Origin of the sequence: Polaromonas sp. (assembly GCF_029945685.1) — a bacterium.
Taxonomy (GTDB): domain Bacteria; phylum Pseudomonadota; class Gammaproteobacteria; order Burkholderiales; family Burkholderiaceae_C; genus Polaromonas.
In genome coordinates this window covers 175,983-233,653 of record NZ_JAQSDA010000008.1, presented here as the reverse complement: position 1 = coordinate 233,653, position 57,671 = coordinate 175,983, and the positions used below count along the sequence as shown (strand labels likewise).

The window sequence follows — 57,671 nt, the reverse complement described above, 5'->3', positions numbered from 1 at the left end:
GCGATGAATCTGTTGGCCCCCACGCTCCCCACTGCGTGTGGTTCGCTGCCCCCCGAGGGGGCCGCTGCGCCTGCGGACTGGCAAAGCCAGATCCGCGGCCCCGGCTGGTCTGGATCCGAAGTCCCCACGCTCTCCCGCCAGCCTTCCGGACTCGTGTTCTACACCACCGGACGGCTGACCAGCGAAATGGTCATCAAGTCGGCGCAAATGGGCGTGCCGATTGTGGTGTCGCGCAGCGGCATCACGCAGATGGGCCACCAGGTGGCGCAGGCTGTCGGGTTGTGCGCCATAGGCCGCGCGACCAACCGGCGTTTTGTCTGTTATGCCCAGCCCGGGCGGCTCAAGCTGCAACCGGACCTCGCGGGTCCCCGGCTCCGGGCGCCAGAGACTGCCTGACCGACTGAGGGCGGCGCGGCATTTTCCCAAGGGTTCTTGCCAGACCCACGGTCCTGGCTGACCGGCGACAGAAACCGTCAGACGCCGGGGCTGTGCACTTTGCGTTATCGTCAGGCGATGAACACCCTTTTCCTCAAACTCGGCTGGCGCACGCTGCTGCGCGACCTGCGCGCCGGAGAGCTTCGGCTGCTGATCGTCGCGGTGACGCTGGCAGTCGCGGCCTTGACGGCCGTCGGGTTTTTTGCGGACCGTCTCAAGGGCGGGCTGCAGCGCGACGCCCGTCAGCTCCTCGGCGGTGATGCCGTTTTGCGCAGCGACGGCATGACTCCCGAGGTATTCATCGCCAAGGCGCGCAGCCTGGGCCTGCAGGTTGCCTCCACCGTGACCTTCCCGACCATGGGCCGGGCCAGCGAGGAAGACGGCGGCGGCAGCAAACTCGTGGCCTTCAAGGCGGTGCCAGAAGGTTACCCGCTGCGCGGCACCTTGCAGGTCGCATCCAGCCCCGAGGCTGCCGGCGCGGCCACCCGCGAAATTCCCGCTCCCGGCACGGCCTGGGCCGATGCCTCGCTGCTGGATGCGCTGGGCCTGCGCATCGGCCAGCCCCTGCTGATGGGCGACGCGCGCTTCACCTTGTCGCGGGTGATTGTTCAGGAGCCCGACCGCGGCGGCGGTTTTGCCAATTTTTCGCCACGCGTGATGATCAACAGTGCCGACCTGGCGGCCACCGGCCTGATCCAGCCGGCCAGCCGGACCAACTACCGCTTTGCCGTGGCCGGCAGCGACGCCGCGGTGAAAACCTATGTCGAGTGGGCCACGCAGGAAATCAAGAAGGCCGACTTCCGCGGTGTGCGCATCGAGTCGCTGGAAACCGGCAGCCCCGAGATGCGCCAGACACTGGACCGTGCCGAAAAATTCCTCAACCTGGTGGCCTTGCTGGCCGCCCTGCTGAGCGCCGTGGCCGTCGCCATCGTGGCACGGGGTTTTGCCGCCAAACACCTGGACGACTGCGCCATGCTGCGCGTGCTGGGCCAGCCGCAACGCACCATCGCGCTGGCCTACACCTTTGAATTCGTGCTGGCCGGGCTGGCAGCCAGTGCGCTTGGTGTGTTGATCGGTTTTGCCGTGCACTACGGTTTTGTGCTGTTGCTGGCCGGCCTGGTCGAAACCGCCTTGCCGGCGCCTACCTTCTGGCCGGTGGCGTTTGGCATGGGCATGGGGCTGACCCTGCTGCTCGCTTTCGGCCTGCCGCCGGTGTTGCAGCTGGCCCAGGTTCCGCCGCTGCGCGTGATTCGCCGCGATGTCGGCAACCTGCGTCCGGCCTCGCTCGCCGTGCTGCTGGTCGGGGTGCTCGGTTTTGCGGCCCTGCTGGTGGCCGCCAGCAGCGACCTCAAGCTTGGCCTGATTGCCGTCGGCGGTTTTGCCGGGGCCGTGGTGGTGTTTGCCGTGGCCAGCTTCGCGGCCGTCAAGCTGCTGCGCGCCAGCGTCAGCGAAACCACCGCGCCGCGCTGGCTGGTGCTGGCCACGCGCCAGCTGTCGGCACGCCCGGTTTATGCGGTGGTGCAGGTCAGCGCGCTGGCGGTCGGTCTGCTGGCGCTGATGCTGCTGGTGCTGCTGCGCACCGATTTGATCAGCAGCTGGCGCCGCGCCACGCCGCCCGACGCGCCGAATCGTTTTGTCATCAATGTGCAACCCGAGCAGGGCGATGCCTTCCAGCAGGCGCTGCGCGATGGCGGTGTCACGAAGTTTGACTGGTACCCCATGATCCGTGGCCGCCTGGTCGCGGTCAACGGCAAGGACGTGACCCCGGATGACTTCGAGGACGACCGCGCCAAACGCCTGGTGGACCGCGAGTTCAACCTGTCGCATGCCGCGCAGCAGCCCTCGCACAACCAGGTGGTGGCCGGCCGCTGGACGGCCGACGAGGCTGGCGCCATCAGCGTCGAGGACGGGCTGGCCAAAACGCTGGGCCTGAAACTGGGCGACAGCCTGCGTTTCGACATTGGCGGCCAGCTCAGCGAGGCAAAAATCACCAGCCTGCGCAAGGTCGACTGGGGCTCCATGCGGGTCAATTTCTTTGTGATGTACCCGGTGGCGAAAATGACGGACGTGCCGGTGTCCTACATCAGCGCCTTCCGCGCGCCCGAACGTGTGCCCGTGCAGGACGGGGTGAAGCCGCGCAGCTTTGACAACGAACTGGTCAAGGCCTTTCCCAACATCACCAACGTCGACATGAGCAGCACCATCGCCCAGGTGCAGCGCGTGCTCGACCAGGTGATACGCGCCGTGGAGTACCTGTTCGGTTTCACGCTGGCCGCCGGCCTGGTGGTGCTGTTCGCGGCCATCACCGCAACGCGCGAAGAGCGTGCGCACGAGTTTGCCATCATGCGTGCCGTCGGTGCGCGCGCCTCGCTGCTGCGCCAGGTCCAGCGCGCCGAACTTGCCGGCGTCGGCCTGCTGGCCGGCTTCCTGGCCTCCGTCGTGGCGCTGGCGGTCGGCTGGGGCCTGGCGCGTTACGTGTTCGATTTCAGCTGGACCGGCTCCTGGACCGTGCCGCTTTACGGCAGCCTCGCCGGCGCCGTGCTGGCGATGGCGGCGGGTTGGTGGGGCCTGCGCTCCGTGCTCAACACACCCGTCGTGGAAACCTTGCGCAAGGCGCAATGAGCATGCAGGCTGAAGAAAAATCTCAGGGCGCAGCGCCGTTCGCCACCCCCTTCGACTGGATAGGCGGCGAAGCGCGCGTGAAGGCGCTGGTGGACCGTTTTTACGACCTGATGGACCTGGAGCCCGGTTACGCCGCATTGCGCGCTGCGCACGGCAGCGACCTGGTCAAGGCGCGCCAGCACCTGTTCTGGTTTCTGTGCGGCTGGCTCGGCGGGCCGCAACATTACACCGAGCGGTTCGGCCACCCCAAGCTGCGCCTGCGCCACATGCCTTTTGTCATCGGCATCCTCGAGCGCGACCAGTGGTTGGCCTGCATGGACCAGGCCATGGACGAAACCGGTGTCGATGAAGAACTGCGCGCCAGGTTGCGGGCCTCATTTTTCCAGACCGCCGACTGGATGCGCAATACGCCGGCCTAGATCACGTCTTTGGAGTGCTATTTATTTGATAGCTACTCGTACCCGTCCCGCCTTGGCTGATGGCACTTTTTGCTTCATGAAATTTCACAAACCGTCTTGCAACATCATTTGCATTGATGTTTTTTGATGAAATCGGCCTTCAGCCCTTATCAAACGGGCGCCAGAAGCTATTGAATTCATAGCGAAACGGGAGAAATCAGCTCTGCGCCAGCAACACCACCAGCGCACCGGCGCCACCCTCGGCCGGCCGCGCCTGCACAAAGGCGATCACCTCCTGCTTCTGGATCAACCAGCTTTGCACCCGGCCCTTGAGCACCGGCGTTTTGCCCGGCGAACCCAGTCCCTTGCCGTGCACCACCCGCACGCAGCGCATGCCGGCCTTGTGCGCTTCGCGAATGAAGGCCGAGAGCGCATCACGCGCGTCCTCGCGGCGCAGGCCGTGCAGGTCAAGCTGGCGCTGGATGCTCCAGCCGCCGCGGCGCAGCTTGCGCACCACGTCCGGCCCCATGCCGGGGCGGCGAAAACTCAGCGCCTCGTCGGTGTCGAGCAGGGTCTCCACATCAAATTCGTCGGAGATGGCCTCGCGCATCACGGCCAGCTCGTCGCGCTGCTGCTGCACCGGAATCGGCGCGGGCTGGGCCGGCGCCAGCTGCGCCCGGTGGCCGGGCAGATGCCTGGCCGGCAGCGCCTTGACCGGGCCGATGGCGCGGGAAAACAGCTCCTTTTCCGCCTTGGCCTTGGCGGCGGCTGCCAGGCGAGCGGCCCGGGTTTGCGCGTCCTGGCGGGCGCGTGCCTCGATTTCAAGCTTGATGGCTTTCAGGCCCTTCAGGTCCTTGATGGCCGGGGGGCGGGCGGCCATCAGAGCAGACCCCGTTCCGCCATCGAGACCGCCTGCGTGCTGGTCACGACAAAATGGTCCAGCACCCGCACGTCCACCAGGGCCAGCGCGGCCTTCAGCGTCTGTGTCAGCGCCTCGTCGGCACGCGAGGGCCGGGCTTCACCGCTCGGGTGGTTGTGCGCCAGCACCACGCTGCCGGCGTGCAGGGCCAGCGCCCGCACCACCACCTCGCGCGGGTAGACGCTGGTTTGCGTCAGCGTGCCGCGAAACAGCTCTTCCAGCGCAATCAGCCGGTGCTGGCTGTCAAGAAACAGCACCGCAAAAATTTCATGCGGCCGGCTGCCCAGCTGCAGCTGCAGGTAGTCGCGCACGGCTTGCGGCGTGGAAAACAGCGGCTTGTCCTGCAGCTCCTGCGCCAGCGCGCGGCGCGCCAGTTCCAGCACCGCCACCAGTTCGGCGCGTTTGGCCGGCCCCAGGCCCTTGATGCTGCCCAGGGCTTTGTGCCCGGTGTGCAGCAGGCCGGCCACGCCGCCGAAAGTGTCCACCAACTCCTGGCCCATCTGCAGCGCGTTTTTGCCGGGAATGCCGCTGCGCAGCAACAGGGCCAGCAGCTCGGCATCGCTGAGCGCGCCGGGGCCTCGGGCCAGCAGCTTTTCGCGGGGGCGGGCGTCCTCGGGCAGGTCTTTCAGAAGCATGGCGAGGCTTTTTGGTGGGTTGACGAACAGCACCGGGGCGGGCTGGCAGGGCGGTAGCAGGGGTAAACCGGGGTGTTTTTTTCTGCCTGGTCGGCACTTTCTACAATAGGGGCAGTTTACAAACAGTTGGCGGCCCGCCGGGCCGGCCCCCGAAAGTCCTATGTCCACCGTGGAAACATCCGCTCCCCCCGTCGTTCAGCCCGGTTCTTTCCTGACCCTGCACTACCGCATGGCCGGGCCGTCCAGGGACGGACAAGCAGGCGCCGACATCATCAATACCTTCGAGGGCAAGCCGGCCACCCTGAGTCTGGGCACCGGCGAGCTGTCCCCCGCCATCGAGCAGCGCCTGCTGGGCCTGCCAGAAGGCACGCGCACCCGCTTCGAGCTGGCCGCCGGCGAGGCTTTCGGCGAGCGCAACCCCGAGCTGGTGCAGTGGGTGGCGCGCAAGCTGCTCAATGAGCTGGGCGACCCGCACGAGCAGTACAAGGTCGGTGATGTGGTGCAGTTCCCCACGCCCGACGGCATGGGCCAATACGCCGGCGCGGTGCAGCAGGTCAAGGCGGAAGGCGACGCGGTGCAGTTCGACTTCAATCACCCGCTGGCCGGCCAGCCGGTGGTGTTTGAAGTCCAGTTGATTGGTGTTTTATGACCAGCAAAGGCACGCAACAATTTTCCGACGGGCCGCCCCTAGGAAAATTAGCCCCCTCGGGGGGCAGCGCAGTACGCGAAGCGACAAGCGTGGGGGCCAAGAACTCACCCCAGGAAATCATCCTCGCCGAGCCGCGCGGCTTCTGCGCCGGCGTGGACCGCGCAATTGAAATCGTCGAACGAGCGCTTGGCAAGTTCGGCGCGCCGATTTATGTGCGCCATGAAATCGTGCACAACACGTACGTGGTCAACGAGCTCAAGGACAAAGGCGCGATCTTCATTGAAGACCTGGACGATGTGCCCGCCGGCGCCACGCTGGTGTTCAGCGCCCACGGCGTCAGCAAGGCCACCGAGCGCGAGGCCGAAGCGCGCGGCTTTCGCATCTTTGACGCCACCTGTCCGCTGGTGACCAAGGTGCACGTCGAGGTGGCCAAGCTCAACAAGGAAGGTTACGAGTTCATCATGATCGGCCACAAGGGCCACCCCGAGGTCGAAGGCACCATGGGCCAGCTCGACAGCGGCATCCATCTGGTGGAAGACGTGGCCGATGTGGCACGCATCCAGCCCGCGCAGACCGAAAAACTTGCCGTGGTGACGCAGACCACGCTGAGTGTGGACGACGCCGCCGAGATCAGCGCCGCCGTGAAGGCGCGTTTTCCCAACGTGCGCTCGCCCAAGCAGCAGGACATCTGTTACGCCACGCAGAACCGGCAGGACGCCGTCAAGATCATGAGCCCGCAGGTCGACATCCTGATCGTGGTCGGCAGCCCGACCAGCTCCAACAGCAACCGCCTGCGCGAGCTGGCCGTCAAGCTTGGCACCGAGGCCTACATGGTGGACGACGCCACCGAGCTCAAGCCCGAATGGTTCGAGGGCAAAAGCCGCGTCGGTCTGACTGCCGGCGCGTCGGCGCCCGAGATCCTGGTCAAGCAGGTGATAGACCGCATCAAGGCGCTGGGCGCCGTGTCGGTGCGCAAGATGACGGGCATTGAAGAAACCATCAAGTTTCCGCTGCCCAAGGGGCTCAAGCTGCATGGCTCCGCGCTGGACGCCATCGGCAGTGATTTGCATGCCGAGTCCTAGGCCCGACATGTCCTATCGCTATCAAATTGAGAGCTGCCAGCGCAGCTTCCATGAGGGCTACAGCCACTTTATTCGTCAAACCCCGTTATGGAAGCTGCCCGGCAAGGCGCTCGGTGTGGACTGCGCCGAAGTCTGGCTCAAGCTCGAGCAGCTGCAGACCGGCGGCAGCTTCAAGGCGCGCGGCATGCTCAACCGCCTGCTGTCCAACCCCATTCCGGCGAGTGGCGTGATTGTGGCCTCGGGCGGCAACGCCGGCATTGCCGCCGCGGCCGCCGCACGTGAACTCGGTGTGCGCTGCGAGGTGTTTGTGCCCGAAGTGTCCAGCCCGGCCAAGCGCGCCAAACTCGCTGCACTGGGTGCCGAGGTCGTCGTCACCGGCGCGGCGTACTCGGAAGCGCTGCAGGCCTGCCTGGCGCGCCAGCAGCAAACCGGCGCACTGCTGACCCATGCCTACGACCAGAGCGAAGTGGTGGTCGGCGCCGGCACGCTGGCGCTGGAGATCGAGCAGCAGGCCGGCCTGCCCGATGCCGTGCTGGTCAGCGTCGGCGGCGGCGGCCTGATTGCCGGCATCGCCAGCTGGTTCGAGCAGCGCACGCGCGTGGTTGCGCTGGAGCCCGAACTCGCGCCCACGCTGTTCCGGGCGCGCGAGGCCGGTCGGCCGGTCGATGTGGCCGTCAGCGGCATCGCCGCCGATTCGCTGGGCGCCAAACGCATTGGCGACCTGGCCTGGGCAGCCACCCAGGCGCATGTGCGTGATGCACTGCTGCTTGGCGACGAAGCCATTCGCAGCGCCCAGCTGTGGCTGTGGAAAGAACTCAAGCTCGCCGTGGAGCCTGCCGCCGCCTTGCCGCTGGCGGCGCTGCACAGTGGCGCCTGGGTGCCGCGGCCGGACGAAAAAGTCTGCCTGATCATCTGCGGCGCCAACCTCGACCCGGCCAGCCTGAACTGAACCCTTTTCCGGTGGCCGGCCTGCCGCGGCACAAAATACAATGAGCCCATGCTAGACATCAACCTGCTTCGTAAAGACCTGCCGTCGGCTATTGCCCGGCTGGAAACCCGCAAAAGCCCGCAAGCCTTCCTGAACGTGGAGGCCTTCCAGGCGCTGGAGGCCGAGCGCAAGGCATTGCAGATCAGAACGGAAGAGCTGCAGAACCAGCGCAACACCCTGTCCAAACAGATCGGCCAGCTCAAGTCCAAAGGCGAAGACGCCAGCGCCGTGATGGCGCAGGTGAGCAGCTCCAAGGTCGAGCTGGAGGCCTCCAGCGTCCGGCTCGAGCAGATCCAGGCCGAGATGCAGGCCCTGCTGCTGGCGGTGCCCAACCTGCCCCATGACAGCGTGCCGCAAGGTGCGGGCGAAGCCGGCAATGTCGAGGTGCGCAAATGGACGCCGGTGGAAGGTTTTGGTGGCGAGCCACCGGCTTATGCCTTCGAGGTGAAAGACCATGTGGACCTGGGTCAGCCACTGGGGCTGGACTTCGAACTCGGCACCAAGATCACCGGTTCGCGCTTCACCGTCATGAAGGGCCAGCTGGCGCGTTTGCATCGGGCGCTGTCGCAGTTCATGCTCGACGTACAGACGGCCGAACACGGCTACACCGAATGTTATGTGCCCTACATCGTCAATGGCGACTCCCTGCGCGGCACCGGCCAGTTGCCCAAGTTTGAGGAAGACCTGTTTGCCGCCAAAAAGGGCGGGCAGGAAGGTGCGGCCGAAGCCGAAAGCACGGCGCTTTATTTGATCCCCACCTCCGAAGTACCGCTGACCAACTTTGTGCGCGACGAGGTGCTGCCCGAGGCGCAGCTGCCGCTCAAGTTCACCGCGCACACACCATGTTTCAGGTCAGAGGCCGGCAGCTATGGCCGCGACACCCGCGGCATGATCCGCCAGCACCAGTTCGACAAGGTCGAGATGGTGCAGATCGTGCACCCGGACCACAGCTACGATGCCCTTGAGGCCATGACCGGCCACGCGGAAGCCATCCTGCAGAAGCTGGGCCTGCCTTACCGCGTGATGCTGCTCTGCACCGGCGACATGGGCTTCGGCGCCAGCAAGACCTACGACCTCGAGGTCTGGCTGCCGGGCCAGAACGCCTACCGCGAAATCAGCTCCGTCTCCAACTGCGAAGCCTTCCAGGCCCGCCGCCTGCAGGCCCGCTTCAAGAACGCCCAGGGCAAGAACGAATTTGTGCACACCCTCAACGGCTCCGGCCTGGCCGTGGGCCGCACGCTGGTGGCGGTGCTGGAAAATTACCAGTGCGAAGACGGCAGCATTGCGGTGCCTGCTGCCTTGCAGCCCTATATGGGCGGGATCACGGTGCTGGCCTCCGCAGGAAAGTAGCGAGCTGAGGGGTTCTGGCTCAGCAGGGGCCGCGGGGCCGGCTTAGCCGGACCGCAGGCGCAGCGGCCCCCTCGGGGGGCAGGGAGCTACACGAAGTGAGCGACCGTGGGGGCTTGTTAGATGGGGCTGTTAGAATAGCGGCTCGATTTAGGAGAGGTGGCAGAGTGGCCGAATGTACCTGACTCGAAATCAGGCGTACCGCAAGGTACCGTGGGTTCGAATCCCACCCTCTCCGCCAAGAACCGGTTTCATGTAGTCCAACATAGACCCCCAAAAGCCCCGTAAGCCCAGTGTTTACGGGGCTTTTTTGTTGCCGTCTTCAGGGCTGCCTGTGTTTTGACATCTCGTGCAGGTCTGGCTGCACCCCGAACTTTGTTGGCACGCCATCAATCTGGCGCCGCAGCCAGATCCTTCAAGTATTTACCCTTGTTTTGACTCCTACCCTGTCAACATTGACAGGGGTAGGTGTTGTATGGCTTCCCTCTTCGTTGATCATCACCGGTGTTTCGAGATGTTTCAACCGTGTGCTCTGCCATATACGACTAGAGGGAGGGCCCGCAACCAGCTTGCGGGTAAGGGAGCCATGCAAAAAGAATATGCACAAGCGGATTTTGTGTGGGCGCTGCAAACGATGTGTGCGGTGCATCGCCGACCATTTGACGCGCAATTGCTGTTGCAGCAGTTTCCACCGCCGTATGACGAATCGGGTCTGGTTCGCGCGGCGCGGGGTTTGGGGTTCAAGGCGCAGTTGCGCGTCATGGAGCCCCAAGCACTGGCTCAATTGCCTTTGCCCCTGCTGGTGGAGCTTTCCAGCAAGCGTGCAGAGGGTGACCCTGCAGCGGCGCCCGAAGGTCCTGAGGACGTCATTCCCCTCGTTCCGACACTGGGCATTGTGATCGCCGTAAGTGACGAACAGGTTGTCTGGTTGCCCGCCAACACTAACTCGCCCGTCACCAGCTCAAGGGCCGACTTCGAGCCAACCTTGAACGGGCAGGCCGTGCTCCTTTACCCGGAAGACGAGGCCGTGCGCGACCCGGATTCTGCGGCCGGTGTGGGTTCTTCCTTCGGGTTTCGCTGGTTTGTGCCTGAACTGCTCAAACACCGCAAGGTCTGGCATGAAGTACTGGGCGCCAGCCTGGTGCTGCAGCTTCTTGCGCTGGGCTTGCCGCTGTTCACGCAGGCCATCATCGACAAGGTGGTGGTGCACCGCACCGAAAGCACGCTGATCGCGTTGGGCATCGGCATGGCGGTGTTCATGCTGTTCACCGCGCTGCTCACCTGGGTGCGCCAGTACGCCATCCTGCACACCGGCAACAGGGTTGACGCCGTGCTGGGCGCGGCAGTGTTTCAGCACCTGTTTCGCCTGCCCCCCAAATATTTTCAGAACCGGCCCACCGGCGTCATTGCAGCCCGGCTGCATGGGGTAGAGACCATACGCGAGTTCCTAGCCTCGGCCGCGGTGACCATCATTCTGGATGTTCCGTTCTTGCTGATCTGTATGGGCGTCATGTTCTATTACTCGGTCACGCTTACGCTCATCGTGCTGGGCATTCTGTCTGTCATTGCCTTGTTGTCATTTCTGGTGGCGCCCGTTTTCCAGACGCGCCTGAACCAGCAGTTCATGCTGGGGGCGCGCAACCAGGCCTTCCTGACCGAATACATCGCCGGGCTGGAAACCGTCAAAAGCCTGCAGTTTGAGCCGCAGCTGCAAACCCGCTATGACGGCTACCTGGCCACCTACCTGCAGTCGGGCTTTCAGACCAAACAGATCGCCAACACCTACAACGTGATTGCCAACACGCTGGAGCAGATGATGACGTTGCTGATTCTGGTCATAGGCGCGTGGATTGTGATGCACCCCGACACCATCGCCCTGGCCGCGGGCACGGGCACTGTGTTCACCATCGGCATGCTGGTGGCGTTCCAGATGTTTGCCGGCAAGCTCAGCCAGCCCATGCTGCGCATGGTCGGCCTGTGGCAGCAGTTCCAGCAAGCCAGCCTGGCAGTGGACAGGCTGGGCGACTTGATGAACGTGCCGACGGAGCCCTACCGGCTGGCCCCCACCAGAAAGGGCGATGCCAGGGGTGAGATTGAGCTCATAGATATCGGCTTTCGTTATGCGCCTGATCTACCGCTGCTGTACAAAAACGTCAACCTCACCATAGAGCCCGGCCAGACGGTGGCCATCATGGGGCCCAGCGGCACGGGCAAATCCACGCTTACCAAACTTCTGCAGGGCTTTTACCGCCCGACCGAAGGGCAGATCAAGGTCGATGGCATCGACATCCTGCACCTGAGCGCCAACGAGCTGCGCGCCAACTTTGGCGTGGTGCCGCAGGAGACGGTGCTGTTCAGCGGCACTGTGTACGACAACCTGCTCATGGCCAACCCCCATGCCAGTTTTGAGCAAGTGGTGCAGGCCTGCCAGATGGCTGAAATCCACGACGCCATCCAGACCCTGCCCCAGGGTTATCAAACCGAAATCGGCGAGCGTGGTGCCGGCCTGTCAGGCGGGCAAAAGCAGCGCCTGGCCATTGCGCGTGCCCTGCTCAAAAAACCCAAGGTGCTGATTTTTGACGAAGCCACCAGCGCGCTGGATGCACAAACCGCCAATGCCTTTGCCACCACCGTCAACGCCTTGCGCGGCAAGGTCAGCATGTTGTTTGTGACGCACGCCCTACCCAAGACGCTGCAGGTTGACGAGATATTCGTCATTGGTGGTGGGCACCTCAAGAAAGTCGTTCAAGCAAAGGCGGTCGCATGAGTAGCTTGTCCCAAACCTTGACCAAGCGCCTGTTACCCGACGCCGCAGAGTTCTCCCCCGGCCTGCTGGCCATTCAGGAAAGCCCCATGCCCAAGCTGCCACGGCTGATCTTGTATCTCGTCGGCGGGCTTTTCACCATCCTGCTGGCCTGGGCCATCTTCGCCACGGTGGACGTGGTGGCCGTGGCCGATGGCAAGCTGGTGCCCGTCAGCTACACAAAAATAGTGCAGCCCGCCGAAGCCGGTGTGGTGGCAGAAATTCTGGTGCGCGAGGGCGACCAGGTGCAGGCCGGGCAAGTGCTAATTCGGCTCGACCCCACCATGACCGGCGCCGACAGCCGCAGCCTGGCCAGTGAGTTGACCTTGAAGCGCTTGACCCTGCGGCGTGTGGACTCGGAATTGGCAGGTATTCCGCTGGCCATCAAGGATGGTGACGACCCGGTAATGATTGCCCAGGTGCAGGCCCAGGCCAACGCCCATCGGCAAGCGTTTACCGATTCACTTGCGCAGGAGGTGGCGACGCGTGAACGTGCGCAAAACGAATTGCGCTCAGCCCAGGAAACGCTCACCAAGCTCAAGAACACTTTGCCCAGCTATGAGCAAAGCGCCAAGGCCCACAGCAAGCTGGTGGCGGAAGGCTTCTTGAGCCCCATCGCCGGCAACGACAAAGAGCGCGAAGCCATCGAAAAGTCACAAGACCTCAAAGCCCAGGCCGCCACGGTGCAAGGGCTGCTCTCCACAATTACCGCGCAAGACAAAAAAATCGCTGGCCTCTCCAGCACCTTCCGCAGCCAATTGTTGATCGAGCGCACCGAGGCCATGGGCCAGCTCGCCAAGCTGGAACAAGACACGCAAAAGATGGGCTACAAAACCGGCCTGCTCGAGCTGAAAGCACCGCAAGCCGGCATCGTCAAAGACGTGGCCACCACCAGCAAGGGCGCCGTGGTGCAGCCCGGCATGGTCTTGCTCACCCTCGTGCCCAGAGGCGAGCAACTGCTGGCCGAGGTGCAGGTAAAAAATGAAGACGTGGGTTTTGTGCAGGCAGGTCAACACGTGCGCGTCAAGGTCGCTGCCTACCCGTTTCAGAAGTACGGCCTGCTCGAAGGCAGCATCCAGACCCTCGCGCCCGACGCGCAAGCCAGCAATAACAACAACCCCGGTCAGTCAGCCCCGCTGGGCTACAAGGCGCTGGTCAAGCTCGACACGCAATACCTGGAGTCCCTCAACGGCGACACGAGCCAGCGCAAGGGCCTGGAAGCCGGCATGCAGGTGGCCGCTGAAATTCACCAGGGCCGCAGAACCATCATGGAGTATTTGTTGAGCCCGGTGCAAAAGGTTTCGGCTGAGGCGGGGAGGGAGCGGTGAGGCGGATGTTCAATCCTCAAAATGCTATGAATTTGGTAGCTGCTTGCGCAAATCCAATAAGGGCTATAGGCCAATTTCATCCAAAAACACAGCGCCCCAAACTACTTGGTGTCCGAACGCCGCTTGGCGACCTTGGCTGCCGTGTCAAAGTCCAGCAAACGGGCGGGCGGCAGACCCAGCAGATGAACGTACAAATTTGGAGAATGGTATGAGTTGGTTGCTTTTTTACATACTTGCAGCGCTGCACCCAGTCGCATTCATCATTATTGGATTTCGCGGCAAAACCTGGCGGCAGCGCTTTGTGCTTTGGGCCCTGCTACCGATCCCGGCAATCTTGTATTGCTGGCCGTACTACCAGATTAAGAATGAGCATGCGCAGATGTGTGCTGCCGAGGGTGGGCTCAAGGTGCTGATTCAGCCGGAGAAGGTGGATCGGGTGAGATTTGTGGGAGTCGAATTCCGCAATCTGGGTGCCGCCAAGGGAACCCTTAATCGGCACTACCCGCAAATTCGATTCGCTGAATCATTGGAAGGCGAATATGACGGCACGGATGGAGCTGGGCGACCATATGTTGCCTATACGCTGGTACCAAACCCCAAGGCAGGCTTACCCATGGCAAAAGATCCATGGAAAGAACCAAAGTTGATGTTCACTGCCTCGCCAATTGATGCACCGAATTCGAACATTTACGAAATCAGTCAGCGGGAAACTACGGTACCCAGCCGAACAGTTAAAGAGACCGTACTTTCCCGGCAAGGAACGGTCTATGCCCGATACACGGAAATTGTGCATTGGTGGGCGGGTATTCAATACCCAGATGCCCTGCCAACTTGGCGATGTCCAGAGCAAAAACTTAGTCCACCAAAAGATTCGCCAAATGCACCGAAAGATCAGTGGCATTACCCGAGACCAGCGGACGAGCAATTAGTAGAACTTATTTTGAAATAGCACAGGAGGAACAACATGAAGACCACAACCGAACTTAAAGAATTCGCTCAGCTGGCACAAGCTTCTTATGCATTGCTGAATGATTCATTGCTGTACATTGACGTCCCCCCGTATACGCGTACAAAAACTGCGCTCCAATCCTCCCCCAACGGCGCCTTCGCCGAAGGCCAGGCCGCCGACTTCACCAACCGCTATCGCGTCCTCAACCAATTCCGCGAAGACTCCCCCACTGCCGAGGGTGGTTTCAGTGCCACCTTGTTCCAAGACAAAGACAACCCCAACCGATTGGTACTGAGCTTTGCCGGCACCGAGTTCGAGACTGACAAATACCGCGACTTGGTGACCGATGCACAAATTGGCACGGTGGGCTATGCCATGCCGCAAGTCTTGGCGATGTACCGCTACATCAAACAACTACGCACCGGTGCGGGTATGTCTGTTAGCTACACCGACGCGGAAGTCAGTCGGCTTCATTCCTTGGCTGGCAGTACCGATTCCATTGCCATTTTCAAGGCCAGGTTGGTGGCCGATACCGGTATTGACGCCGGCCAGGGTACGGGTGTTGCCTTAATGGATAGTGGCAAAGAGATTGACTTGGCAGGACACAGTCTGGGTGGGCACCTTGCCATACTGGCGCAGCGCCTGTTCCCCGGTGCGTTTGATGATGTGGCAACGGTCAACGCCGTCACGTTCTATGCACCGCCATTTGCATTCTCCCCCAGTCCCAACAAACTGATTTCAGAAAACTATCTCTCCCAGTTCGGCGAGTGGGACAACAGCAAGATACTGCGCATGGAGTCCGTGGGCGATGGCGTATCGGAAATCGGCACCGTGCACCCCGGCTCCACACTTACCATGGGCATGGAAACCCAGACGGCCCCGTTGGCCCCTTTCACCGTCAACCACTCCAATGCCAACGTTGCCGATGGTTTGGCTTTGGCAGAGTTGATGGGCAAGCTCGATGCGCGCTACATGGCTGACCCGCGCGTAGCCAAACCTGTGTTTGACGCAGCGTCCAACATCCCCGGCTCCAGTTATGAAAAACTGCTTGACGGCCTCAGAAAAATCATTCAAGGCAACGCCTTGCCTGCAACCACATTGGACGACACCGCCGCCTCGCAGCTAAGCGCTACACGCAAGTCCCTCTACGCCAACCTTGCCACTCTTACGGGAAGTGATGAATTCAAAGCCCTCATCGGTAGAACCACCGTGACGCTGGCAGACGCTACCCTAGCCACCAAAGCCAAAACAGACTTCGGCGCCTTCCTAAGCCTCAACGTCCTAAGCCCTGTAGTCATCAGCACCACCGATGCGGCGGCCATTAGTGCCCTCAAAGCCGCAAACGCCGATTTGTCCATTGCTTGGACCGCTGACAACAATGCACGCTTGTACGGCGACACCACCAAGGTCTTTGACTACAGCGACAACTGGTACACAGACCGCGCATCCATGCTGGGTTGGCTGACCACCGCCAATAATCGCGACCTGCCATGGCAAACCAATGGCGGGCAAATCACCGGCGTGGCCATTGCCGCACCGGTGCTTTACCAAGACATCGCCTCGGCCACCAATTTCACGGCTAGCACCAGGGGTGCGTCGATGTTGTCGCCGGATATCCGGATCGCTGCGTTTGGCTCCAGCAACGGTGAAGCAATCAACGGCAGAGGTGGCGACGACCATCTTTACGGCGGAGGTGGCAACGACACCCTGGACGGCAAAGGCGGAAATGACTACCTAGAAGGCGGCGCAGGCGCTGACATCCTCAAAGGCGGCGAAGGCCAGGACACCCTGATCGGCGGCACCGACGACGACACCCTGGACGGCGGAGCCGGCACAGACATTCTCAAAGGCGGGCAGGGCTCGGATACCTACACCTTTACAAGCACCTTCGGCACAGACACCATTTTCGACAGCGATGGCCTGGGGCAAATCAAGGTAGGAGGAGTCGTCCTCACTGGTGGCGCCAAGCAAAGTGACAACGTCTGGGAGTCAGCAGACAAACACTACAGCTTTACCCTGGTACGGGGAAACCTGATCATAGGGCGAGGCACGGCAGGTGTTGCTTCACCCATGCAGGGAACGATCACCGTGCAGAACTGGAGCCCAGACAAAAATATGGGTATCACCTTGAACGGTGCGCCTGCGGTGCAGCCGCCGACCAACATCTACACCGGCGACCAGCACGCGCAAATCGTCACCAACCCCGACACAGGCAGCCAAAGCTACGACTGGAACCACGCCAGCTGGGCGGCCGACGGAACCCTGATTGGCGGGGCGATTGAAGAAGACTACAAAGACGTCATTGTCGGCAGCAACAGCAACGACAAGATCAGCGGCCTGGGGGGCGGCGACGCCTTGTATGGCGGAGGCGGCAACGACCAGATCGACGGCGGAGAAGGTGATGACCTCATCGGTGGCGGTGGCGGCACAGACACCATCACGGGTGGTGCAGGTGCCGACACCATCCTCAGCGCCACCGGACTGAACGTGTTCCAGCGCAATGGTCCCGGTGCTACTTGGAGCCCGACACTGGCCAACAACGGCGGCAGCATAGTCATGGACGATGCCCCCGACGTCATCAACGCCGGGGCCGGCAACGACCTGGTTTTTGCCGGACGCGGAGATGACCGCATTGCGGGTGGTGCCGACAACGACGTGCTGTGGGGTTTGGGAGGCAACGACATCATTGAAGGCGGCACGGGCGACGACCAGTTGATAGGCGACGGCGTCAATGCGACGGGCTCTTATGCCAGTTCAGCCGGGGAAACGCACGGCAGCGACTTTCTTGATGGCGGTGATGGCAATGACAACCTGATCGGCTTCGGCAAAGACGATGTGCTGTATGGCGGCGCTGGCAATGACCGGATGTATGGAGACGGTTATGCCGGCGCGCAAACCAGCGACTCAACCTATCTGGCTGCCCAATACCACGGTGATGACTACATCGATGGAGAAGATGGTGATGATTATGTGGAAGGCAACGGGGGTGCCGACACCATCTACGGTGGGGCAGGCGCGGACACCTTGTGGGGTGATGCGGCCAGTGACATCCTGAGCGGTGAGTTTCACGGCGCGGACTACATCGACGGAGAAGACGGGAACGACGATATCGTGGGTGGCGGTGCGGCTGACACTTTGTACGGCGGAGCTGGAAACGACATCATGCGAGGCGACAGCTCTGGCTTGCTGCCTTGGGATACCGGCTACCTGGGTGGTCAGTACCATGGCGACGATTATCTGGATGGTGAAGACGGAGACGATGAGATGACCGGCGACGGCGGCGCGGACACTTTGTACGGCGGCGCCGGCAATGATGTGATGTACGGCGATGAGACGCTGGACAAACTGGCAGCCGAGTTTCACGGCAACGACTACCTCGACGGAGGAGACGGCGACGACAGGCTGGAAGGCGGCGGTGGCGACGACACGCTTTATGGTGGCAACGGCAATGACACCTTGGTCGGGGGGGATGGCGCCGACGTTATGAATGGCGGCAAAGGCAATGACAGCTATGAAGCCGGGGCAGGCGACAGGATTGCCGACGAGGGCGGTACCAACACCGTCAAACTGGTGGATGGGGGCTCGTACACAGTCAGCGCCGTTGGTGCAGATCTGGTGCTTGATTTCGGTGCAAACGGCAAGCTGCTTGTCGCAGAAGCCTTACGAGGCAGCATGGCTTCCATAGATGGCGTCGCGCTGAGCGAGTGGATGCAAGGCCGGCTGACAGACAGTGTGAATTTGGCCACCACCGGGGAGTCTCAAGAACTGAGCGGCGGATCGGGTAATGATCAACTAACCGTTTTGCATGGTGGGGGTATCGTGCACGGCGGCGGAGGCAGTGACAGGCTTTCGGGTGGTGCCGGCGATGACACGCTCAGCGGAGGGGTGGGCAACGATGTGTTGGACGCTGGCGATGGCGTCAATCTGCTGACGGGGGGTGAAGGCAATGACCAGTTGATCGCAGGCTCTGGCAATGACGCCCTCGACGGTGGGGACGGCGATGATCTCCTGTCCGGAGGCGCGGGTAACGACTCGCTTCATGGTGGCACCGGCGATGATGTGATTGAAGGTGGCGACGGCGATGACATCCTCTACGCAGATCGTGGGGTTGACACGCTGCGTGGCGGTGCCGGCATGGACACTTACATGATGGGCTACGGCACTGGGCAGGCGACGGTGGTTGATAACTCGCTTGAAGGCTCAGTGCTTCAGCTGGATGCGTCAGGCCTGCAGTTGGAGAACCTCACGGCCAAGCGGCACAACGACGACCTTTTGGTTGAAGTTCGAGGTACCGCCAAGAGCATTTTGGTGAAGGACTACTACGGCGCCACGCAGACGTCCTGGTTGTTCCGGGACACGGATGGCAATGTACTGTCTGCGCAAGCCTTGATTGATAGGTCCGCGCTTCAGTGGGGCGACTTGCAAGGTAGCCTTGCTCAGGATTTCAAATTGTTGGCGCAAGGACGTGTTGGAGAGCAATACTTTGATCGGGGGTACACGTCGCTGGGTGGTGGCAGCTGGTATCTCTTTGATGGCGCAGGGAATGTCGGTAACTCTCGGTTTGAGACGACGCGCTACACCTCGGAAACGCACCAATCAATTGCCAATCCGAGCAATGTGTGGACAACTTCCTCTATCGCATCCGGCGTATCGTGGACTTATAACGACCAAACCGTACCAATGGTCGTTAGTTCCGATGCAAAATTGGTAACAGTTCAGTTTCAGTCCAGGATCGAGGGTGGCGATTCGATTGGATTGAACACTTTGATAGTCAGCAGGACAACCCGTTTGAGTTGGTCTGCGGTGGAGTGGGCGCTGCAGAACGCGTATCAATCCGAATCAACGTGGAGCGTTTCCAGTTCTTATGTATGGCCGCCAACGGGCACACCTTTGGAGAACGTTACGACCCGGTCAAGAAGCGCGGATAGTCTTGAGTTTTACTCGGGTAGATTGACCTCCACCATATATCAAGATCCGGGCCTGGCCGCAACCAGTGGGCCCTTGCCCAGCTATGTTTTGAATTACGAAACTCGATCGACCTACGCCTACACGCTGGGGGAGGTCGTTCTTTCTGACGGTAGTCACACGGTGATGGCTGACCAAAACTCAGTGGTGATCGGGGGCGTAGGTGACAACACCATCTACAACGCAGGTTATGCGTTCGGTGGTACAGGAAATGCCAGACTCATTGGTGGCGACACTCTGGTCGCGGGCACGGGAGACCAATATTTGCAAGATGGTCGAGTTATGGTGGTTGGGGACGGACATGTGACGGTATTGGGTCAAGCAGGAAGCGTCACCTTGGTGGACCCAACGAATAGCGGCATGGATCTGTTGGTCAGCCATTACCAACAGAACCGTGACTTGAATGCGGATGGCATGGACGATGTCATTGAGTCTATTTATCGGGGCGCGTACTTTTCAGACACGCCCGGGGCTGTGCGTCAGATCGTCATGGAGAGTTATCAGCATGGCGGTAAGTACACTGGAAAAAATTTCTCCTTAGGCGTCTACTTTGACAGTCTCGAAGAGATACGTAGCGCCTATGAATCGCAAGAAGAAAACTCGCTGACGTTTGACGAGGCAGTTCGGTACGTCACGCCGTTGCCGGTACTGCTGCGCAATAGCGGTTTTGACGACTATGCGCAGGGGTGGGGTGACCCCAGCGACCACTATTTGACACATCCCCTGCAAACCATTGTGCTGACTGGGAATAGTTTTGCCGCCTTACAGCCTTACGTTGACAATGGAGTGTTACCTACAAAAACGGTCATCTTCGGGCCGGGCCTGTCCCTCGCTGACATCAATTTTTCGTGGAGGCAGGCCACTTCCCCGTTGGATGGAGTTGCGCGCGTCACGCTCGATCTGCAGTGGGGTTTCGATCAAGGTGTGCGGGTAATGATCCCGCGTACCGGTGATGTCCTCAATGCTGCGGTCGGACAGTTCGAGTTTGCAGATGGTTCGATGGTATGGCTGCAAGATCTCATTGCTATGGCGCCACCTGCTCCGAGCTTCAATATCGGGTATGTCCAGTTTCACTCGGGTATGGGGCAGCACACTGTTGCGGCAGACGCGGCGTCGGGCATCGAGGCAGCATCCGTTGCCCTTGCGGACGTCGTGGTGCAGAGCGACGGCGTGGACTTGATCATCTCCATCAATAGCGGGCAAGACAGCCTGCGGCTCACTGGCTGGTACAGCGATCCGGAGGCCGTGCCGGATACCCTGATGACTTTGGAAGGTGGCTTGTTCCTTAACGCTGGAACCCTTACAAGCAGGGGGCTCGTCAAAGATGGAAGCGCCGGGAACCAGACGCTGTACGGCGTACCCGGTTTCGCCACCACTTTCATCGCAGGCCCCAGCACCACACTGGTGGGCGTATCCGGCATGGACACCTATGTGTACAACTCCGGTAGCGGTGAAGTGCATATTTCTGATCCCGGAGGCGGTACCTTGCGCTTCGGCACAGGAATTACTTCAAGCATGATCAGTCTGGGCTTGGGCTCATTGATGCTCACAATCGGCGATCAAGGCGATGTGATTCACCTCGAAGGATTTGATACATCTGACGGACTGAACTTCTGGAGCGTGCAGAACTTCGAGTTTGCCGATGGCTCAGAGCTTGGCTTCTACGAGCTCCTGCAAAGAGGCATTGACATTCGGGGCACGGCTGCCGATGACGTCTTGACCGGTACCAATCTGAACGATAACTTCTATGCAGGCGCAGGCAATGACACCCTGCAAGGGGGTGAAGGCGACGATACCTATCATGTGGAAGACGCCGGGGATGCAGTCATCGAACTCGCTGATGAGGGCTACGACCGCATAGAGAGTTCGGTGAGCTACACGGCACCAGCCAATGTAGAGGCCATCACCCTCACGGGCGAAGCAAACATCAACGCCACCGGCAACGCGCTTGACAACCAACTCGCTGGTAACAGTGGTAGCAACCGGCTTGAGGGCGCGGCCGGCAACGACCTGCTGGACGGCGGCCTGGGCGTGGACACGATGCTGGGGGGCACGGGAGACGACACCTACTACGTTGACAACGCAGCCGACATCGTCACCGAAAAAGCCAACGAAGGCATTGATACCGTCATCACCACCGTCAGCAAGAGCCTGGCGGCGAATGTCGAGAACATCACACTGGCTGGAGTGGACGCCATCAACGGCACCGGTAACAGCCTGAACAATGTGTTGATCGGCAATGCCGCCAACAACACCCTGAACGGTGGCGCCGGCGTGGACACCATGGAGGGCGGGCTGGGCAACGACAGCTACTACGTTGACAACACCGGCGACCTCGTTTTCGAGGGTTGGGATGAAGGCACAGACCGCGTCCTTGCATCCATCAGCTACACCCTCGGCGAGAACCTCGAAGACCTGCAGCTCACAGGCACAGCCAACGTTGATGCCATTGGCAACGAAGGCGCCAACAAACTCACCGGCAACAGCGGCGCCAACACCCTGACTGGCTTGGCCGGCGACGATCGTTTGATAGGCGGTCTGGGTGCTGACCACATGCTGGGTGGAGAAGGCGACGACCTGTACGAAGTCGACAACACCGCAGACGTGGTGAGCGAACTTGCAGGCGAAGGCGTGGACACCGTAGAAGCCTCGGTGACCTACACCCTGAGCAGCGACGTCGAGAACCTCATTCTGACCGGCACGGCTGCCGTCGACGGCACCGGCAACGAGCTGAACAACCTCCTGCAAGGAAACATAGCCGACAACACCCTGACAGCAGATGCCGGAAACGACACCTTGAACGGCATGAAAGGCCTGGACACCCTGTCAGGCGGCAGCGGCAACGACACCTACCTCTTCGAAGACGACCTCGACACCATCGTGGAAGAAGCGGACGGTGGACGCGACACCCTCATCAGCCGGATCAGCGGTGCCACTCTGGCCGCCAATGTGGAGGACGGCATCCTGCTTGGTTCGGCTGTTGCCCTGACCGGTAACGAGCTGTCCAACGTCCTGACCGGCAACAACGCCGCCAATGTTCTGGACGGCGGCGCCGGCGCTGATGTACTGATAGGCGGCAAAGGCAACGACACCTACATCGTGGACAGCCAGGCCGACACCGTGGTCGAGAATGCTGCGGAAGGCACCGACACCATTGAGTCAAGCGTCAACTACAGCCTGGGCAGCAACGTCGAAAACCTGACCTTGACCGGCACGGCCGAAGCCGCCATGGGCAACGATCTGGCCAACAAACTCACCGGCAACGCCCAGTCCAACAAACTCTGGGGCGACCTCGGCAACGACAGCCTGGACGGCGGGCAAGGTGCCGACATCCTGTTCGGGGGGCTGGGCAACGACAAATACTGGGTGGACTCAAGCGACGACCTGGTGGTCGAGAATGCAGGCGAAGGCACCGACACCGTCTACGCCAGCGTCTCCTACGCCCTGGCCGACAACGTCGAACGCCTGACCCTGACCGGCAACACCAACATCAACGCCATCGGCAATGCGCTGAACAACCGCCTGGAAGGCAATGCCGGCAACAACATCCTGTTCGGCGGGCTGGGCAACGACACCTATGTCTGGGGCCGCGGTAGCGGCCAGGACATCATCGTCAACTTCGATGCCGGCAAGCCCTCTGGCGACACGGTGCAGCTGGGGGCCGATATTGCCGAAGTCGACCTGGGCCTCATCCGCCAGGGCAACGATTTGATCCTGAGCATCAACGGCAGCACCGACCAGCTGACAGTGGCCAATTACTTCGAGAATGCCGGCAAGGGCGCCAACGCCCTTGAGAAGATACGCTTTGCCGACGGCACCAGCTGGAACCATGCTGCAGTGCTGAGTCGTACCACCTCCCAGGAAGAGGCCTCCAGTGCCCAGATGCTGCCGTCGGAGGTTCTGGCGGGCAACCCTACGGCCCTGTTCGACGCGCCGGATCCGACGCAAACAAGCGCCAGCGATACCGCCACAGCGCCGCAAAGCGTGGCCGAGTCGATTGCCGCGGCCAGAGAGCGCTTCGAGCAGGGCTTGCAGAACCTCACCTACAGCGTGGACGAGCAAGGCAGCCTGAGCCGCAGCGAGTTTGCCGAGCGGCGGGCCTTGCCGCTTCTGTGGAACCTGCAGGACGCCTTGCTCAACCTGCAGCTGGCCAGGAACCCGGATGGGCGTTTTACGGCGGACATCTCGATGGACAGCCGGGCCACGCGTGACTTGGGGCTGGGTGTCAGTGTGTTGGGTGCTGGCAGCGGCATGAATGGTGGCAGGCTGGACCAAGTGGCCAGGCCCCAGGAGGTACAGCAGTTCGACCTCGCACAGATGCAGTAAGCGCCAGGCGACATTCACCAGGACCTTGGAACCACCGCGGACTATTTGCTGAGCCCGGTGCAGAAGGTGCCGGCTGAGGCGAAGGGGGAGGCGGCGCCAGCAGGCCTGGTCTTGAAAGTTGCTATCAAATATGTAGCTCTTCTCGCCCACCCGATCAGGGCTCAGGCCGGATTTGGCACTTAGAAAAAGGCGAAACTAAAGAAGATATGGGCTGGAACGGCGAGGCTCTAAGTGCCGTCCGGGAGTCAACGACCAGTAAACTGCAGCCATGGATTCAGCCGCCCCGCTTTTGCCTGGTGACAGCCGCCATGTCGTGGCGGACATCGCCGCGCGTGATGACTGGGTGGATGCCAAGCTGACGCGCAACTTCATGCGCAATGCGCGGCCGGCGCTCAATTCAGCTGCGCTGGTGATTCCCGTCATCGTGGTTGTCCTCTACAGCAGCGTTGACCATTGGGCCTTGCTGAGCTGGACGCTGGCGGCCGTGCTGCTGATGGTGATGCGCTACCGGGTGGTCCGGATCTACCAGCGCGACTATGCCGGCTCCGGCGTCGACCGGCAGCGCGCCTTCATTGCGCGTTATGGCTGGACCTGGACCCTGGGGGCCGTGGTCTGGGGCTCGTCGATGTTCCTGTACTTTCGCAAGGCGCCGGACTTCGACCAGTTCATCTGCCTGATCGTGCTGGTGGGCATGGCTGGTTTTTCGGTGGGGGCGTTTGCCGCGAGCCTGCGCTGTTTCATGGGTTACATCAACGGGCTGGCGTATACCATCCTGGCCGCGATGGCCTGGAGCGTGGCGGTAGAGCGGCCCTTCCCCGGCACGGTCACGACCTATGCGCTGGTGATGCTGGTGCTGATTTACTGGTCGGCTGTCCGCATGGCCGGGCAACGCCTGCACCGCGTGCAGCGCTCCAACCTGGAGCTGCAGTTTGCCAATGCGCAGCTGATCGCCTCGCTGACCGACAAGACACGCACGGCGCTGGAAGCGGTCGAGGCGAAAAACCGGTTCATTGCCAGCGCCGCCCATGATTTGCGCCAGCCTGTGCATGCCCTGAGCCTGTATGCCGACTGGCTGCGCGCCGAGCCGGAACTGGTGTTGCAGATCACACCCAAAATTGTGCAGTCCACGCAGGCCGTCAATGAGCTGTTCAACTCGCTGTTTGATCTGGCCAAGCTCGATGCCAGTGTGGTCGAGGTGAACTGGCAGCGGGTGGACCTGCTGTCGATGGTCGGGGAGCTGGAGATGCAGTACGCCCCGCTGGCCAGGGAGAAGGGGCTGGACCTGCGCACCCATGTGCTGGCGGGGGCGGTGCGCTCCGACCCGGTGCTGCTCAAGCGCCTGCTCGGCAACCTGCTGTCCAATGCGATCCGCCATACCGAGCGGGGTGGCGTGCTGTTGGCGGTTCGCCCGGGTGAGGACGGCTGGCGTGTGGAGGTGTGGGATACCGGCGTGGGCGTGGCACCGGAGCACCAGCAGGCGATTTTTCAGGAGTTTTACCGCGTGGCCAGGCACAACGGTACCGAGGAAGGCTTCGGGCTGGGCCTGGCCATTGTCACGCGCTTGTGTGGTGCCTTGAACCACCGCCTGAGCATGCAGTCAAGGCCTGGGCAGGGCACGGTGTTCCGGCTCGACATGGAGGCCTTTGACGAGGGGGAGGTCGCTCGCGGGCGGCCGGACATTCACCACTGAAGCGGCGCCCGGGCGGCGCCGATGCTGGCGCAGGCTTTAGAGCAGGCCTTGCGTGCGGGCCAGGTGGCTGGCCTGTGAACGGCTTTTCACGTTGAGCCTGCGAAACAGGCGCCACAAGTGGACTTTCACCGTGTGTTCGCTGATCTGCAGCTCGGCGGCAATGTCGCGGTTGCTCATGCCTTTGTCCAGCATCACCAGCAACTGCTTCTGGCGTTTGGACAGTTTCTCGGGTTCGGTGCCGGCTTCCGGGTCGGCGCTGTCGTCCAGAAAGGTTTTCAGGACCTTGGCGATCTCGGTCGCGCCGACGGATTTTTCAATGTAGACATCGGCGCCGGCTTCCAGCGAGAGGTCCTGGTAGTCCTGTGCCGGAGCGGCTGACAACACGACGATGGGCACCTCGGGAAACTGCTGACGCACCTCCCGCACGCCGGACACGCCATGGGTGTCCGGCAGTTTGAGGTCGAGGCAGATGATGTCCGGAATGCCATGCTGTTCCACAGCCGCGCCAATCGCCGCCAGCCTGTCCAGCTCGATGACGATCGCCTTGGTGTGCAGACGGCGAATCAGCATCACCACCGCTTCGCGCATGAGTGGATGGTCATCAATGACAAAAATACGCATGGTGTCTGCTGGTGAGAGTGTGAAAGACTGTCAATGACTGGAACAAAAAGTAAGCTTACCCGCTGGCTGTCAAGTTGGCGAGGAAACGATAGATTTTAAGTCCGGAACTAGTTCACGTTTCAGTGCTAAAAAACACATCCTTTTTCATTACTTGTCACCCTGACACTTCCGCTGCAGGAGGTGTTTTGACAGCCGCGTTCCGATCGTCAGGACCGCGCTTCGACCAGCTGTTGCAAGGCCAGATCCAGTGCTGGCGCCGTGATTCCGGGCAGCGGCTGCAGTTTGTCCCGCAATCCGTCGAGTGCGCTGGCGCCATGGGTTTGCAGCAGGCCAATCGCCTGCGCGGCGTCCTTGGGGGCGTCGAAGCCGTGGCTTTGCAGCAACAGCTGTCCCTGGGAATCGACCAGCTTGAAATGAAACTTGCCGTCGGCCTCTCGGTATTGTTTGAAGACCGGCAGGGAGGCCTTGGCGGCCTTCTCTTTGGGGGTGGTGCTCGCCTGGGAGCCCAGGTTGCGCAGGCCCACCGCGTGGCGCAGTTCCCGCAGGAAGGGCGCAGCCAGCTGGCGTGCCTTGTCGGCACCGGCCTGCAGGATGGTTTCTATTCTGGCGGGGTCCCTCATCAGCGCCTCGTACTGGGCACGCATGGGGGCCACTTCCTGGTCAATCCGCTCGAACAAGCGCTGCTTGGCGTCGCCCCACGCAATCCCTTCGTTGTAGGCCTGGCGCAGCGCGGCGGTCTCAGGCTCGCTGGCAAAGGCCTGGTAAATCTGGAACAGCGCGGAGCCTTCCACGTCCTTGGGCTCGCCCGGTGCACGCGAGTCGGTGACGATGCCGGAAATGAGTTTTTTCAGCTGCTCACGCGGCGTGAACAACGGGATGGTGTTGTCGTAACTCTTGCTCATCTTGCGGCCGTCCAGGCCGGGCAGCAGTGCCACCGACTCTTCAATCAGCGCCTGCGGCAACACAAAGTGTTCACCATACAGATGGTTGAAACGCTGCGCCATGTCGCGCGCCATCTCGATGTGCTGAATCTGGTCGCGGCCGACCGGCACGTGGTGCGCCTTGAACATCAGGATGTCGGCGCCCATCAGCACCGGGTACATGAACAGGCCCGCGCTGACGTCGGCATCCGGGTCGTTGCCGGCGGCCGTGTTCTTGTCCACCGACGCCTTGTACGCGTGGGCACGGTTGAGCACACCCTTGGCCGTCACGCAGGTCAGCAGCCAGGTCAGTTCGGGAATCTCGGGAATGTCGGACTGGCGGTAAAAGGTCACGCGCTCCGGGTCCAGACCGGCGGCCAGCCAGCTGGCGGCGATCTCCAGCGTCGAGCGCTGGATGCGCGCCGGCTCGTCGCACTTGATCAGCGCGTGGTAGTCGGCCAGGAAGTAAAAGCTCTCTGCGCCGGCGCCGGTGCTGGCTGCAACGGAGGGCCGGATCGAACCGACATAGTTGCCCAGGTGCGGCGTGCCGGTGGTGGTGATGCCGGTGAGAAAGCGTTGGGGCGAAGGCGAAGTGGTGGGAGACGCGGCGGCGTCGGAAGGCTTGTTTGTCATCATTTGTCCAGGGTCATTGCACCAGCATCGCCAGAGGCGTGAGCACGATTTCAAGAAGGGCGTAGGTCAGCGTCATCAGCGGCCGCATCCACAGGTTGGTGATCACGCCGGCAATCACCAGCGCCATCACGATGAAGAACCCCCAGGGCTCCACGCGCGAGACCAGCATGGCTTGTTTCCAGGGCAGCAGGCCCACCAGCACACGCCCACCATCGAGCGGCGGCAAGGGAAACAGGTTGAACACCAGCATCACCACATTGACCAGAATGCCGGCCTGGCACATCTTGATAAAAAATGGCTCGGTCAGGCCCGCGCCCTGCAGCAGGTAGAGCGCAACTCCCCACAGCAGGGCCTGGGCCAGATTGGCGCCCGGACCGGCCAGGGCCACCCAGACCATGTGGCGTTTGGGGTTGCGCAGCTTGCCGAACTGCACCGGCACCGGTTTGGCATAACCGAACAAAAAGGCGCCCGAGGTTGCGAAGTAAAGCACCAACGGCATCAGGATGGTGCCCACCGGGTCGATGTGTTTGATCGGGTTCAGCGTGACACGTCCCAGCATCCAGGCGGTGTTGTCGCCAAAGTAACGTGCGACGTAGCCGTGTGCCGCCTCGTGCACGGTGATGGCAAACAGCACGGGAAGCGCGTAAATGGCAACGGTTTGAATCAGGTTGGCAAAGTCCATCCGCCAATTGTCTCATTGACGGTGAGCCCCCACGTTCGCTCGCTGCGCGTAGCTCTCTGCCCCCCGAGGGGGCGCTGCGCCTGCGGCCCGGCAAAGCCGGTTCCGCGGCCCCGGCTGGTGGGGAACGGGTCCACGCGGAGCATCGTCGCGGCTAAAGCCCCAACGCTGCGAGGTCACCGCGCCCCTGCCGCACGACCACGGGGTCATCGCCCTGGCCCATGGGGGTCAGGTCGATCACCGTGGTGGCTTCCTTGGGACAGGCGCCGGCATCGATGACTGCCGCCAGGTCGTGCTCCATCTGGTCGCGGATCTCGCTGGCGTCGTTCAGCGGCTCGGTCTGACCGGGTGGAATCAGCGTGGTGGCCAGCAGCGGCGCGCCGTGCAGCTCCAGCAGCGCCTGCAGGGTTTTATGCCCGGGCACACGCAGGCCTATGGTCTTGCGCGAGGGGTGGCTCAGGCGCCGCGGCACTTCCTTGCTGGCTTCGAGGATGAAGGTGTAGGGCCCCGGTGTGGCGGCCTTGATCAGACGGAACTGCTTGTTGTCGACGCGTGCGTAGTTGGCCAGCTCGCTGAGGTCGCGGCACAGCAGGGTCAGGTGGTGTTTGTCGTCCACGCCGCGGATGCGGCGCAGGCTGTCGGCGGCGGTCTTGTCGTCGAGGTGGCACACCAGCGCGTAGCTCGAATCCGTAGGCACGGCGATCACCGCGCCGCGCGTCAGCAGGGCCACCGCCTGCCTGAGCAGGCGCACCTGCGGGTTGTCGGGGTGAATCTCGAAATACTGGGCCATGGTGTGTGTTTCGCAAGGATGTCAGGACTCTGCCGGCCGCACACTGAACTCTCTGAGCGCCCGGCTTTCACGCGCGGTCAGCCAGGCCCCCAGCGCACCGCAGATGGCAATCATCAGCATGCCGATCATGGACCAGCCGTCCGGCACGTGTGAAAAAACAATCCAGCCGCCGACCATCGCAAAGGCGATCTGGGCATACAGGTAGGGCGTGAGGGTGGCGGCCGGCGCCCGCATGTAGCCGAGGATCAGCATGAAATGCCCGACGGTGGCCGCCACGCCCATCAGCAGCAGCCAGCCCCACAGCGACCACGAGGGCAGGGTGATCCAGACAAAAGGCAGGGCCAGCGAGGCCAGCAGCGTGCCGACCCAGCCGGTGTACAGATGCATGGTGATCGGGTCTTCGGTTTTGGCCAGCCGGCTGGTGAGCACCTGGAAGCCGGTGTTGGTCGCCACCATGCCCAGCGGCAGCAACAGCGTCCAGGTGAAGTCTTCGCCGCCGGGACGGATGATGATGAGCGTACCGGCAAATCCGCCCAGCACCAGCGACCAGCGCAGTGCCGAGACTTTTTCGCCAAGCGCGGTGGCGGCCAGCAAGGTGATGAGCAGGGGCACGATGGCGCCGATGGCGGTGAATTCGGCCACCGGCATGTACTTGAGGCTCAGGAAGGCGAACAGGCTGCTCATCAGCAGCAGCAGGCCACGCAGGCACTGGAACTTCGGGTGGGCGGTGCGCAGCACGCTCAGGCCGCGCAGCGGCAGCACCACGGCCGTGGTGGCAAGCGCCTGGAAAAAGTAGCGAAACCACAGGGCCATCAACAGCGGCACGCTGGCACTGACAAACTTGGTGGTGGTGTCCAGCGTTGCAAAAAAGGCGGTGGCAGCAATGACCAGCGCAATGCCTGCAAGGGCCGAAGGTGTGCGGCTCACAGGATGCGGTCTTCCAGGATCTCCCAGACGGGGGTCAGGTGGCCGGGCAAAAAGGGCAGGGTGCCCAGGTCGGTGTGGCTTTCGTCGGGGCTGTGGAAGTCGCTGCCGCGCGAGGCGGCCAGGCCGAACTCCTGGGCGGTTTCGGCGTATTTCACGTATTCCTGCGTGCTGTGGCTGCCGGTCACCACCTCCACGGCCTGCCCGCCATGGGACTTGAATTCGGTGAACAACGCGTACTCTTCGTTGGGGGTGAATTTGTAGCGCCCCGGGTGGGCGATCACGGCCACGCCCTTGGCGCTGGTGATCCAGCTCACGGCGTCCTGCAGGCTGGCCCAGCGGTGCGGCACGTAGCCGGGTTTGCCTTCGGTCAGGTACTTGCGAAACACTTCGGAGGTTTCCTTGCAGACACCGGTTTCCACCAGGAAGCGCGCAAAGTGGGTGCGCGAGATCAGGTCCGGGTTGCCGACAAACTTCAGTGCACCTTCGTAGGCGCCGTGAATGCCTGCCTTGGCCAGCGAGTCGGACATTTCCATGGCGCGCTGTTCGCGGCCGCCACGCGTGTTGCGCAGGCCCTGCTGCATGGCCGCGTCGTCGGGGTCGAACCCGAGGCCGACGATGTGCACGGTTTCGCCGGCAAACGTCACCGAAATCTCCGTGCCCGTCAGGTAGTGCATGCCCTGCGCCCGGGCCGCCGCGGCGGCGCGGTGCTGGCCGCCGATTTCGTCGTGATCGGTCAGGGACCAGAGTTCGACGCCGTTGGTTTTGGCCCGCTCGGCCAGCGCTTCAGGGCTCATGGTGCCGTCGGACACCACGGAGTGACAGTGCAGATCAGCGTTCAGGATGTTTTTGAGGGTCACCGGGTCATTTTAGGCTTTATGCCCTGCTGACGTGGTGCGCCGTGTCATGGCCTACCATGGCAACACTTCCTGAACTTCACCGGATGCTCCCATGATCACTGTCCATCACCTCAATCACTCCCGCTCGCAACGCATCCTCTGGCTGCTCGAAGAACTGGGCGTTGACTACGAGATCCAGCGTTACGAGCGCGACCCCCAAACCATGCTGGCGCCCGCGGCCCTGCGCGCCGTGCATCCGCTGGGCAAGTCGCCGGTGATCACCGACGGTGAGCTGACCCTGGCCGAGTCGGGCGCCATCATCGACTATCTGGTGGAGCGTTACGGGGCCGGACAATTCGCGCCGGCGCCCGGAACGCCGGCGCGGCTGCGCTACACCTACTGGCTGCACTACGCCGAAGGCTCGGCCATGTCGCCGCTGCTGCTCAAGCTGGTGTTCGACAAGATAGAAACCACGCCCATGCCGTTTTTTGCCAAACCCATCGCCAAGGCGATCAGCAGCAAGACCAAGGCGGCCTTCATCGAGCCGCAGATCAGGCAGCACCTGGATTATCTGGAGGGGGAATTGGGAAAGAGCACCTGGTTTGCAGGTGAAGCTTTCAGCGGTGCGGACATCCAGCTGAGCTTTGTGCTGGAGGCAGCGGCAGCGCGCGGCGGGTTGGACGCCAGCCGGCCGAAACTGATGGCTTTTCTGGAGCGCATTCACGCCCGGCCGGCTTACCAGCGGGCCATCACGCGCGGCGGGGAGTACACCCTGCTGAAATGAATTTTCAGGTTGTTTGTGCCTTCAGCCCATCACGGACAGGCGCAAGTAGCTATTAATTCAATAGCGTGGCCTGCGCAGGCGCGGATTTCAGCGGAAGCCGAAGTAGGACAGGATGAAGCCGATGATGACGATCAGGCCGACGATGTAAATGATGGTGTTCATTCGTTCCTCTGGAGGTTTTCTGGAAGCACCGGCGGGTGCACCTTCTGTTCCAGATCATGGCCTGAACGGTGGATGGTGGCTGTAGGTTAGCCCTGCCAGGGGCCGTCAGACAAGGGCTACAGCCGGGGACGCCACGCAAGGCGCAGGCGCACGCCCCCGGTTTGAGCTCACGCCCGGCGCGTCACGCCTTGTTTTTCATGGAACAGGTGTTCCAGCCGAAAAGGGCGTAAGGCGGGCACCAGCCGATGGCGCCGGTGGCCAGGGGAACGACACCGATCCAGCCCCACAGGCCGACCGTGCCGGTTGCGGCCAGCCCGATCAGGACCAGGCCGAGGACGATGCGAAGGATGCGGTCGATGCCGCCGACGTTGGATTTCATGGTGGGCTCCTTTGAAAAGCGGAAAGAAGAACTGACACCTGCATTGGGCGCCCCGGCGCAGCCCGGGTCTGTGACCTGGGTCACGCACAGGCCCTTCAGGCCGCCCGCGGCTCAGGCGTGCAGGGTCGCGGCCATGGCGCGCAGTGCAGCGCTGTCGCGGATGTGGATGTGCTCGCGCGCAAGCTCGACCCATCCCTCGCGCTCAAAGCGGCGCAGCAGGCGCGAGACGATTTCACGCACGGTGCCGAGCTCGTCGGCCAGCGCCTGGTGCGTCAGCGCCAGGTCCTGGCCGCGGCCCAGCAGCGCGGCCGCCAGCCGCTGGTCCAGGCGCTGGAAGGCAATGGCGTCGATCAAGCCGGTGAGGTCGGCCATGCGTTCGGCAAACAGTCCCAGTACCCCGTTGCGGAACACCGGGGTTTCCAGCCAGCGGGCAAACACCGGCGGGGCGATCAGCAGCAGGGTGGTGGGCCGGGTGGTCACGCCCTGAGCCGACAGCGGCTGGCTGCGAAACAGACAGGCGCTGGAGACCAGGCACAACTCGCCGGGGACCACGCGGTAGAGCTCCAGCGAACGCCCGTCGCCGGAATGGCGCGAGACCTTGATCTCGCCGCTGAGCACCAGCGGAAAGCCCTGGCAGGACGCGTTTTCATCGAACAGCACGGTGCCGGCCGGCACGCTGAGCGGGCCGGCCTCCGGCCCCAGCTCGGCCAGCGCGGGCACGACCTGGGCCAGGGCGGGGTACAGGGCGAGGGGGTCGTTCATGGGGATGACGCTCGGTTCCGGGGTGTTGGCAGGCTGTGCCGGTGCGAAGATGCTACCAAATCAATAGCTGCTTGCGCACGTCCTGTTTGGGCTGGAGGCCAAAATCGCTCAAATTTCTGCCGCCTCCACCAGAAAACGTACACGTTTGATACCTTGCCATTCGTCGGCATCGAGCCGGAAGGCGAGTTTGACGCGCGCCGGCAACGACTCGGTGTGGCCGAACCAGATGCCGTCCACCGGCTGGCCCTGGTGCTTGAGCTTGAGCGACAGGTGTTTTTCGCCGACCAGGCGTTGCGAGACCACCTCGACCTCTTCGCTGAAGGTCGGCGCCGCAAAACCCTGGCCCCAGACCTCTTTGTGCAGCGTGTCCACCAGGTCGGCGCGCCGGTATTCGGGCGCCAGCGGGCCGTCGGTGTCGAGGCGGCGCAGCAAGGTGGCGGCGTCCAGCCACTCGTGCGCCACCTGCTGCAGCGCCTGCTCGAACACCTCGAAGTGCTCCTCGGCAATCGTGCAGCCGGCCGCCATTGCGTGGCCGCCAAAACGCAGCAGGACGCCGGGGTGGCGTTTGGCGACGAGGTCCAGCGCATCGCGCAGGTGAAAACCGGCAATCGAGCGGCCCGAGCCCTTGAGCTCGTGTTCCTTGCCGGGCGCCTGGCTGGCCGCAAACACAAAGGTCGGGCGGTGCAGCTTGTCCTTGATGCGCGAGGCCACGATGCCGACCACACCTTCGTGGAAGTCGGGGTCGAAGATCGCGATGGCCGGCGGGGGCGCTTCATCCTCGTCGATCATCGCGTCGGCCGCGTACTGCGCCTGTTCGCGCATGCCGGCCTCGATGTCGCGCCGCTCGCGGTTGATGCCGTCCAGCGTTTTGGCCAGTTCGTCGGCGCGGCCCGCATCGTCGGTCAGCAGGCACTCGATGCCCAGCGTCATGTCGCTGAGCCGGCCGGCGGCGTTGATGCGCGGGCCGAGGGCAAACCCGAAGTCGAAACTGGTCGCCACCGCCGCGGCGCGGCCGGCGGCAGTGAACAGTGCCGCCAGGCCGGCCGGCAAGGCGCCGGCGCGTATGCGTTTGAGGCCCTGCGCCACCAGGCGGCGGTTGTTGGCGTCCAGCCTGACGACGTCGGCGACGGTGCCGAGCGCGACCAGAGGCAGCAATGCATCGAGCTTCGGCTGCGTGGTGGCGTCAAACACGCCGCGCTTGCGCAATTCCGCGCGCAGGGCCAGCAGCACATAAAACATCACGCCGACGCCGGCCATGGCCTTGCTCTCGAACGAACAGCCGGGCTGGTTCGGGTTCACGATCACGTCGGCGTCGGGCAGCACGATGGCGCCGTCCTTCAGCGCCGGCAGGTGGTGGTCGGTCACCAGCACCTGCATGCCCAGCGTGCGCGCGCGCGCTACGCCGTCGATGCTGGCGATGCCGTTGTCCACCGTGACCAGCAGGTCGGCGCCCGTGGCCTTGACGCGCTCGGCGATGCTTGCGGTCAGCCCGTAGCCGTCAACCACGCGGTCCGGCACGATGTAGCCGACCTGGCTGGCGCCCAGCAGGCGCAGGCCGCGCAGCGCAACCGCGCAGGCGGTGGCGCCGTCGCAGTCGTAGTCGGCCACCACGCAGATCTTCCTGTTCGCGGCGATGGCGTCAGCCAGCAGCACGGCGGCCTCCGCAGTGCCTTTCATGGACGCTGGCGGCAGCAGCCGGGCCAGACCGTCGTCGAGCTCGTCGGCGGTGCGCACCCCGCGCGCCGCATACAACTGCGCCAGCAAGGGGTGAACGCCAGCCTGCTGCAGCGCCCAGACGCTGCGCGGCGGTGCTTCGCGTACTATTATTTTCATAGCTGCTCGAGCAGAACAGGCAGGGGCTGCTGGCCAAAAAGACGTTTCATTCTGGAGAAAATTCCGGTTTTTGCGGTTTCGAAGGTGATGGCATGACGCTCACCGCACAGGCTCAGCCGGACAGTCGCGCCGCCTTGCTGAAGGGCGAGCAGCCGCGCGCCCTCGCCGGCATCCAGCGCCGTCCAGGCTTGTGTGTAAGCGGCCCAGTCGTCGCTGAAAGCGGCGTGGGCCAGGCTGCGCGAAAGCGTGGTGGCCGGCTGCACTTTGGCATGGAAGGTATCAGGCAGGGCGCCGCTGCCGCTGATCCAGAAGGAGTTGACGATCAGCTGCCTTCTGGCCGCACGCGCGTCGTTGATCGCATGGGTGTAGAGCAGCATCTGCATTTCGTTCTGCAGCAAACGCATTGCCTTGGCCCCCACGCTGTTCACTTCGTGTAATACGCTGCCCCCCGAGGGGGCTGTTTCGGCTTGGGGCGACCCGGCGCCGAAACGGGCCCCCGCGCTCCCCGCGCCCGGCAGCCAGGGGTCCACATTGCGGCCCAGCACGCGGTCCAGCGAGGCACTTGGCAGGTGGCGAAACAGCTCGCCCTCGGCCAGCCAGCGTGTCGGCTCCGCATGGTGCAGCGTGATGCCGTAGGTCTCGAAGTAGGGCTGCATGGCCGCCAGCAGCGTGCGCGACTCCTCCTCCACCAGGTCCAGTGCGGCCGGGTCGGTCATGGTGGCGTGTTCGCGGCCCATGGCCCAGTGGCAAGGCGTGATGACCGCCCAGGCCCGGTCCGCGGGCGTGCCGCCGGCCTGCAGGTGCTGCCAGGCGGCCCAGGGGATCAGGCCGTCGGGCGCGGGCAGGCCCAGCGCCCGGGCCAGCACCCGCTCGTGCGGCGGCGACAGCGAGCGCACATCGCCGCTGTCGGTGTGGACCGGCAGCATGCCCTGCAGCAACTTGCCAAAGTTTCGAAAAGCACTGGCTGGCATGGCCTGGATGGCAGGCAGCCAGTCGTCAGAAACGCAGGCGGCAAACGGCAACACCCCATGGTGGGGGGGCGGGGGGAAGGAGTCGGGCATGCCGCTATTGTCCGGGATGCAAGGCCCCGCTGCATAACCCGTGCAGGGCGGGCGTTATGCGGAAGGTTCCCGGCTGATGCCACAATCGTCCCATGCAAATCCCCTATGAACTGATTCTGGGCTGGCGCTACACCCGCGCCGGCCGAGCCACGCGGCGCAACGGGTTTATTTCCTTCATCTCGGGCGTTTCCATGCTGGGCATCGCGCTCGGCGTAGCGGCACTGATCATCGTGCTCAGCGTGATGAACGGTTTCCAGAAGGAAGTGCGCGACCGCATGCTGGGCGTGATCTCGCACATCGAGGTGTTTGCACCCAATGGCGCAGCGCTGCCGGACCCGCAGAAAACGCTTTCAGAAATCAAGGCCAACCGGCAGGTGGTGGGTGCCGCGACCTTTATTTCCGCACAGGCCCTGCTGGCTCGCGGCGAAGACATGAAGGGCACGCTGGTACGCGGCATTGATCCGGCGCTGGAAGGCCAGGTGACCGACCTCGCGGCGGCCTCGGTCGACACGCTGGCCAGGCTGGTGCCCGGCCAGTTCGGCGTGGTGCTGGGCGGCGAACTCGCGCGTTCGCTGGGGGTGCGTGAAGGCGACCAGGTGACGCTGATCGCGCCCAGCGGCCAGGTCACGCCGGCCGGTGTGGTGCCGCGCCTCAAGCAGATGACCGTGGTCGGCACCTTCGACTCGGGCCACTTCGAATACGACTCGGCGCTGGTCATGCTGCACCAGGACGACGCCGCCAAGATTTTCCGCCTTGAAGGCCCGACCGGCATCCGCGTCAAGCTCAAGGACCTGCACCAGGCGCGCGAAGTGGCGGCCGAGTTGTCGCGCAGCCTCAGCGGTGATTTGCTGATCCGCGACTGGACGCGGCAGAACAAGACCTGGTTTGCCGCCGTGCAACTGGAAAAACGCATGATGTTCATCATCCTGACCCTGATCGTGGCCGTTGCCGCGTTCAACCTGGTCAGCACCCTGGTGATGACGGTCACCGACAAGCGCGCCGACATCGCCATCCTGCGCACCCTGGGCGCCAGCCCGAAAAGCATCATGGGCATCTTCATGGTGCAGGGCGCGATGGTCGGCGTGATCGGCACCTTGTCCGGCCTGTTGCTGGGGCTGGGTATCGCGCTCAACATCGATGTGCTCGTGCCGGCGCTGGAGCGGCTGCTCAATGCCAGCTTCCTGCCCAAGGACATCTACCTGATCAGCCGCATGCCCAGTGAACCGCAGTACGCCGACATCATGCCCATCGTCGTGATTGCGCTGGTGCTGGCTTTCCTGGCCACCATTTATCCGAGCTGGCGCGCCAGCCGTGTCAATCCTGCCGAAGCATTGCGTTATGAATGAAATTGTTCTGAAAGCCCAAGGCCTGACCAAGCGCTTCCACGAAGGCCCGATCGACCTGACCGTGCTGCACGGCGTGGACCTGCAGGTTTTTGCCGGTGAAACCCTGGCCATCGTCGGCGCCTCCGGTTCCGGCAAAAGCACCTTGCTGCACCTGATGGGTGGACTGGATGCGCCCACCAGCGGGAGCGTCGAGCTCAAGGGGCAACAGATGTCTGCGCTCTCGCCCGCCGAACAGGGCGAGCTGCGCAACCGGCACCTGGGTTTTGTGTACCAGTTCCACCACCTGCTGCCCGAGTTCAGCGCGCTCGACAACGTGGCCATGCCGCTATGGATACGGGGTCAGGACCGCGAGAAGGCGGCGCAAACCGCCGGCGCCATGCTGGCCAGTGTGGGCCTGAAAGACCGCATTCACCACCGACCGGCCGAACTCTCGGGCGGCGAGCGCCAGCGAGTGGCGATTGCGCGTGCGCTGGTCACGCGGCCGGCCTGTGTGCTGGCCGACGAACCCACCGGCAACCTGGACCGGAGCACCGCCGACGGCGTGTTCGAACTGATGCTGCAGCTCGCCCGTGAGCACGGCACGGCCTTTGTGATGGTGACGCATGACGAAACGCTGGCGGCGCGCTGTGGCCGGCGTTTCAGGCTGGTGTCGGGGCGCTTGTCGGCGTGGGCGTGAGGCCCCTGGCCGTCTTGAGCGCTTGACCGGGCACGGCCGGGCCAGCGCAAGGGCATTCAACGGCCTCCCGCCCTGAAAAGGGCCGGGCGTGCATAATCTTGGGTCTCCTCGTCGCCCGCGCCTGTGCCTTTTCATGCCGGTGAGCCCCCCAATATGCCGTGGCAGCGCCTTGCTTGCGGTCCAGCACAACCCCACCTGCGCATGACCGATCACTACACCGCCCTCGGGCTGGACAGCGCTGCCAGGCTGGCCGACGTCAAGAAGGCCTTTCGCCAGAAGGCTTCGTTCTGGCACCCCGACAAAAATGCCGATCCACAGGCGCCGGCGCGTTTTCGGGCGGTGCAGCAAGCGTACGAAGTGCTGTCGGACACTGAAAAACGCCAGGCTTACGACGACAACCGCCGCCGCAACCTGCTCGACAGCCCGCTGGCCACCGCGACCGACATCTGGCAAAACTACTTCGACCCGCTGACCCAAGGAACTGAACCATGAAAACCCCGGCTGCATGAGCATCTCCCCCTACTTCCTTGAGCTGCGCTCGGCCTACCAGTCCGAGATGGAGGACCTGCGCTTCGACTCCGAGGGGCGCGACGTGCTGCAGCAGCGCCTGGCCGGTAAACGCCAGGAGATGGCCTTTCTGGTGCAGATGATGGACATCAGCCCTGAAATGGTGGCCGTCGTTTTTCACCAGGGTTTTGATTTCACCGAAAAAGCCGTCATGGAGCACCTGCTCACGCATGACGAGGATGTGTTTCCGCCCTGGAGCAGCCTGGCAGGCAGCCTGGCGCTGGCGCCCTGGGCCCGCGAGCTGGCCGAGATCGTGCTGAGGTCGCCGGGTGGGGATAGGTTTCTGGCGGTGACGGCCGGTCTGGAGTACATGGCCGGTCTGCCGGTGGCCACCGCGATCATCGTCAGCGACGAAGACCAGGATGAAGACGAAGACAGCGACCGGGACGACGACCAGGAGCTGGTGATTTTTGAGGACGATGGCGAGGGCGGTCAGGGCAGCGACGCCCGTACACGCCAGGAGGCGGGTGCCGACTGGCTGGTCCAGCAGGGCTTTGACGCCAAAGACTGATGCAAGCAATTGGAAACCCGAAAGTGAAACCCTGATGACCCAGCATCTTGCCCTGATAGCAAAAACCCAAAGCCTGATTGCGGCTGGCGACATCGTGGGTGCCGAGTCGGCGCTGGTGGAACTGGCCGATGCCGAAGGCGATGCCGCGCTGATGGTGGTGCTGGAGCAGTTGCCGCCCAAGGATGTGCTGGCCGTGATTCGCGAATACGACAACTCGAAAGAGTCGGTGGTCAGCCTGCTGGTGTCGCCCGCGCAGTTCGCCCGCGCGGTGGTGATCGAGAAACTCTACAAGGACCTGACCCGTACGCATTTGCGTGGCATGGTCAACGCGGTCATCTTCCGGGAGGAAGCGGATCCGGTGGAATTCCTCACTGCGATTGGCGACCTCGACGGCGGCGCCGAGGCCCTCGCCGACTATTTTTCGGACCAGTGGAGCCGTGTCGAGGGTTTTGCGCGCAGCGGCAGCTTCGAGCCGGCCGACGAGTACGGCAAGATGTTGTCGCAGTCCGCCCTGTTGGCCTCGGCTTACGAAAAGCCGCGTGTGCAGCAGGATGAAATCGCCGACAAGGACTGGATGGAACTCGCCTGGATCCTGCGTTACCAATTGCCGGACCTGTTCATCGAGATGCTGATGGTGCTGCGCGCCAAGGTCAGTGCGCATCAGGCGGCGGCTTCGGAGGAAGACGACGACGAGGAAGATACCGAGGACGATGGCAAGGTCGAGACCGGCGACACCGACCGTGGCAAGGCCACGCCGACGGCGCGCGAGTCCGATGAGGAATCGGCGATCTGACCTTGCACACGCCCATGCTTTCGCCGACTGCCGTCTCGCTCTACGACGCGCGTCCTTTTTTCGAAAAGGCGCTGCAGCATGGGGTGTTGCACGGCATCATCGGTCCGGAAAAAATCGAGGCCATGCGGGTCGAGGGGGCGAAAGGCATGGTGCAGATTGCACGGTATTTCGGCAACGAGTTCCTGCGCCCCGATCTGGAAAAAGCCCGCGACCGCATGGTGAACCTGATCAGCCTGTACCTGGAAAGCAGCTGCGATGGCGACGTCGGGCAGGCGGCCGAGTCGCTGCGCGATTTTTCGCTGCTGTCGCGCTCCAAGGGCGGCTCGGACATGCTCAAGGCCCTGATCGCCATGCCGCAAAACAGCCACTTTGGCATGAACGAGCGCGGTGGTTTTCGCGACGAACACATTCCGCTGCTGGCCAAATGGTCGCTGCGCAATCTGGCCGACTACCAGGCCGAACTCGCCAGGCGCAGCCAGGTGGCGCAGGTGGTGGATGCCGCGCTCTGGCTGGCCGGGGAGCTGGGCATGGACGCCGATGAACTGGACGAGGCGGGCAAGGATGCGGAAGCGGTGATCCGCACCGCCTTGCTGGTGCTGGCGCTGGGCCGCGTCGAAATGCCCGACTGGGTCGCGTTCGAGAAAATGATAGGCGCCCTGCGCAAAAAACACGGGACTGCCCCGGCGGCGCTGCCTGTCGCTGTCCCGAAAAAATTGCCTGCGCACCTGCACGGCGTGGTGGACGGCGTGCGGCTGTCGGTGATGGCCGACGCCCCGAAAATACTCGACCCGGCCTTGCCGGTGCGCCAGCTGTTTGACCGCAGCCCGGCCTTCATGGGCCGGTATTTCTGGGTCGAAGACGCTTTGGCCGAGGTGGACCACCACGACCGCCAGGCGTCCGCGGCATGGAACAAGGTCACCGGCGGCAACAGTGACGATGGTTCGCTGCTGACCCTGCTGCTGTGTGTGGCCGCCGGCGCCACGCCCAAAACCATGCTGACCGAAAAAGGCGCCGCGACCCTGGTGCGCAAGATCTGGAAATCAGGTTTCCATCCCGCGCTGGCCCGTCAGTACATCCTGGACCACGCCCCGGCGCAGCATCAGGACGCCTACACCAGCTTGTGGGAAGCCTTTGTGGACGAGGCGCAGCCCACGCTGCAAAGCGATGCGGTTCACGCGCTCAATGACGCCCTGGCGCTGCTGCGGCGGGAATGTCATGTGCAGTAGGTGCTTGCCGCCTGTGGTGGCTCAAAGCGCATTTTTGTAAGAGATTCAGGGCCGCAGCCCTTATGTGACGGGCGCAGACAGCTATTGAATTTATAGCGGACGTTTTCTAAATCTTGTCATCCCGGACTTGATCCGGGATCCATGTTTGCTCACTACTCATTTTTCTGAAGCGCTGTAGTTTGCCAACAAGCCGGGTCTCGCCCCGGCGGGCGACTTACTTTTCTTTGCTTCGCCAAAGAAACCTAAGGAAAAGAAAGGCGACCCGATGGTCTGGGTCCCTCCGCTTCGCTGCGGGCAACCTGTGGTGCTCGGCAAAAGCGGGGGCTCGCTCGAACTCGCCTTCGGCTCAGACAATCGCGAGCCCTGATCCGCTTTTGTCTGCGCTCCTCGGCCCAGCCCGACGGGTGGTGGGGACGAATACGGGTTCGGGTGCGGGGAGTCCCTGACGCGCGAAGCGCGTCAGGTCGACTCACGGGACTGTCATGTTTGCACGCGAGCGCAGCACACGCGGCCAAATGAAGCCCCCTCCATCGCCCAGCGGGGCGAGGGAGGGCGGGGGGAGGGAGTGGGGAGTTGGTCCTACTGTCAGAAGCGAACCCGAGGCGGAGCGTGATGCCGGGGGGCAACAGGTTCAAAGAATCCGGTTGAACCAAAGCAGCGACAAGCCCGCCGACAGCAGCGCCAGCACCGAAGCCACCAGCGCCAGCAAGCCGGAGATCTCGGTTTCTTTTTTCTCGACGGTCAGGCGCGAGCTCAGGGTTTCGTAAACCTTCTTCAGGTCCGCCGCGGTGCCGGCATAGAAGTATTCGGCCTGGGTCTTGTTGGCAATGGCCTTGAGGGTTTCCTCGTCGAGCTTGACGCGCATGGACCAGCCTTCAAAACCGATGGTTTCGCCGTCGACCGTACCCACACCCACGGTGTAGACGCGTACGCCGCGGTCGGCCGCCATCTTGGCAGCTTCCATCGAGTCCACGCCGGTGGTGCGCTGGCCGTCGGTCAGCAGGATGATGGCTGCCGAGGTGTAGGAGCCCGGGGCCACCGGCGTGAATTCCTTCTTCGGCTCTTTCGGCGCCAGGTCAATCGCGATGCCGCTGTTGCGGTTGCGGCCGTAGGTCAGCGACGCCAGGTCAATACCCGCATCCGGAAACAATTCGGCCAGCGAGACGACGATGGCGTTGCCGATCGCCGTGGCGCGCTGCAGCTGGAACTTGTCGATGGCCGTGACCAGGTCTTCCCGGCTCAGGGTGGGCGACTGCACGACAGAGGCGGTGCCCGCAAACGCGACAATGCCGACGCGCACGCTGCGCGGCAGGTCGGCCAGGAAGGCCTTGGCGGCGTTTTGCGAAGCGACCAGGCGGTTCGGCAACACGTCGGTGGCGCGCATGCTGCCGGACACGTCCATCGCCAGGATGATGGTCTCCTGCTGCGAGGGCAGGGTGACCACGGCAAACGGCCGCGCGGCGGCCAGCAGCATGGTGGCGATGGCCAGCAGGAACAGCAGCGGCGGAATGTGGCGGCGCACACTCTGCCCCGTGCCCATGGCTTCGCGCACGATGGACAGGCTGGCATACCGTAACGCCATTTTCTTTTTGCGCCGCAGCAGCCAGACATAAGCCGTTACCAGGAGGGGAAGAGCCAGCATCAGCCACAGAAACTGGGGCCAGAGAAAGGTCATGGGAGGTGTCATGGGGTCATCTCCTTGGGGGCTCAGGCTGCCGCTTTCAGGTGGCCGGGCAGCTTGCCGCGGCCACCTCGGCCGGCAGCACCCGAGACCTGGCCACGGCGCTTGCGCAGTTCTGTAAAACGCATGATGGCATCGACCAGGTCGCCGTCAGTGGACAACTCCAGCGTGTCGACGCCGGCCCGGGCCAGCGCCTGGCGCAAGTCGGCCTCGCGCTGCGCGGCAATACGCGCAAAGCGTCGGCGAAAACCCGCGTCGTGGGTGTCGACCAGCAACTGCTCGCCGGTTTCCGCATCGCGTATCGGGATCAGGCCGAGGTCGGGCAGCTCCAGTTCCAGCGGGTCCAGCAGGCGTACCGCCACCACCTCATGGCGCTGTGCCAGCTGGCCGAGTGTTGTTTCCCAGCCGGGTTCACTGATGAAGTCGGACACCACAAACACCGTGGAACGCCGGCGCAGCAGCTGCGCAGCCGATGTCAACAGGTCGTCCAGCCGGGTGGTCACCGTACCGGTGGTCTCGGGACGGGTCTGCAGCATGTGCAGCAACTGCAGCACATGCGCCCGCCCGCCGCGCGGCGGCAGCACCGTATCCACACCGGTGCCGTACAGCATGGCGCCCACCCGGTTGCCGTGGCGTGTCAGCACGCGGGCCAGCACCGCAACAAACTCGGCCGAGACCTGGCTTTTGCGCTGCTCGCCCGAACCGAAATCAACCGAGGGGCTCAGGTCCAGCAGGAACCAGCTGGCCATTTCACGGTCTTCGGTGAAAACGCGCACATGCGGCGATTGCAGGCGCGCCGTGACATTCCAGTCGATATGGCGCACGTCGTCGTGATGCTGGTATTCGCGCAGGTCGGCCAGGTCCATGCCGGTGCCGCGCATCAAGGTGCGGTAGTCGCCCTGCAGCAGGCCGTCGAGCCGGCGCAGCACTGTCCATTCGAGACGGCGCAGCACGTGCTCGGCGCCGCCAGCGCCGCCAGCCTGCACCAAGGCCGCCGGTGCAGAAACGGCACCTTCTGTTGGAGCGGATTTGCGAAACCAGTTTTTCATGGACTGTCAGCGCCCACAGGGCATCCTTCGGCAAGCTCAGGAAGAACGGAAAACACCGCGAAGTTACGAGGAAGACTCTCGTTCAAGCAGGGGCCGCGGGTCCGGCTTCGCCGGCCCGCAGGCGCAGCGGCCCCCCCGGGGGGCAGGGAGCTACACGCAGTGAGCGACCGTGGGGGCAACATATTCATGCAGCAAGCTTGTCGTGTTCAAGCGGCCGCGCCGGTGCCGGCACTTTGGCCATGATTCTGGCGATCACGGTATCTGCGCTCAGGCCCTCGGACAGCGCCTCGTAGGACAGCACCAGCCTGTGGCGGAGCACATCGGGAACCAGGTCCGTCATGTCTTCGGGCAGCACATAGCTGCGTCCGCGCAGCATGGCCAGGGCGCGGGCGCCTTCGGTCAGGTTGATGGTGGCACGCGGGCTGGCGCCGAAGGTGATGAAACGGGCCAGGTCTTTCAGGCCGTGTTTTTCAGGCGTGCGGGTGGCCGAGACCAGGCGCACGGCGTACTGGATCAGCGACGGGTCCACATAGACGCGCCGGCATTCGCGCTGCAGTTCTGCCAGTTGCGCGGTGGTGGCGACGCTGGAGACGGCCACGGCCGGGCCGATCACGCGCTCGACAATCACGAACTCCTCCTCGTCGGTCGGATAGTCCACCAGCACCTTCATCATGAAGCGGTCCACCTGCGCTTCCGGCAGCGGGTAGGTGCCTTCGGTTTCGATCGGGTTTTGCGTGGCCATCACCAGAAAGGGCTCGGGCACGCGGTGCGTCTCGCCGGCGATCGTGACCTGGCGCTCCTGCATGACCTCCAGCAGGGCGCTTTGCACCTTGGCCGGCGCGCGGTTGATCTCGTCGGCCAGCAGCAGGTTGGTGAACACCGGGCCCAGCGAGGTGCTGAAGTCGCCGGTTTTCTGGTTGTAGATGCGGGTGCCCACCAGGTCGGCCGGCACCAGGTCGGGCGTGAACTGGATGCGCTTGAAATGGCCCTGGATGGTGTTGGCCAGGGTCTTGACGGTCAGGGTTTTAGCCAGGCCTGGCACACCTTCAACCAGCAGGTGGCCCTGGGCCAGGATGGCCACCATCACGCGTTCGAGAAAACGGTCCTGGCCGACGACCACCCGTTTGACCTCGTAGAGGATCTGCTCCATCAGTTGCGCGGTGTGGGGGTCCTGCGAAGTGGCGGGTGTTTGCATGGGGAGGTCCTTCAGAAAGGGGTCAGGCCGACGGCGGACGCGGCGTTTTCAATCGGCACGGCAAAAGCGATGCCGACAAAACTGCGCTGCTGGTTGGGGTTGAGGATGGCGGTGACGATGCCGACCACTTCGCCGTCCATGGTGACCAGCGGGCCGCCCGAATTGCCGGGGTTGGCGGCGGCGTCGAACTGGATCAGGTTGCTCATTTCCTGCTTGCCTTCGGGCGAGCGGAAGGTGCGCTTGAGGCCGGAGATCACGCCAGCCGAGGCCGATGGCCCGATGCCGAAGGGATAACCCACGGCCAACACATGGTCGCCTGGCGCCAGATCGCCGGTGGAGCGCATGGTGGCTGCAATCATGTCGTCGGGGATCTTGTGGGCCTGCAGCACCGCCAGGTCGTTTTCGGGCTGGGCGCCGGTGATGTGGGCGGTGGATTCGAGCCCGTCGGAAAACACCACCTTGATGGTCTGCGCGCCCTGCACCACATGCAGGTTGGTCAGGATGATGCCTTTGTCCACAATCACCACGCCGGTGCCGACGCCGATCTCCACGTCTTCCTTGCCGTTCTTGCTCTTGCCGTAGCCGGTGACGCGCACCACCGAGGGGCGAATGGTGTCGTAGGCCCTGGCGACGGCTGAGGGCAGCTGGGCGGTTTCCAGCGTTTTAAGGACGGCTGCATGGATGTCGGCCTGCGTCAGCTTGCGGGGCTGCGGCCGGAGCGCCAGCGAGAGGCTGAGGGCCAGCAGCAAGGCCATCACCGCGAGCGCGGCCCAGAGAAGGCGCGGATTGGACAGCGAGAAAAAACGTGTTCCAGGAGCATGCTCAGTGACGGGCCCGGTTTGCGCCTGCTGCCCGGGCACCTCCGCCGGAGGGGGGCTGCTGGAGCTGCTGTAGAGGGCTGGCCTGCGCATCCGTGTCACCTGTCAAAAGGGTTTCCCGGGGATTTCCGGACTGACAAATGCACGGTATCACGTCTGATCCAACCCTGCACAATCTTCAGGCATCCGTGGGGTCATCGCGGCGGGCGGGCGATCAGGCATCATCGGAATATGCTGCGCTGGATAGACACCCATTGCCACCTTGATGCCCCGGAATTTGACAGGGACCGCGCGGGCGTGCGGGCGCGGGCGGCCGCCGCCGGCGTGGCCCATTGCGTGGTGCCGGCGGTCGGGGTGGCTGATTTTGCGGCCGTGCGTACACTGGCGCACGATTTTGGTGACAGTTATGCGCTGGGCATTCACCCGCTGTTTGTCGGCCAGGCGCAGGAGGGCGACCTGGCCCTGCTCGATGCCGAACTGGCCCTGCGCAAAGACGATGCCCGGCTGGTCGCGGTGGGCGAAATCGGGCTTGACTATTTTGTGCCGGCCCTGACCCAAAGTCCCCTGCGCGAGCGCCAGGAGTCTTTCTACCGCGAGCAGCTCCTGCTGGCCCGTAAACACGGCTTGCCGGTGATCCTGCATGTGCGCCGATCTGCCGACAAACTGCTCAAGCACCTGCGCGAGCTGGTGCCGCAGGAAGGCTGGCGCGGCATTGCCCACGCCTTCAATGGCAGCCGGCAACAGGCCGACGAATTCCTCAAGCTCGGCCTCAAGCTCGGTTTTGGCGGAGCGGTCACGTTTGAGCCGGCGTTGCAGCTCCGGCGCCTGGCGACCGAATTGCCGCTGGAGGCGCTGGTGCTGGAAACCGACGCGCCGGACATCCCGCCGCACTGGCTGTACGCCACCGCGCAGCAGCGTGGCGCGGGCCAGGCCCAGGGGCGCAACGAACCGGCCGAGTTGCCGCGCATCGCTGCCGTGGTGGCCGGGCTGCGTGGCATCACGGTCGACGCCCTGGCGCTGGCGACTTCGGCCAACGCCGCCGCGGCGCTGCCCCGGCTGCAGGCCCTGAGCGCATGCTGACGGGCCTGGCGCCGCTGGTCAGCCAACGGACCCGCCTGCTCATCCTCGGCAGTTTTCCCGGCGTGGCTTCGCTGGCGGCGCAGCAGTACTACGGCCACCCGCAAAACCAGTTCTGGAAAATTCTTCAAGCCATTTGGCCATCCAGCCCAATACCGTCAGGCGGAAACAGCTATCAAAACCGTAGCGCATGGCTGCTGGACAGAGGGCTGGGCCTCTGGGACGTGTATGCCTCCTGCGAACGCGAAGGCAGTCTGGACAGCCGCATCCGCCAGCCGATGGTCAACGATTTTTCCGCCCTGCTGCTGCAGTGTCCGGCGCTGGAAGCCATCGCCCACAATGGCGCCGAGAGCTTCAAACACTCCCCGCACACCGTGCGGCTGGGCTTGTCTGTCTACAAGTTGCCGTCCACCAGCCCGGCCAATGCCTCCTGGTCGTTTGAGCGCAAACTCGCTGCCTGGCGCGACGTATTCGAAAAACACAGATTGACCGATTGACCCGATGGCCCGTAAAGAAACCAGCAACAACCGCAACCAGCTTCCAGCGGCAGAACTGCCCGAGGTGAATTTCTCGGATTACGGTGACGTTCGTTACCTGCACCTAGGCACCCAGTGGGTGCAGGGGTCCATGCTGCTGGACAAACCTTTCGACATTGAGCTGGAGTATGTGCAGCGCATGATGGTCTGGCTGCTGCTGGCCGAGTCCGGCCCGGTGGCGGCGCGCCACGCGATGCAGCTCGGCCTGGGCTCGGCGGCGCTGACCAAGTTCTGTTACAGGAAGCTGAAGATGAAAACCACGGCCATCGAGCTCAACCCGCAGGTGCTGGCCGCCTGCAGGTTGTGGTTCAAGCTCCCCGCCGATGACGTGCGCCTGAAGGTCATCGTGGCCGACGCTGCGCAGGAAATCCGCAAGGCAGAGCACCACGGCACAGTGGACGCGTTGCAGGTGGACCTGTACGACCATGAAGCGGCAGCGCCGGTGCTCGACAGCGCGGACTTCTATGCCGATTGCCGCGAACTGCTCAGCGAGGACGGCGTCATGACGGTCAACCTGTTCGGGCGCGACTCCAGCTATATCAGCTCGCTGAAAAAAATCGCCGAGGTTTTTGGCCCCGAGTCCGTCTGGGCCTTCAAGCCAACGCGCGAGGGCAACACCGTCGTGGCCGCGCAACGCGAGCCGACCCGGCCCGGGCGGACAGAACTTTCGCAGAGGGCCGAGGTGATCGAGTCCCGCTTCGGCCTGCCCGCCAAAAAATGGCTGAGGCTGTTCAAACCCGTTTTCTGAGCCGTGCCCGAGAAGTTTTCTGCCGCAGGGGGCTATCAGTTAAAGTGCCTGCATGCGTGCTGCCGTGCCTCCCAAAAACCCCTCTGAATCCACCAACCGGTCCGCTGCCCCTGCCGGGCCGCTGGACTGGCGCCGACTGGTGGAGTGGCTCAGTGACGACGGGGTGATTTCGGCGGCCGAGGCGCAGCGCACGATTGCGCGCTGCTCGCAGGTGCAGAGCGCGCAACACCCGCTGATCCGGCTCGCCAGCGTCAGCATGACCCGCGTGGCCGACGGCAAGCCGCTGGACATTGAAACCATTTCCCAGTGGCTGGCCGGCCGCGCCGGCCTGGGTTACCTGCGCATCGACCCCCTGAAGGTGGATGTGGGCAAGGTGGCCGACACCATGTCAGCGGTGTATGCCGAACGCCACAAGGTGTTGCCGGTGCAGGTCACCACGTCCGAGGTTGTGGTCGCAACCGCCGAGCCCTTCGTCACCGACTGGGTCTCCGAGGTCGAGCGCCAGTCCAAACGCAGCGTACGGCTGGTGGTGGCCAACCCGGTGGAGATTGCCCGTTACACCGCCGAGTTTTTCGCGCTGGCCAAGTCGGTGAAGGCGGCGATGAAAGCCGGCGGCAATGCCGGCGCCGCCAGTTTCGAACAACTGGTGGAGCTGGGCAAAACCAACAAACAGCTCGATGCCAACGACCAGGGCGTGGTGCAAGTGGTGGACTGGCTCTGGCAATACGCTTTTGACCAGCGCGCCAGTGACATCCATCTCGAGCCGCGGCGCGACCAGGGCGTGATCCGCTTCCGCATCGACGGCGTGTTGCACCCGGTCTACCAGTTGCCCATGGGGGTGCACAACGCCATGACGGCGCGCATCAAGCTGCTCGGCCGCATGGACGTGGTCGAGAAGCGTCGGCCGCAGGACGGCCGCATCAAGACCCGTAACCCGCGCGGCGATGAAATCGAAATGCGGCTGTCCACCTTGCCGACGGCCTTCGGCGAAAAAATGGTGATGCGGATTTTTGACCCTGACACCACCGTCAAGGACCTTGATGCACTCGGGTTTTCCCAGCACGATGCGACGCGCTGGGAGCAGCTCGTCAAGCGGCCCTACGGCATCGTGCTGGTGACGGGCCCGACCGGCTCGGGAAAAACCACCACGCTGTACTCGACGCTCAAACGCATCGCCACCGAAGAGGTCAACGTCAGCACGATCGAAGACCCCATCGAGATGATCGAGCCGGCCTTCAACCAGACCCAGGTGCAGGCGCACCTCGATTTCGATTTCCCCGAAGGCCTGCGCGCGCTCATGCGGCAGGACCCGGACATCATCATGGTCGGCGAGATCCGCGACCTGCAGACCGCGGAAATGGCGGTGCAGGCCGCGCTGACGGGCCACCTGGTGTTTTCCACGCTGCATACCAACGACGCGCCTTCGGCGGTGTCGCGCCTGATGGAGCTCGGCGTGCCTTCCTATCTGATCAATGCCACCTTGCTGGGTGTGCTGGCCCAGCGCCTGGTGCGCATGCTGTGTCCGCAGTGCCGCGAGAAAGACGAAGGCAGTTCGCGCGAGACGCTGACCGAAATTGTCAAGCCCTGGCAGATCAATGGCGCCTACCAGCCCTACAAGCCGGTCGGTTGTGTCGACTGCCGGATGACCGGTTTTCTCGGCCGCATGGGGCTGTATGAACTGCTGACGGTGACCGAGGCCTTCAAGGACAAGGTCACCAAAGAGCCGAGCATCGACGCGCTGCGGCGCCAGGCCGTGGCCGACGGCATGCGGCCGTTGCGGCTGGCGGGTGCGCTCAAGGTGGCGGAAGGCCTGACCACCATCGAGGAAATCCTTTCCACCACACCGCCGATGGCTTGAACCCTGTCCCGAGCGGGACAGGCGGGCTCTTTTGGCGCTTTCTGCGCCTTTTTTGCGTAAGTGAAAGCCACATCCCCTTCAGGGGCAATTACATGCACAATCCACCGATTCATTCTTTAGTCAGAGGAGCCAAACCGTGAATATCAAGAGTCAGAAAGACTTTTTTGCCGGTCTCATGTTCATGGGTATCGGTGTGGCATTTGCATGGGGTGCAACCACTTATAACGTCGGCACCGGCGCACGCATGGGGCCGGGCTACTTCCCGCTCATGCTCGGCGTCCTGCTGGCGCTCATTGGGGCGGTAATTACCTTCAAGGCCCTCGTGGTCGAGACGGTGGGCGGAGACAAGATCGGCAAGTGGGCCTGGAAGCCGCTGGTCTACATCATTGCCGCCAACGTGGTGTTCGGCATTTTGCTGGCCGGTCTGCCGGCCATCAATTTCCCGGCCTTCGGCATGATCGTGGCGATTTATGCGCTGACTTTCATTGCCAGCATGGCCGAGCCCGGCTGGAAATTCAAGACGACCCTCATTCTGGCGACCATCCTGGCCGTTGGCAGCTATCTGGCCTTTGTTCTTGCGCTGAAATTGCAGTTCCCCGTGTGGCCGTCTTTCATTACCGGCTAAGGAAAATAAAATGGATCTGATCGCAAACTTGTCTCTGGGTTTTGGCGTGGCATTCACGCCGATCAACCTGCTCTACGCTTTCGCCGGCTGCCTGCTGGGCACCCTGATTGGCGTGTTGCCCGGCATTGGACCGGTGGCCACCATTGCCATGCTGCTGCCGGCCACCTACGCGTTGCCCCCGGTGTCCGCACTCATCATGCTGGCCGGCATTTATTACGGCGCACAGTACGGCGGTTCGACCACCGCCATCCTGGTGAACCTGCCCGGTGAGTCTTCGTCCGTGGTGACCTGCATTGACGGCTACCAGATGGCCAGAAAGGGGCGAGCGGGACCGGCCCTCGCCGCGGCCGGTCTGGGCTCGTTTTTTGCCGGCTGCGTCGGTACCCTGATCCTGGCCGCTTTTGCGCCACCGCTGACAGAGCTGGCTTTCAAATTTGGACCTGCGGAGTATTTCGCCCTGATGGTGCTGGGCCTGATCGGCGCCGTGGTGCTGGCATCGGGCTCGCTGCTCAAGGCGGTCGGCATGATTGTGCTGGGCCTGTTGCTGGGCCTGGTGGGCACCGACGTGAACTCCGGTGTCGCACGTTTCAGCTTTGACATTCCCGAACTGACCGACGGCATCGGTTTTATCGTGATTGCCATGGGTGTGTTCGGCTACGGCGAGATCATCAGCAACCTCGCCCAGCCCGAGCATGAGCGTGAAGTGTTCACCGCCAAGGTGTCCGGCCTGTTTCCGACCAAGCAGGACTTCAAGGACATGACACCAGCCGTGCTGCGCGGAACCATTCTGGGTTCAGCCCTGGGTATCCTGCCTGGCGGTGGTGCGCTGCTGGCCGCGTTTGCTGCCTACACGCTGGAAAAGAAAATGAAAATGAAGCCGGGCGAAGTTCCCTTCGGCCAGGGCAATATCCGCGGCGTGGCCGGTCCCGAGTCGGCCAACAATGCCGGTGCGCAGACCTCCTTCATTCCGCTGCTCACGCTGGGCATTCCTCCCAACGCGGTGATGGCCCTGATGGTGGGCGCCATGACGATCCACAACATCCAGCCCGGCCCGCAGGTCATGACCAGCAACCCCGAGTTGTTCTGGGGCCTGATCGCCTCGATGTGGATCGGCAACGCCATGCTGATCATCCTGAACCTGCCGCTGATCGGCATCTGGATCAAGCTGCTGACCGTGCCCTACCGCTTCCTGTTTCCCGCGATTGTGCTGTTCTGTGCGATTGGTGTTTACTCGACCAACAACAACACCTGGGACATCTGGATGGTCGGTATTTTTGGCGTGATCGGCTATCTCTTCATCAAGCTCGGTACGGAGCCCGCACCCCTGCTGCTGGGCTTCATCCTGGGCCCCATGATGGAAGAAAACCTGCGCCGCGCGTTGCTGCTCTCGCGCGGCGACTGGAGCGTGTTCGTGACGCGCCCGCTGTCTGCCGGCCTGCTTGCTGCCGGGGCTTTGCTGCTGGTCATCGTGCTTTTGCCGTCGGTCAAGAACAAGCGTGAAGAGGCGTTTGTCGAGGAATGATGCCTGGATGAAACGCCCCAACGGCACCCTCGGGTGCCGTTTTTTTTGAGTGAAACTGTTTGAACGGTGCCAATGGGAAAACCGTTGCACAATGTCGAAATGAAACGTAGACATATCATTTTTTTGACCACGGCCAGCCTGGCAGTTGCAGCCGCAATGCCCGTTGCGGCACAGACTTCTGCAGCCGCCCCGGGCGCTGCTTATCCTTCGCGCCCGATCCGCATGATCGTGCCTTTCCCGGCGGGCGGCGCCACTGACATCCTGGCGCGCGCGCTGTCGCAGAAGCTTGGTGAAAAAATCGGGCAGACCGTGGTGGTGGACAACCGGCCCGGCGCCGGCGGGACCATAGGCGCCGACGCTGCATCCAAGGCCGCACCCGATGGCTACACGCTGCTGTTGGCGACGTCCAGCACCCACAGCATAGGCCCGGCCATCAACCCGAAAATACCCTACAACGCCGAGACCGATTTCACGCCGATCGCCTATGTCGCGAGTTCGCCCAACGTGGTGCTGGTGCCCATGTCTTCACCGGCCAGGACCATGCGGGAGTTCATGGACCACGCGCGAAAAAATCCGGGCCGGCTGAACTACGCGTCCAGCGGCAACGGCACCATCGTGCACCTGACCACCGAGTACTTCAAGGCGCAGTCGGGCACCTTCATTCTTCACATTCCCTACCGGGGAACCGCGCTGGCCATGCCGGACCTGATCAGCGGCAAGCTCGATGTGCTGTTCGACTCCTTTGTCACCGGAATGCCGCATGTCAAGGACGGCAAGCTGCGTGCCCTGGCGGTCACCAGCCTCAAGCGCACGGCGCTCGCCCCTGATCTGCCGACGGTGTCCGAAAGCCTGCCGGGCTTCGAGTCGGTGACCTGGTTTGGCGTGTACGGCCCCAAGGGCCTGAATGCCGAGCTGACGGCGCGGGTGAACCAGGCGCTCAACTCGGCTCTGGCCGACCCCGACGTGAAGGAGCGTTTTGCCCGGCTTGGCGCCGAGCCCACCGGGGGCACCCCGCAGGCTTTTGCGGCCATGGTCAGGACCGACAACGCCAAGTGGAAAAAAATCATTTCCGAGCGCAAGATCACCACCGACTGACAGCTTTTCCCCGGCGCCGGAGGCCCGGTGCCGGTCCTCCCTTTTTCAGAGCCATTCATGAAATTCGACTACAGCAATCCCTACACTTCCACCCGCATCCCCCTGTTTGCCCGCAATGTGGTGTCCACCTCGCACCCGCTGGGCGCGCAGGCCGGCCTGCGCATGCTGCTCAAGGGCGGAAACGCGGTGGATGCGGCGATTGCCGCGGCCGCCGCCATGACCATCGTCGAGCCGGTCAGCAACGGCCTGGGCAGCGACGCCTTCTGCATCCTGTGGGACGGCAAGGAATTGCATGGTCTCAATGCCTCGGGCCGTGCACCGCAGGCCTGGACGCCGGATTACTTCAAGCGCAAATACGGCGACGGCGCCGCCACCCCACCCAAGCGCGGTCTTGATTCGGTGACCGTGCCCGGTGCCGTGGCTGGCTGGGTGGCCATGAGTGAACGTTTTGGCCGACTGCCGTTTGCCGACCTGATGGAGCCCGCGATCGAAATCGCCGAGCGCGGCTACCTGCTGCCGCCGGTGGTGCAGCAGAAGTGGGCGGCCGCTACCGATGAGCTCAAAGGCATGCCAGGTTTTGCCCAGTCCTTTCTGCCCTGGGGCCGCGCGCCGAATGTGGGCGAGCTGTTCCAGTTCAAGGCGGCGGCCAGGGCGTTGCGGGCGATCGCGCAAAGCAAGGGCGCGGCCTATTACGGCGGTGAGATCGCGCAGGCGATTGAAAAATTCTCCGCACAAAACGGCGGCAGCCTGACGGCCAAAGACTTTGCGTCCTACCGGCCGGAGTGGGTCCAGCCCATCGGCAAGGACTACCGCGGCTACACGCTGCACGAAATTCCGCCGAACGGGCAGGGCATTTCGGCACTGATTGCGCTGGGCATCCTGGACAAGTTCGATGTCGCCGGCCTGGCGGTGGACGGGGTGGATTCACAGCACCTGCAGATTGAAGCCATGAAACTGGCGTTTGCCGACGTGTACAAATACGTGGCGGAGCCATCGTCGATGGAGGTGAGCGTCGATCAAATGCTCGACGACGCCTACCTCGCCTCCCGTGCCAAACTCATCGACATGAAAAAAGCGCAGGACTTCGGCGCCGGCAACCCGGTCAAGGGCGGCACCATTTACCTCACAGCGGCCGACGAGGACGGCATGATGGTCAGCTTCATCCAGAGCAACTACATGGGGTTTGGCTCGGGTTGTGTCGAGCCCGAGTTCGGCATCAGCCTGCAGAACCGCGGCCACGGCTTCAGCCTGCTGCCCGGCGTCAACCAGGTGGCGCCGGGCAAGCGGCCTTTCCACACCATCATTCCGGCCTTTCTCACGAAGGACGGGCAGCCCGTCATGTCTTATGGCGTGATGGGTGCCAACATGCAGCCGCAGGGCCACATGCAGACGCTGGTGCGCATGCTCGACTACGGGCAGAACCCGCAGGCCGCCTGTGATGCGCCGCGCTGGCGCTACAACGCCGGTTTTGAAATCAATGTCGAGGCGGCGATGAACCCGCAAACCGTGCAGGGACTGTCGGACCGCGGCCACCGCATGGAAGTGATCAACGACTCCTACCAGGATTTCGGCGCGGGCCAGTTCATCTGCCGCGCGGGCGATCCCAAGGTCGAAGGTTATGTGGCGGCCAGTGACAGCCGGCGCGACGGTCAGGCCGTCGGTTTCTAGAATTTGCCCTTGCCCAACAGATCAGAGTCAAAAACACTTCCAGCCCAGGAACAACGGGCGCAGACAGCTCCTAAAAGCATAGCGACCGGCTTGCTGCTGGCGACCTTCGGCGCGATCGCCTTCAGCGGCAAGGCGATCATCGTCAAGCTCGCCTACCGTTATGGCGTGGATGCGGTCACGCTCATCATGTACCGCATGCTGTTTGCGCTGCCGATCTTTGCGGTCATGGCCTGGTGGGCCAGCCGGGGCAAGGCGGCCCTGACCCGCAAGGACTGGCTGGGCGTGCTCTGGTTGGGCTTTACCGGTTATTACCTGGCGAGTTTTCTGGACTTTGCAGGGCTCGCCTACATCAGCGCCTCGCTCGAGCGGCTGATCCTCTACCTCAATCCCACGCTGGTCCTGCTGTTGGGTCTGGTGCTGTACCGCAGGCGCATCAGTGCGCCGCAAATCATGGGCATGGCGATCAGCTACAGCGGCGTGGTGCTGGTTTTCGGCCACGAGATCACCCTGCTGGGTCCCGATGCAGCGTGGGGCGCGCTGCTGGTGTTTCTCAGCGCCGTCAGTTATGCGCTTTACCTGGTCTACAGCGGCGAGATGGTCAAGCGCCTGGGCGCCCTGCGTCTGGTCGGCCTGGCCACCACGGTCGCCTGCCTGTTCTGCATCCTGCAGTTCGTGCTGCTCAGGCCGCTCAGCGCTGTGGCGGTGGCACCCGAGGTGATCTGGCTGTCGGTGCTCAATGCCACGCTGTGCACGGCGGCCCCCGTGCTCATGGTGATGATGGCCATCGAACGCATAGGCGCCAGCCTGGCCGCGCAGACCGGCATGGTCGGCCCGATGTCCACCATTTTGATGGGCGTGCTGATTCTCGGTGAGCCGTTCACGGCCTGGGTGGCCGCGGGGACTGTGCTGGTGATTGCGGGGATTTTTGTGTTTTCCCGCGCGGGCAAGTGAGTTCCAGCGCTTGTATTTCACGCTGCGGCCCGTGCTGGCCCTGTGCGCGTTTCAGGCATCAAGCCTGTTAAGTTCCTTTTCAGTTCGCCCACGTCTGTTAGCCGGGGGTTGCCCGGCGGCAACTCACTTTTCTTTTGCGTCGCCAAAAGAAAAGTAAGCAAAAGAAAAGGCGACCCGATGGTCTGGGTCCCCTGCGCTGCGCTTCGGGGCAACCTGCGGTGCTCGGGAAAAGCGGGGTCTCGCTCGAACTCGCCTTCGGCTCAGACAATCGCGATCCCTGATCCGCTTTTGCCTGCGCTCCTCGGCCCAGCCCGACGGGTGGGGAAAACAAATGCGGATTCGGATGCGGGGAGACATGACGCGCAAAGCGCGTCATGTCGGACGCACGGGACTGTCATGTTTGCACGCGGCAGCAGCACATGTGGCCAAATGAAGTCCCCCTCCATCGCCCAGCGGGGCGAGGGAGGGGCTAGGGGAGGGAGTGGGGAGTCCAGCCCCGCTGTCCGGTGCGGACCACAGCAGCCTCGGCCCAACTGCGGACGAGAACGTCCTATTTCTTCACCGGAACCCGCCGCCCCGCCGGTGCAGCGGCCGCCGGTGCATTGGAGCTGCTGGCGGTGCGGGAGGCCGCCAGCCTTTCCATGCGCTGCGCCACGGTAACGGCCTGCTGTCCGCTCAAGCCGTCCATGCGGTTGCCCATGGCCTGCTCCAGCAGGTCCAGCCGCTGCTGAGCTGGCGGGTGGGTGCTCAGCGACAGTGCAAACAGGGGGTTGTCGGGCGTGGCAGTGCGCAGCTGCTGCAACACGGCCACCAGGCCGTAGGGGTCGAAACCGGCGCGTGCGGCCAGTGCCACGCCGCTGCGGTCGGCGTCGAATTCATCGCTCTGGTCCAGTCCGCGTGAATACAGGTCGCGCCCCAGGCTCAGAAACTGGGCCGACACCGCGCCCGCCAGTTGACCCTTGACCTGCGAGCCGACGACCTGTGTGAGCAGGCCGGCGCGTGCGGTCTTGGCGATGGCCTGCAGGTGGTGTCTGGCGGTCACGTGGGTGATTTCATGCGCCAGGATGCCGGCCAGTTCGGCCTCGTCGGCAACACGCTCGATCAAGCCCTTGGTCACGAACACATACCCCCCGGGCGCGGCGAAAGCGTTGAAGCCGGCATCGTCCAGCACCGCAAAGGTCCAGGGCAGTTGTGGCCGCGAGGACTGCAGGCTGATCCAGCGCCCCAGCTGGTTGACGTAGCGCTGCAGCGCCATGTCGGGATGCAGCGGCTTGCTGCCCAGCAGCACGGCGGCCAGCTGGCGGCCGATTTCAATTTCGCGGGGCTCGTCAATCTGCTCGAGTGACTGCGACAGCAGGCCGATCAGGTCACCGGCCCGTGCCGCCTGGCCAGCGCCGGCCGGGGCGAAGCTGGCGCCCAGCATGTTTCCCAGCATCCCGCCGGGCGTGGACGGCTGGGCTGGCGCCGGCGCTTCGGCAGGGGCGGCCTGGCGCAGAAAGGAGCCCAGCAGGTTCAGGGCCTTGCCGGCGTCCTGGCCGTGCGCTGGCAAACAGGCCAGACCGGCTGTCAGTGCCAGCGTCAGCAGCCAGGCCGGTTGCGGGGAAAGGGGTGGCAGCGTCATGGGCGGCTCCTAGTTGTTGTTGTTGTTGCCCGTGGGGCCGGTGTTTTGCAGCGGCGCTGGCGCCGGGTTGGGCAGGGCCTCCACCGGCCGGCTGCTGAGAGCCGCCGCGCCGGCGAACTGTCGGGCCTGGTCGGCATCCATGCGGAGGGTGTCGGCTTGCGCCACTGCGGCCATGTCGGGTTGCGCGCGCGCAAGGTCCTCAGCGCCGAGTCCCCGTATGCCCACCGTGGAGGTGGCGGTGGTGCTCCCCCCCTGGGCGCTGCCCTTGTTGAAGAAGCTGGTCAGGCCGCGCAGTGCATTGGCGCCGGTGCCGGACGCCGTGGCGCTGCTGGCCGGGGCCACGTCGAACATGTGGACCCAGCCATTGGCGCCTTCAGCGGTGCGCACCTGGATCCATGCGCCCTGGCGCGCACCGGAGCGCGTGACCGGCGTACGCGCCGCCAGCGGGACCAGGCTGCGCGATGTTTCCCCGGGTGCCTCGCGCAATTCGGTGGCGCGCTTGACCAGCACGGCTTCCGTTTGTGCATGGGCCAGGGCGCCGGCCAGCAGAAGGGCGCAAGAGCCCAGCCAGTGAACGCGCTTGGA

At 63.4% G+C, this 57,671-nt stretch carries 46 protein-coding genes and 1 tRNA gene (2 of these 47 cut by a window edge); 29 read left to right on the top strand and 18 right to left on the bottom strand.

Annotation, left to right across the window (positions count from 1 at the left end):
* From PSV26_RS06560 to PSV26_RS06550, 3 genes are all read left to right on the top strand, one after another.
* Nucleotides 1-396, top strand: partial view of a formate dehydrogenase accessory sulfurtransferase FdhD gene (locus PSV26_RS06560; protein WP_300511695.1) — the 3' portion only. 588 nt of this gene lie to the left of the window's left edge; the window shows 396 of its 984 coding nt (coding positions 589-984); its start codon lies off the left edge, out of view; it ends in the stop codon at nucleotides 394-396.
* 117 nt (nucleotides 397-513) lie between these two features.
* Nucleotides 514-3,057, top strand: a complete 2,544-nt coding sequence (locus PSV26_RS06555) for an FtsX-like permease family protein (protein ID WP_300568989.1) — start codon at nucleotides 514-516, stop codon at nucleotides 3,055-3,057.
* A 2-nt stretch (nucleotides 3,058-3,059) separates the two neighbouring features.
* On the top strand, nucleotides 3,060-3,476 hold the full coding sequence (locus PSV26_RS06550) for a group II truncated hemoglobin (protein WP_300568986.1): 417 nt from the start codon (nucleotides 3,060-3,062) through the stop codon (nucleotides 3,474-3,476).
* A gap of 196 nt (nucleotides 3,477-3,672) precedes the next feature.
* On the opposite strand, the gene PSV26_RS06545 is transcribed toward PSV26_RS06550, so the two are convergent.
* Nucleotides 3,673-4,335 carry a Smr/MutS family protein gene (locus PSV26_RS06545; protein ID WP_300511692.1) on the bottom strand — a complete coding sequence of 221 codons (663 nt, stop codon included), beginning with the start codon at nucleotides 4,333-4,335 and terminating at the stop codon, nucleotides 3,673-3,675.
* Complete coding sequence (gene radC / locus PSV26_RS06540) at nucleotides 4,335-5,009, bottom strand: DNA repair protein RadC (RefSeq protein WP_300511691.1); 675 nt, start codon at nucleotides 5,007-5,009, stop codon at nucleotides 4,335-4,337. Before radC ends, PSV26_RS06545 begins: the two co-directional genes overlap by 1 nt.
* 160 nt (nucleotides 5,010-5,169) lie before the next feature.
* On the opposite strand from radC, the gene PSV26_RS06535 reads away from it, so the two are divergent.
* The 10 genes from PSV26_RS06535 (at nucleotide 5,170) to PSV26_RS06490 (ending at nucleotide 25,136) form a co-directional block, all read left to right on the top strand.
* Nucleotides 5,170-5,658, top strand: coding sequence for an FKBP-type peptidyl-prolyl cis-trans isomerase (locus PSV26_RS06535; protein WP_300568983.1), 489 nt, complete (start codon nucleotides 5,170-5,172; stop codon nucleotides 5,656-5,658).
* A gap of 89 nt (nucleotides 5,659-5,747) precedes the next feature.
* Nucleotides 5,748-6,740, top strand: coding sequence for a 4-hydroxy-3-methylbut-2-enyl diphosphate reductase (gene ispH / locus PSV26_RS06530; protein WP_300568981.1), 993 nt, complete (start codon nucleotides 5,748-5,750; stop codon nucleotides 6,738-6,740).
* A gap of 7 nt (nucleotides 6,741-6,747) precedes the next feature.
* The gene (locus PSV26_RS06525) at nucleotides 6,748-7,689 is read left to right on the top strand and encodes a threonine/serine dehydratase (RefSeq protein WP_300568978.1); all 942 of its coding nucleotides are present in this window, start codon (nucleotides 6,748-6,750) and stop codon (nucleotides 7,687-7,689) included.
* A 48-nt stretch (nucleotides 7,690-7,737) separates the two neighbouring features.
* Nucleotides 7,738-9,078 (top strand): serine--tRNA ligase, encoded by a 1,341-nt coding sequence (gene serS, locus PSV26_RS06520; protein ID WP_300568975.1) that lies wholly within the window; start codon nucleotides 7,738-7,740, stop codon nucleotides 9,076-9,078.
* 150 nt (nucleotides 9,079-9,228) lie between these two features.
* A tRNA-Ser gene (locus PSV26_RS06515) sits at nucleotides 9,229-9,316 on the top strand.
* A gap of 345 nt (nucleotides 9,317-9,661) precedes the next feature.
* A complete protein-coding gene (locus PSV26_RS06510) occupies nucleotides 9,662-11,842 on the top strand; it encodes a peptidase domain-containing ABC transporter (RefSeq protein WP_300568972.1) in 2,181 nt (726 codons plus the stop codon).
* Nucleotides 11,839-13,206 (top strand): HlyD family type I secretion periplasmic adaptor subunit, encoded by a 1,368-nt coding sequence (locus PSV26_RS06505; RefSeq protein WP_300568969.1) that lies wholly within the window; start codon nucleotides 11,839-11,841, stop codon nucleotides 13,204-13,206. The genes PSV26_RS06510 and PSV26_RS06505 overlap by 4 nt, the downstream gene beginning before the upstream one ends.
* 208 nt (nucleotides 13,207-13,414) lie before the next feature.
* A complete protein-coding gene (locus PSV26_RS06500) occupies nucleotides 13,415-14,155 on the top strand; it encodes a hypothetical protein (protein WP_300568966.1) in 741 nt (246 codons plus the stop codon).
* Between the two features lie 15 nt (nucleotides 14,156-14,170).
* The gene (locus tag PSV26_RS06495) at nucleotides 14,171-23,446 is read left to right on the top strand and encodes a calcium-binding protein (RefSeq protein ID WP_300568963.1); all 9,276 of its coding nucleotides are present in this window, start codon (nucleotides 14,171-14,173) and stop codon (nucleotides 23,444-23,446) included.
* 268 nt (nucleotides 23,447-23,714) lie between these two features.
* Complete coding sequence (locus PSV26_RS06490; protein ID WP_300568960.1) at nucleotides 23,715-25,136, top strand: ATP-binding protein; 1,422 nt, start codon at nucleotides 23,715-23,717, stop codon at nucleotides 25,134-25,136.
* Between the two features lie 36 nt (nucleotides 25,137-25,172).
* Here PSV26_RS06490 and PSV26_RS06485 read toward each other — a convergent pair whose 3' ends face one another.
* From PSV26_RS06485 to PSV26_RS06460, 6 genes are all read right to left on the bottom strand, one after another.
* Nucleotides 25,173-25,757, bottom strand: a complete 585-nt coding sequence (locus PSV26_RS06485; RefSeq protein WP_300511681.1) for a response regulator transcription factor — start codon at nucleotides 25,755-25,757, stop codon at nucleotides 25,173-25,175.
* A gap of 206 nt (nucleotides 25,758-25,963) precedes the next feature.
* The gene (locus tag PSV26_RS06480) at nucleotides 25,964-27,313 is read right to left on the bottom strand and encodes a tryptophan--tRNA ligase (RefSeq protein ID WP_300568958.1); all 1,350 of its coding nucleotides are present in this window, start codon (nucleotides 27,311-27,313) and stop codon (nucleotides 25,964-25,966) included.
* Between the two features lie 10 nt (nucleotides 27,314-27,323).
* Nucleotides 27,324-27,992 carry a site-2 protease family protein gene (locus PSV26_RS06475; protein ID WP_300511679.1) on the bottom strand — a complete coding sequence of 223 codons (669 nt, stop codon included), beginning with the start codon at nucleotides 27,990-27,992 and terminating at the stop codon, nucleotides 27,324-27,326.
* A 151-nt stretch (nucleotides 27,993-28,143) separates the two neighbouring features.
* Nucleotides 28,144-28,779, bottom strand: coding sequence for an L-threonylcarbamoyladenylate synthase (locus PSV26_RS06470; protein ID WP_300568956.1), 636 nt, complete (start codon nucleotides 28,777-28,779; stop codon nucleotides 28,144-28,146).
* 21 nt (nucleotides 28,780-28,800) lie between these two features.
* Entirely contained in the window at nucleotides 28,801-29,706 is a 906-nt protein-coding gene (locus PSV26_RS06465) for a DMT family transporter (RefSeq protein ID WP_300511675.1), read from the bottom strand.
* Nucleotides 29,703-30,563, bottom strand: a complete 861-nt coding sequence (locus tag PSV26_RS06460) for a 3',5'-nucleoside bisphosphate phosphatase (protein ID WP_300568953.1) — start codon at nucleotides 30,561-30,563, stop codon at nucleotides 29,703-29,705. The genes PSV26_RS06465 and PSV26_RS06460 overlap by 4 nt, the downstream gene beginning before the upstream one ends.
* 91 nt (nucleotides 30,564-30,654) lie before the next feature.
* Between PSV26_RS06460 and PSV26_RS06455 the strand changes: the two genes are divergently transcribed.
* Nucleotides 30,655-31,326, top strand: coding sequence for a glutathione S-transferase (locus PSV26_RS06455; RefSeq protein WP_300568951.1), 672 nt, complete (start codon nucleotides 30,655-30,657; stop codon nucleotides 31,324-31,326).
* Between the two features lie 343 nt (nucleotides 31,327-31,669).
* On the opposite strand, the gene PSV26_RS06450 is transcribed toward PSV26_RS06455, so the two are convergent.
* The 4 genes from PSV26_RS06450 to PSV26_RS06435 form a co-directional block, all read right to left on the bottom strand.
* Entirely contained in the window at nucleotides 31,670-31,867 is a 198-nt protein-coding gene (locus tag PSV26_RS06450; RefSeq protein WP_300568948.1) for a DUF2892 domain-containing protein, read from the bottom strand.
* A 111-nt stretch (nucleotides 31,868-31,978) separates the two neighbouring features.
* A complete protein-coding gene (locus tag PSV26_RS06445) occupies nucleotides 31,979-32,629 on the bottom strand; it encodes a Crp/Fnr family transcriptional regulator (protein WP_300568945.1) in 651 nt (216 codons plus the stop codon).
* Nucleotides 32,630-32,737: 108 nt separating this feature from the next.
* Nucleotides 32,738-34,462 carry a single-stranded-DNA-specific exonuclease RecJ gene (recJ, locus tag PSV26_RS06440; RefSeq protein WP_300568942.1) on the bottom strand — a complete coding sequence of 575 codons (1,725 nt, stop codon included), beginning with the start codon at nucleotides 34,460-34,462 and terminating at the stop codon, nucleotides 32,738-32,740.
* Nucleotides 34,459-35,523 (bottom strand): hypothetical protein, encoded by a 1,065-nt coding sequence (locus tag PSV26_RS06435; RefSeq protein ID WP_300568939.1) that lies wholly within the window; start codon nucleotides 35,521-35,523, stop codon nucleotides 34,459-34,461. The genes recJ and PSV26_RS06435 overlap by 4 nt, the downstream gene beginning before the upstream one ends.
* Before the next feature lie 92 nt (nucleotides 35,524-35,615).
* Between PSV26_RS06435 and PSV26_RS06430 the strand changes: the two genes are divergently transcribed.
* The 6 genes from PSV26_RS06430 (at nucleotide 35,616) to PSV26_RS06405 (ending at nucleotide 40,642) form a co-directional block, all read left to right on the top strand.
* Nucleotides 35,616-36,869 (top strand): lipoprotein-releasing ABC transporter permease subunit, encoded by a 1,254-nt coding sequence (locus PSV26_RS06430; RefSeq protein WP_300511666.1) that lies wholly within the window; start codon nucleotides 35,616-35,618, stop codon nucleotides 36,867-36,869.
* A complete protein-coding gene (gene lolD / locus PSV26_RS06425; RefSeq protein WP_300568936.1) occupies nucleotides 36,862-37,545 on the top strand; it encodes a lipoprotein-releasing ABC transporter ATP-binding protein LolD in 684 nt (227 codons plus the stop codon). Before PSV26_RS06430 ends, lolD begins: the two co-directional genes overlap by 8 nt.
* 201 nt (nucleotides 37,546-37,746) lie before the next feature.
* Nucleotides 37,747-38,037 carry a DnaJ domain-containing protein gene (locus PSV26_RS06420; RefSeq protein WP_300568933.1) on the top strand — a complete coding sequence of 97 codons (291 nt, stop codon included), beginning with the start codon at nucleotides 37,747-37,749 and terminating at the stop codon, nucleotides 38,035-38,037.
* Nucleotides 38,038-38,050: 13 nt separating this feature from the next.
* The gene (locus tag PSV26_RS06415) at nucleotides 38,051-38,623 is read left to right on the top strand and encodes a hypothetical protein (RefSeq protein ID WP_300511662.1); all 573 of its coding nucleotides are present in this window, start codon (nucleotides 38,051-38,053) and stop codon (nucleotides 38,621-38,623) included.
* Nucleotides 38,624-38,657: 34 nt separating this feature from the next.
* The gene (locus PSV26_RS06410; protein WP_300511661.1) at nucleotides 38,658-39,416 is read left to right on the top strand and encodes a hypothetical protein; all 759 of its coding nucleotides are present in this window, start codon (nucleotides 38,658-38,660) and stop codon (nucleotides 39,414-39,416) included.
* Between the two features lie 14 nt (nucleotides 39,417-39,430).
* Nucleotides 39,431-40,642 carry a hypothetical protein gene (locus PSV26_RS06405; RefSeq protein ID WP_300568930.1) on the top strand — a complete coding sequence of 404 codons (1,212 nt, stop codon included), beginning with the start codon at nucleotides 39,431-39,433 and terminating at the stop codon, nucleotides 40,640-40,642.
* A gap of 631 nt (nucleotides 40,643-41,273) precedes the next feature.
* Here the strand turns inward: PSV26_RS06405 and PSV26_RS06400 are convergent.
* From PSV26_RS06400 to PSV26_RS06385, 4 genes are all read right to left on the bottom strand, one after another.
* Entirely contained in the window at nucleotides 41,274-42,317 is a 1,044-nt protein-coding gene (locus tag PSV26_RS06400) for a VWA domain-containing protein (RefSeq protein ID WP_300569094.1), read from the bottom strand.
* 32 nt (nucleotides 42,318-42,349) lie between these two features.
* Complete coding sequence (locus PSV26_RS06395; RefSeq protein WP_300511659.1) at nucleotides 42,350-43,372, bottom strand: DUF58 domain-containing protein; 1,023 nt, start codon at nucleotides 43,370-43,372, stop codon at nucleotides 42,350-42,352.
* Nucleotides 43,373-43,556: 184 nt separating this feature from the next.
* Nucleotides 43,557-44,567: a MoxR family ATPase gene (locus tag PSV26_RS06390; RefSeq protein WP_300511658.1), complete on the bottom strand. Its 1,011-nt coding sequence runs from the start codon at nucleotides 44,565-44,567 to the stop codon at nucleotides 43,557-43,559.
* An 11-nt stretch (nucleotides 44,568-44,578) separates the two neighbouring features.
* Nucleotides 44,579-45,478 (bottom strand): trypsin-like peptidase domain-containing protein, encoded by a 900-nt coding sequence (locus PSV26_RS06385; protein WP_300568927.1) that lies wholly within the window; start codon nucleotides 45,476-45,478, stop codon nucleotides 44,579-44,581.
* 138 nt (nucleotides 45,479-45,616) lie between these two features.
* Between PSV26_RS06385 and PSV26_RS06380 the strand changes: the two genes are divergently transcribed.
* From PSV26_RS06380 to PSV26_RS06340, 9 genes are all read left to right on the top strand, one after another.
* On the top strand, nucleotides 45,617-46,465 hold the full coding sequence (locus PSV26_RS06380) for a TatD family hydrolase (RefSeq protein WP_300568924.1): 849 nt from the start codon (nucleotides 45,617-45,619) through the stop codon (nucleotides 46,463-46,465).
* Nucleotides 46,459-46,959 (top strand): DNA-deoxyinosine glycosylase, encoded by a 501-nt coding sequence (locus PSV26_RS06375; RefSeq protein ID WP_300568921.1) that lies wholly within the window; start codon nucleotides 46,459-46,461, stop codon nucleotides 46,957-46,959. Before PSV26_RS06380 ends, PSV26_RS06375 begins: the two co-directional genes overlap by 7 nt.
* Nucleotides 46,960-46,963: 4 nt before the next feature.
* A complete protein-coding gene (locus PSV26_RS06370) occupies nucleotides 46,964-47,746 on the top strand; it encodes a spermidine synthase (protein ID WP_300511654.1) in 783 nt (260 codons plus the stop codon).
* A 52-nt stretch (nucleotides 47,747-47,798) separates the two neighbouring features.
* A complete protein-coding gene (locus tag PSV26_RS06365) occupies nucleotides 47,799-49,604 on the top strand; it encodes a GspE/PulE family protein (RefSeq protein ID WP_300568919.1) in 1,806 nt (601 codons plus the stop codon).
* A gap of 136 nt (nucleotides 49,605-49,740) precedes the next feature.
* Complete coding sequence (locus PSV26_RS06360; protein WP_300511652.1) at nucleotides 49,741-50,229, top strand: tripartite tricarboxylate transporter TctB family protein; 489 nt, start codon at nucleotides 49,741-49,743, stop codon at nucleotides 50,227-50,229.
* A 10-nt stretch (nucleotides 50,230-50,239) separates the two neighbouring features.
* Complete coding sequence (locus tag PSV26_RS06355) at nucleotides 50,240-51,751, top strand: tripartite tricarboxylate transporter permease (protein ID WP_300568917.1); 1,512 nt, start codon at nucleotides 50,240-50,242, stop codon at nucleotides 51,749-51,751.
* A 99-nt stretch (nucleotides 51,752-51,850) separates the two neighbouring features.
* A complete protein-coding gene (locus PSV26_RS06350) occupies nucleotides 51,851-52,846 on the top strand; it encodes a tripartite tricarboxylate transporter substrate binding protein (RefSeq protein WP_300568915.1) in 996 nt (331 codons plus the stop codon).
* A 57-nt stretch (nucleotides 52,847-52,903) separates the two neighbouring features.
* Entirely contained in the window at nucleotides 52,904-54,514 is a 1,611-nt protein-coding gene (locus PSV26_RS06345; protein ID WP_300511649.1) for a gamma-glutamyltransferase family protein, read from the top strand.
* 78 nt (nucleotides 54,515-54,592) lie between these two features.
* Complete coding sequence (locus PSV26_RS06340) at nucleotides 54,593-55,465, top strand: DMT family transporter (RefSeq protein ID WP_300569091.1); 873 nt, start codon at nucleotides 54,593-54,595, stop codon at nucleotides 55,463-55,465.
* Nucleotides 55,466-56,015: 550 nt separating this feature from the next.
* On the opposite strand, the gene PSV26_RS06335 is transcribed toward PSV26_RS06340, so the two are convergent.
* Nucleotides 56,016-57,086 (bottom strand): M48 family metalloprotease, encoded by a 1,071-nt coding sequence (locus PSV26_RS06335; protein WP_300511646.1) that lies wholly within the window; start codon nucleotides 57,084-57,086, stop codon nucleotides 56,016-56,018.
* A gap of 9 nt (nucleotides 57,087-57,095) precedes the next feature.
* On the bottom strand, nucleotides 57,096-57,671 hold the 3' portion of the coding sequence (locus PSV26_RS06330; RefSeq protein WP_300568912.1) for an SH3 domain-containing protein. The gene runs 15 nt beyond the window's last position; the window shows 576 of its 591 coding nt (coding positions 16-591); its start codon lies beyond the right edge, outside the window; it ends in the stop codon at nucleotides 57,096-57,098.

Bases quoted from the DNA above. Each gene is read 5' to 3' on its own strand.
- PSV26_RS06445 (WP_300568945.1), bottom strand. From the start codon at position 32,629: ATGAACGACCCCCTCGCCCTGTACCCCGCCCTGGCCCAGGTCGTGCCC.
- PSV26_RS06385 (WP_300568927.1), bottom strand. From the start codon at position 45,478: ATGCGCAGGCCAGCCCTCTACAGCAGCTCCAGCAGCCCCCCTCCGGCG.
- PSV26_RS06485 (WP_300511681.1), bottom strand. From the start codon at position 25,757: ATGCGTATTTTTGTCATTGATGACCATCCACTCATGCGCGAAGCGGTG.
- PSV26_RS06355 (WP_300568917.1), top strand. From the start codon at position 50,240: ATGGATCTGATCGCAAACTTGTCTCTGGGTTTTGGCGTGGCATTCACG.
- PSV26_RS06370 (WP_300511654.1), top strand. From the start codon at position 46,964: ATGGCCCGTAAAGAAACCAGCAACAACCGCAACCAGCTTCCAGCGGCA.
- PSV26_RS06400 (WP_300569094.1), bottom strand. From the start codon at position 42,317: ATGACCTTTCTCTGGCCCCAGTTTCTGTGGCTGATGCTGGCTCTTCCC.
- PSV26_RS06495 (WP_300568963.1), top strand. From the start codon at position 14,171: ATGAAGACCACAACCGAACTTAAAGAATTCGCTCAGCTGGCACAAGCT.
- recJ (WP_300568942.1), bottom strand. From the start codon at position 34,462: ATGAAAATAATAGTACGCGAAGCACCGCCGCGCAGCGTCTGGGCGCTG.
- radC (WP_300511691.1), bottom strand. From the start codon at position 5,009: ATGCTTCTGAAAGACCTGCCCGAGGACGCCCGCCCCCGCGAAAAGCTG.
- PSV26_RS06475 (WP_300511679.1), bottom strand. From the start codon at position 27,992: ATGGACTTTGCCAACCTGATTCAAACCGTTGCCATTTACGCGCTTCCC.
- PSV26_RS06395 (WP_300511659.1), bottom strand. From the start codon at position 43,372: ATGAAAAACTGGTTTCGCAAATCCGCTCCAACAGAAGGTGCCGTTTCT.
- PSV26_RS06510 (WP_300568972.1), top strand. From the start codon at position 9,662: ATGCAAAAAGAATATGCACAAGCGGATTTTGTGTGGGCGCTGCAAACG.
- PSV26_RS06525 (WP_300568978.1), top strand. From the start codon at position 6,748: ATGTCCTATCGCTATCAAATTGAGAGCTGCCAGCGCAGCTTCCATGAG.
- PSV26_RS06535 (WP_300568983.1), top strand. From the start codon at position 5,170: ATGTCCACCGTGGAAACATCCGCTCCCCCCGTCGTTCAGCCCGGTTCT.
- PSV26_RS06390 (WP_300511658.1), bottom strand. From the start codon at position 44,567: ATGCAAACACCCGCCACTTCGCAGGACCCCCACACCGCGCAACTGATG.
- PSV26_RS06335 (WP_300511646.1), bottom strand. From the start codon at position 57,086: ATGACGCTGCCACCCCTTTCCCCGCAACCGGCCTGGCTGCTGACGCTG.
- PSV26_RS06345 (WP_300511649.1), top strand. From the start codon at position 52,904: ATGAAATTCGACTACAGCAATCCCTACACTTCCACCCGCATCCCCCTG.
- PSV26_RS06480 (WP_300568958.1), bottom strand. From the start codon at position 27,313: ATGATGACAAACAAGCCTTCCGACGCCGCCGCGTCTCCCACCACTTCG.
- serS (WP_300568975.1), top strand. From the start codon at position 7,738: ATGCTAGACATCAACCTGCTTCGTAAAGACCTGCCGTCGGCTATTGCC.
- PSV26_RS06470 (WP_300568956.1), bottom strand. From the start codon at position 28,779: ATGGCCCAGTATTTCGAGATTCACCCCGACAACCCGCAGGTGCGCCTG.
- PSV26_RS06365 (WP_300568919.1), top strand. From the start codon at position 47,799: ATGCGTGCTGCCGTGCCTCCCAAAAACCCCTCTGAATCCACCAACCGG.
- PSV26_RS06350 (WP_300568915.1), top strand. From the start codon at position 51,851: ATGAAACGTAGACATATCATTTTTTTGACCACGGCCAGCCTGGCAGTT.
- PSV26_RS06450 (WP_300568948.1), bottom strand. From the start codon at position 31,867: ATGAAATCCAACGTCGGCGGCATCGACCGCATCCTTCGCATCGTCCTC.
- lolD (WP_300568936.1), top strand. From the start codon at position 36,862: ATGAATGAAATTGTTCTGAAAGCCCAAGGCCTGACCAAGCGCTTCCAC.
- PSV26_RS06420 (WP_300568933.1), top strand. From the start codon at position 37,747: ATGACCGATCACTACACCGCCCTCGGGCTGGACAGCGCTGCCAGGCTG.
- PSV26_RS06505 (WP_300568969.1), top strand. From the start codon at position 11,839: ATGAGTAGCTTGTCCCAAACCTTGACCAAGCGCCTGTTACCCGACGCC.
- PSV26_RS06435 (WP_300568939.1), bottom strand. From the start codon at position 35,523: ATGCCCGACTCCTTCCCCCCGCCCCCCCACCATGGGGTGTTGCCGTTT.
- PSV26_RS06375 (WP_300568921.1), top strand. From the start codon at position 46,459: ATGCTGACGGGCCTGGCGCCGCTGGTCAGCCAACGGACCCGCCTGCTC.
- PSV26_RS06410 (WP_300511661.1), top strand. From the start codon at position 38,658: ATGACCCAGCATCTTGCCCTGATAGCAAAAACCCAAAGCCTGATTGCG.
- PSV26_RS06500 (WP_300568966.1), top strand. From the start codon at position 13,415: ATGAGTTGGTTGCTTTTTTACATACTTGCAGCGCTGCACCCAGTCGCA.
- PSV26_RS06490 (WP_300568960.1), top strand. From the start codon at position 23,715: ATGGATTCAGCCGCCCCGCTTTTGCCTGGTGACAGCCGCCATGTCGTG.
- PSV26_RS06550 (WP_300568986.1), top strand. From the start codon at position 3,060: ATGCAGGCTGAAGAAAAATCTCAGGGCGCAGCGCCGTTCGCCACCCCC.
- PSV26_RS06455 (WP_300568951.1), top strand. From the start codon at position 30,655: ATGATCACTGTCCATCACCTCAATCACTCCCGCTCGCAACGCATCCTC.
- PSV26_RS06430 (WP_300511666.1), top strand. From the start codon at position 35,616: ATGCAAATCCCCTATGAACTGATTCTGGGCTGGCGCTACACCCGCGCC.
- PSV26_RS06405 (WP_300568930.1), top strand. From the start codon at position 39,431: ATGCTTTCGCCGACTGCCGTCTCGCTCTACGACGCGCGTCCTTTTTTC.
- PSV26_RS06380 (WP_300568924.1), top strand. From the start codon at position 45,617: ATGCTGCGCTGGATAGACACCCATTGCCACCTTGATGCCCCGGAATTT.
- PSV26_RS06415 (WP_300511662.1), top strand. From the start codon at position 38,051: ATGAGCATCTCCCCCTACTTCCTTGAGCTGCGCTCGGCCTACCAGTCC.
- PSV26_RS06545 (WP_300511692.1), bottom strand. From the start codon at position 4,335: ATGGCCGCCCGCCCCCCGGCCATCAAGGACCTGAAGGGCCTGAAAGCC.
- PSV26_RS06555 (WP_300568989.1), top strand. From the start codon at position 514: ATGAACACCCTTTTCCTCAAACTCGGCTGGCGCACGCTGCTGCGCGAC.